The following is a 57,393-nucleotide window of genomic DNA, read 5'->3' as shown; positions in this document are numbered from 1 at the left end:
TCGGCAACAACGGCTATACGCGGCGTGAAATCCCGGCGCCGCTGACGGCCGAACAGAAGCGCCAGATCGAACTCGACGCCGAACGTCAACATGCCGAAGAAATCGCTGCGACCGAAGCGCGACGGCGCGACCAGGCGATTCTGGAACGCTTTCGCAGCGAAGCCGAAATCCACGCTGCGCACAAGCGCGCGGTCATGGATGTGCAAGAAAAAATCCGTCTTGAGACGATCACGCTGGGCGTGGCCGAGAAGCAGTTGCGCGAATCCACCGCCGACGCCGAGAAGCACCGCAGCAAGGCTGGCCTGCCCGCCGCCTACGCGCGCCGGATCGAGGAAGCGCAAAATGCGGTCAACATTGAAAACAACCTTATCCAGCAGCGCCAGGCGGAGCAAATGAAGGTCGGACTGTGGTTCGATGAAACCCTCAAGCGCTATCGCGACCTGACCGGCACCAGCGCAGCGCGCTAACCGGCCAGCTTCTGCTTCAGCAGCTCGGTCAGCTGGGCCGGGTTGGCCTTGCCTTTCGATGCCTTCATGGCCTGGCCGATCAACGCATTGAAGGCCTTTTCCTTGCCAGCGCGGAATTCTTCGACGGACTTGGCGTTTGCCGCCAGCACCTCGTCAATGATCGCTTCCAGCGCCCCGCTGTCGGAAATCTGCTTGAGCCCCTTGGACTCGATGAGCTGGTCGGCCAGCAGCGGATCGGCTGACTGCGCCTCCCACATTGCAGCAAAAATTTCCTTGGCGATCTTGTTGGAAATCGTGTTGTCGCCGATGCGCTGCAGCAGCAACGCCAATTGCGCCGTGCTGACGGGCGCATGGTCCAGTTCGACGCCGGCGCGATTGACGGCCGATGCCACATCGCCCATCAGCCAGTTCGCAGCCAGCTTGGCGTGCTCCTTGCCGACCAGCGCGACCACCGCTTCAAAGTACAGCGCCATCGATTTCGACTGGGTCAGCACTGCGGCATCGTAGTCGGTCAGGCCGAAGTCACGCACGAAGCGTTCGCGCATCGCTCCTGGCAATTCCGGCATCGTCGCGCGCACGCGCTCGATCCACGCCGCGCTGATGACCAGCGGTGGCAGATCCGGGTCCGGGAAATAGCGGTAATCCTGCGCATCTTCCTTGCTGCGCATGGAACGGGTTTCCTTGCGGTCGGGATCGTACAGCCTGGTTTCCTGCACCACCCGGCCGCCGTCTTCGATCAGTTCGATCTGGCGTCGCACTTCGTAGTTGATCGCCTCTTCCAGAAACCGGAACGAGTTCAGGTTCTTGACTTCACAGCGGGTGCCATATTCTTTCTGGCCGACCGGACGCACCGAGACGTTGGCGTCGCAACGGAACGAGCCTTCCTGCATGTTGCCGTCGCAAATGCCCAGCCACATCACCAGCGCATGCAGCGCCTTGGCGTAGGCCACCGCCTCGGCGGCGCTGCGCATGTCCGGTTCGGTGACGATTTCCAGCAGCGGCGTGCCGGCCCGATTGAGGTCGATGCCGGTCATGCCCTGATAATCTTCATGCAGCGACTTGCCGGCGTCTTCTTCCAGATGGGCGCGCGTCAACTGCACGCTGCGCAGTTCCGGCTTGCCATCTTTTTCGAGCACGAAGACGACGTTCCCGCCCTGCACCACCGGAATTTCGTATTGGCTGATCTGATAGCCCTTGGGCAGATCGGGATAAAAATAATTTTTGCGCGCAAACACCGAATGCGGCGCAATCGTCGCGTTCACCGCCAGGCCAAACTGGATCGCGCGCTCGACCGCGCCACGGTTCATGACCGGCAAGACACCGGGCAGCGCCAGATCGACCGGCGAGGCCTGGGTGTTCGGTTCGGCGCCGAAACGAATGGCCGAGCCGCTGAAAATTTTTGACTGGGTGGTCAACTGCGTATGCGTTTCCAACCCGATGACGACTTCCCACTGCATGATGGATCCTGTCTGTTATTCGTAGCGGCAGATGCCGCTTTTTACATCAATCGAAATCGCTGAAAAATTCAGGCGCGAGCCGCACAGCGCCGGGCAGGCCGGACGCACCTTGACCGTATCGCCGGTACGCTCCAGCCCAATCGTGCAAGTCACGCCACGTTCAAAATTGTAGCCGCGCCGCTCGCGCGCGCCGCGTCCGTCGACCAGTCCGACCCGCCAGGCGGCATTGGGGTTGTTGCCCGCGACCTCGGCCTTGAGTTCATCTTCTTCGTCGATATTGCAGTCGTAGCCATGCGTGGCACGATACAGCGCCGACTCCCAGTGAAAGCCATTGACCTTGCTGCCATCCAGATGCATCTCGCCGGAATCGGCGTAGGTGACGCGTTCACCACCATCGTCGGCCACCTGGCTGCAGGCGAAGCGGGTGTCCAGTGTCTGGCTCTGTGCCGCCATGCCGGAACCGGCCAGCAACAACGCCGCCAGCATATGCACCATGCCCGAAGTCCGTGTCATGGCAAATCCTTTCATGCAAGGGGTTGCATCTGATGCCAGCCAGTGGCCAGTTGGTATTGATGGGCGATATTGAGCAGCTTCGCCTCTTCAAAATAATTGCCGATCAGTTGCAGGCCCACCGGACGGCGGCTGTTCTTCTCGCCCTGGCCGAATCCACACGGAATCGACATGCCCGGCAAGCCGGCCAGGCTGGTCGACAGCGTAAAGATATCGGCCAGATAGTTGGCGACCGGGTCGTCGACCTTTTCGCCAAGATCCCACGCCACGGTCGGCGATACCGGCCCCATGATCACGTCACATTGGGTAAAGGCCTGCTTGAAGTCCTCGGCAATCAGACGGCGGATTTTTTGCGCCTGCAGATAATACGCATCGTAATAGCCGTGCGACAGCACGTAGGCCCCGACCAGAATGCGCAATTTGACTTCCTCGCCAAAGCCCTCGGCGCGCGTACGCTTGTACATGTCGGACAGGTCGCCGTAGTGTTCGGCGCGATGGCCGTAGCGCACGCCGTCGAAGCGACTCAGGTTCGACGACGCCTCCGCCGGCGCGATCACGTAGTACACCGGAATCGAGAGGGCCGTCTTGGGCAGGGAGATATCGACCAGGGTGGCGCCGAGCTTTTCGTATTCAGCCAGGGCCGCACGCACGGCCTGCTCAACATCGGGCGCCAGGCCTTCGCCAAAGTATTCGCGCGGCACACCGATGCGCAAGCCGCGCACGTCGCGCTGCAGGTCGCGCGTGAAATCTTCATCGGCGCGCTCGAGGCTGGTGGAGTCGCGCGGATCGAAGCCGGCCATCGCATTGAGCAGCAGTGCGCAGTCTTCCGCAGTTTGCGCAATCGGTCCGGCCTGATCCAGTGACGAAGCGAAGGCGATCATGCCAAAGCGCGACACCCGGCCATAGGTCGGCTTGATGCCGGTCACGCCGCACAGCGAGGCCGGCTGGCGGATCGAGCCGCCGGTGTCGGTGGCGGTCGCGGCCGGACTCAGCCGGGCTGCAATCGCTGCCGCCGAGCCACCCGACGAGCCACCTGGAATCGCAAGCTTGTCCCATGGATTGCGCACCGGCCCGAAATGCGAGTTCTGGTTCGAGGACCCCATCGCGAATTCATCGCAATTGAGTTTACCCAGCGTGACCATGCCGGCGCTGTTGAAGCGCTCGACCACGGTGGCGTCAAACGGGCTGATGTAGTTTTCCAGCATTTTCGATCCGGCCGTGGCGCGCCAGTCGCGCGTGACGAAAATATCCTTGTGCGCAATCGGAATGCCGGTCAGTGCCGTGCTGTCGCCGCGCGCCAGGCGCGCATCGGCGGCAGCGGCTTGCGCCAGCGTCAAGCCGGCGTCGACATGCAGGAACGCATTGAGGTCGCTGGCGTCAATGCGCTGCAGAAAGTGACGCGCCAGTTCGGTCGCCGACACTTGTTTAGTTTGCAATAGTGCGGACAGTTGCTTGAGTGTTTTGGTGTGCATGAGATTCTTTTCAGTCGAGGACTTTGGGCACCAGATACAGACCGTCCTGGTTAACGGGCGCCGGCTTCTGGTAATCCTCGCGGTGGTTGCTTTCGGTAACGATATCGTCGCGCAGACGCAGGCACAAATCGGGCTGCATTGCCGCAATCGGGTGGTTCAGTGGCACGATGCCGGTGGTATCGACGCTCTGCATTTGCTCGACCAGGGCAAAGATTTCATTGAGCTTGGCGAGCGAACGGGCGGCCTGTTCATCATTGAGTTCGAGCTGCGCCAGGTTGGCGAGGATCGTGACATTCGATAGCGTAAGCGACATGGCGGGGGTCACGCGCGCGGCGTGCCGAAAAAAAGAGTTTTTAAAAAAGCGAAGCAGCGCTAAAGCCGCCGAAAGCCATGCAAAATCTGCCATCGCACCGTGTTTCCAGCGAGATTTTACGGGGCAGTTTCGCCTGAATTATAAGGTAGAATGTCGGGTTATTACTTTGGTGGCGCCGCAGTGCAGGCAGCCTCAAGTCACTTTCAACCCCCATTAGACAAGCGCACTATTGTTGCGCATCAGGACAATACATGTTTGGATTTCTCCGCAGTTACTTCTCCAATGATCTGGCGATCGATCTGGGTACCGCCAACACCCTCATCTATGTGCGTGGTCAGGGTATCGTACTGGATGAGCCTTCGGTCGTCGCGATCCGCCAGCAAGGCGGACCGAATGGCAAAAAAACCATTCAGGCAGTCGGCAAGGAAGCCAAGCAGATGCTTGGCAAGGTGCCCGGCAACATCGAAGCGATTCGCCCGATGAAAGACGGCGTGATCGCCGACTTCACCGTCACCGAGCAGATGCTCAAGCAGTTCATCCGCATGGTGCACGACTCGAAACTCTTCAAACCCTCCCCCCGCATCATCATTTGCGTACCGTGCGGCTCGACCCAGGTCGAGCGTCGCGCGATTCGCGAATCGGCGCTCGGCGCCGGCGCCTCCCAGGTGTTCCTGATCGAAGAGCCGATGGCCGCAGCCATTGGCGCCGGGCTGCCGGTGTCGGAAGCCACCGGCTCGATGGTGGTCGATATCGGCGGCGGCACCACCGAGGTCGGCATCATCTCGCTGGGCGGCATGGTCTACAAGGGTTCGGTCCGGGTCGGCGGCGACAAATTCGACGAAGCCATCGTCAACTACATCCGCCGCAACTACGGCATGCTGATCGGCGAGCAGACCGCAGAAGCCATCAAGAAAGAAATCGGCTCGGCCTTCCCCGGCTCCGAAGTCAAGGAAATGGAAGTCAAGGGCCGCAACCTGTCCGAAGGCATTCCCCGCTCCTTCACGATTTCGAGCAATGAAATCCTCGAAGCCCTGACCGACCCGCTCAACAACATCGTCTCGGCAGTCAAGAACGCGCTGGAGCAGACCCCGCCCGAACTCGGCGCCGATATTGCCGAAAAGGGCATGATGCTGACCGGCGGCGGCGCCCTGTTGCGCGATCTGGACCGCCTGTTGATGGAAGAGACCGGCCTGCCGGTGATCGTGGCAGAAGATCCGCTGACCTGCGTGGTGCGCGGGTCCGGCATGGCGCTGGAGCGGATGGACAAGCTCGGTTCGATCTTCTCGTACGAATAATCGGGCACGGCGAACCACGTGCTGATCCATGTCCGGTCCGGTACACGAACCCGCCGGACATGGCACTGCAGATTTTTTATTCCAGACCGCCCCACCGCCGTGCGCCGCACGCCGGCAAGCGACCAAGACATTGCGCAATAGATGGAATACAGCCCGCCACCGTTATTCAAGCAAGGCGCATCAGCCCGCGCCAAAGTGGTGTTCTTCTCGCTCATCGCGATTGCCTTGCTGGTGGTCGACTCGCACGTCAAATCACTGGCACTGATCCGCCAGGCCATCGGCACCACGTTGTATCCGCTCCAGATGGCGGCCCTGATGCCGCGTGACGCGGCGCTCGGCGTGGCCGGTTACTTTTCATCCCTGTCGTCGGTCGAACGCGAGAACAAGAAGCTGCGGCTGGAACAGGCCGCCAACGCCCAGACCCTGCAGCGTGCCCAGCAGCTGTTCTCGGAAAACGCCCAGCTGCGCAAGCTGCTCGGCACCAGCGAGCAGTTGCCGGTGCCGTCGGTGATGAGTGAGATCCTGTACGACGCACGCGATGTCTTCACCCGCAAGATCGTGCTCGATCGCGGCTCGCGTCATGGCATCGTGGCCGGCCAGCCGGTGATCGACGATGTCGGCGTGGTCGGGCAGATCACGCGAGTGTTTCCCTTCACCTCCGAAGCCACGCTGTTGACCGACAAGGACCAGGCCATTCCGGTCCAGGTGGTGCGCAGCGGCTTGCGCAGCGTCGCCTATGGACGCGGCCAGAGCGGCGTGCTGGATCTGAAGTTCATGGCGGCCAACGCCGATATCCAGAAGGGCGACAAACTGGTCACCTCCGGTATTGACGGGGTCTATCCGGCCGGTCTTGCAGTCGCCACCGTGGTGCAGGTCGAGAGCAAATCCAATGACGCGTTCGCGCGCATCGTCTGCCAGCCGTCGGCCGGAATTGATCGCAACAAGCAGTTGCTGATCTTGCTGGCCGAACCGAAAACCGCGCCGCGACCGCCACCGGAAGAGCCGAAGGACAAAAAAGAACGTGGTGGCAAAACGCATTTGCGCGACACCGGCAAGGACACCGCCGTTCCGGCTGCGCCAGGAAAGCCACGATGAACCAGCCACACTACATCCTGCTGCCGGCCAGTCCGGTGTTCATCATCTTCAGCCTGATTGGCGCCTTTCTGCTCAATCTGTTGCCATGGGGCGGCCTGGTCGGCGTACCCGATTTTGTCGCCCTCGTGCTGATTTTCTGGAGCATCCACCAGCCGCGCAAGGTCGGCATTGGCGTGGCCTTTTGCATGGGTTTGCTGATGGATGTGCACGATGCCGCACTGCTGGGCGAAAATGCACTGGTCTACACGCTGCTGTCATATCTGGCGATCATGATTCATCGCCGCGTGCTGTGGTTTCCGGTGCGCACGCAGGCGTTGCATATCCTGCCAATCCTGCTGTTTACCCAAGTAGTGCAACTGCTCATCCGTCTCTGGATCACCGGCAAATTTCCAGGCTGGCTGTTCTTTCTCGAATCGCTCGTGTCGGTGGCATTGTGGCCGGTGGTGACGTGGCTGTTGCTGGCACCGCAGCGCCGTGCGGTGGACCGCGACGACACCCGGCCGATTTGACGCGCGCCCAGTTGCAGCACTCACCGTCGGAACCGCATGACTGAATTCAAGAATACCGAACGCGAATTGCATTACTTCCGGCTGCGGGTGTCGGCGGTCGGCGTGTTCGTCTTCATCTGCTTTGCTCTGCTGACGGCGCGCTTTGTCTGGCTGCAGGTGGTCAAGCACGCCGACTATGCGGCCCAGGCCGAAGACAACCGCATCTCGGTGGTGCCGGTGGTGCCCAATCGCGGCCTGATCCTGGATCGCAATGGCGTGGTGCTGGCGCGCAATTTCTCGGCCTACACCCTCGAAATCACCCCCTCGAAAATCCGCGGCGAACTCGAAGCGACCATCGACGAACTGGCCACACTGGTCGACATCCAGCCCAAGGACCGCAAGCGCTTTCGCAAGCTGCTCGAAGAAACTCGCAATTTCGAGAGTTCGCCGATCCGCACCCGTCTGACCGACGAAGAAGTGGCGCGCTTCACCGCGCAGCGCTACCGCTTTCCGGGCGTCGAGATCCAGGCCCGGCTGTTCCGCCAGTATCCGCTGGGCCAGGTGGCCTCGCACGTGACCGGGTATATCGGCCGCATCAGCCAGAAGGATGCGGAAGCGATCGATGAAATGGAAGACGGCGCCAACTACAACGGCACCGATTACATCGGCAAGGAAGGCCTCGAGAAAAGTTACGAGAAGCAGTTGCATGGCACCACCGGCTACGAAGAAGTGGAAGTCTCGGCCGGCGGTCGCGCGGTGCGCACGCTGTCACGCACGCCGGCCAGCCCGGGCAACAACCTGATCCTGTCGATCGACATCGAGCTGCAGAAAGTGATCGAAGAAGCCTTCGCCGGCCGGCGCGGTGCGCTGGTGGCGATCGAGCCCTCGACCGGCGATGTGCTGGCCTACGTCTCGATGCCGACCTTCGATCCCAACCTGTTCGTCGAGGGCATCGACCAGCAAAGCTGGGAGCAGCTCAACACCTCGCTCGACCGGCCGATGGTCAACCGGCCGCTGTCAGGCAGCTATCCTCCCGGCTCGACCTACAAGCCCTTCATGGCACTGGCTGCGCTGGAGCTGGGCAAGCGCACCCCCGCCAGCACCATTTACGACCCCGGCTATTTTTTCTTCGGCAACCATAAATTCCGCGATGACAAGGAAGGCGGACACGGCACCGTCGACATGCATCGCTCGATCGTGGCGTCGTGCGACACCTATTACTACATGCTGGCCAACGATCTGGGCGTCGATGCGATGCATGATTTCATGAAGCCGTTCGGCTTCGGCCAGCTCACCGGCATCGATCTGGAACACGAAAAGCGCGGGCTGCTGCCGTCCACCGCATGGAAGCGCGCCGCCTACCGCAAGCGCGAGCAGCAGAAATGGTATGCCGGCGAAACCATCTCACTGGGCATCGGCCAGGGTTACAACTCGTTCACGCCACTGCAGATGGCGCATGCAATTGCCAATCTGGCCAACAACGGCATCGTCATGAAACCGCATCTGGTGAAGATCATCGAAAACGGCGTCTCGCGCGAACGCACCGTGACCGTGCCGAAGGAAAGTTACCGGATTGCGCTGAAGCAGGAAAACATCGACTTCATCAAGGCGGCGATGGTCGGCGTGGCCAATGAACCGGGCGGCACCTCGTACCGGGTGTTCGGCAAATCGGAATACATTTCGGCCGGCAAGACCGGCACCGCCCAGGTTGTCGCGATCAAGAAAAACGAGAAGTACGATGCCAAGCGCGTCAGCGAACGGCAACGCGATCACTCGCTCTACACCGCCTTCGCGCCGGCCGACAATCCGCGCATTGCGATTGCGATCATCGTTGAAAACGGCGGTTTCGGCGCCGAAGCCGCTGCACCGATCGTCAAGAAGGCGCTGGACTATTACCTGCTCGGCAAGCGCCCGCTCGACAAGGACAAGCCCGTGCTGGACAAGCCCGACAATGCCGAAATCCGCGCCGCCGCCGAGCTCAAGGCCGAAGCCGAATCCATCGGCGGACCGAAAGCCGGCGCCGAAACCGAAGGCAACAAGGACTAACGGCCATGATCGAAAAACGTCCCCTCTGGCCGCGCATCAAGCCGCATCTGATGGTGTTCGACGGCACCCTGGCGCTGATCATCTTTCTGATCATGTCGGTCGGCATTGTCACGCTGTATTCGGCCGGCATCGACTTTCCGGGTCGGGTCGAGGACCAGCTGCGCAACATCCTGGTGGCCTTCGTCGTGATGTGGGTCGCGGCCAATATTCCGCCGCAGATGCTGATGCGGTTTGCGGTACCGATCTACAGCTTCGGCATTGCGCTGCTGATCGCGGTGGCGGTGTTCGGCGTAGTCAAGAAAGGCGCGCGCCGCTGGATCAATCTGGGCGTGGTGATCCAGCCGTCCGAGATCATGAAGATTGCCATGCCGCTGCTGCTGGCGTGGTTTTTCCAGAAGCGCGAAGGCATGATTGGCTGGGCCGAATTCCTGCTGGCCGGCCTGCTGGTGGCGATTCCGGTCGGCCTGATCGCGCGCCAGCCGGATCTGGGCACGGCGGTGCTGGTGCTGGCGGCCGGATTCTATGTGATCTTCCTGGCCGGACTGTCCTGGAAAGTGCTGGTCGGGCTGGTGGTCGCCGTCGGCGCCAGCCTGCCCGTGCTGTGGCTGCAGCTGCACGACTACCAACGCCAGCGCGTGATGATGCTGATCGACCCGTCCTCCGATCCGCTCGGCAAGGGCTTTCACATCATCCAGTCGACCATTGCGGTCGGCTCGGGCGGCATCACCGGCAAGGGCTGGCTGAAAGGCACCCAGGCCCATCTGGAATTCATCCCGGAACGCACCACCGATTTCATCTTCGCGGTGTACTCCGAAGAGTTCGGCCTGATCGGCAATCTGGTGCTGATGACCCTGTACCTGTTGCTGATCGGACGCGGCCTGGTCATCGCCGCCAACGCGCCGACGTTCTTCACCCGCCTGCTGGCCGGCGCGATCACGCTGATCTTCTTCACCTACGCGTTTGTCAACATGGGAATGGTCAGTGGTATCCTGCCGGTGGTCGGGGTGCCGCTGCCCTTCATGAGCTACGGCGGCACCGCGCTGGTCACGCTCGGCCTGGGCACCGGCATTCTGATGAGCATCCAGCGGCATCGCAAGCTGGTGCAAAGTTAAGGAGAACGCATGCGCACACTGCTGATCGCACTACTCGCCCTGATCCTGGCGGCCTGCGGCAGCGTGCCCACCGCGCCGCCATCGAGCGCACCGCCTGTAGCCCGCAGCAGCACACCGAATGCCAGCGGTGGCACGCGCGCACCGGCGATGCCGGCGGCCGGCTCCGGTCGCGGCGGCTACTACCAGGACGACGGCCCGGGCGAATCACCGCCCGACAACCTGCTGGCGATTCCCGACGCCGAACCAAAACTCGAACCGAACTTCGCACGCAACAACAAGCCGTATGTCGTGTTCGGCAAAACCTACACGCCACTGGCCGCCGACGAACCACTCAAGCAACGCGGCGTCGGCAGCTGGTACGGCAAGAAGTTCCACGGCCAGAAGACCTCCTCGGGCGAGCCCTACGACATGTACAAGATGACGGCCGCGCATCCGACCATGCCGTTGCCGTCCTATGTGCGGGTGACCAATCTGGCCAATGGCAAGCAGGTCATCGTGCGGGTCAATGATCGCGGCCCGTTTCATTCGAGCCGCATCATCGACCTGTCGTACACCGCCGCGCTGAAGCTGGGCTATCTCGGCAAAGGCAGCAGCGAACTGGAAATCGAACGCCTGCTGCCGGATGAAATCGCGCGCATGGAACGCAGCCGACAAGGGGAACGGGCGCTGCCGCAGACCGCAGCGTCGGCGCCTGTCGTGCCGCCAGCGCCCGCGGTCGCGGCACTCGACAACATGCTGCGCAACGACGCCGCACCGCCGTCCGGCGTGGTGGTCAAGGCACTGCCACCGTTGACCGAGACGCCGCCGGCGCCAACAGTGGTGGCCAGCGCCGCCGGCAACAGCAATATCTACCTCCAGCTCGGTGCGTTTGCGCAGGCGCCGAATGCCGAAGCGGTGCGCGCACGCATGCTGCGCGACGCCGCCGATCCGGCGCTGCCGATGGAAGTGGTGCAGTCAGGCGCGGTGTATCGCCTGTTTGCCGGACCGTTTTCGAGCCGCTCCGACGCCGCTGCCGTGATGCAGAAAATGCAGGACCTGGGCGGCCTGAAGCCGTTTATCGTGCTGCGCTAAACGAGCCATCAGGCCGGCATCGCGGCAAATGCGAACTGCAAGGGAAGGCACATCACTGTGCCTTCTTTTTTTTTGCTCCCCGCGCCACTGGCAGCGACGCCGCCCTGTTTACACTTTCTTTACACCCCCTTCCCGCTTCTTTACAACGTTTTTAGGGCCGCGCGACTATGCTGACTGCTGTTGAAACCTTCAAGGAAAACAGCATGGACATCGTGTACGTGGGCGCCATCCTGGCGCTGTGGCTGCTGACGCTGGGTGTCGTCGTGGCCTGCGACAAACTGGGAGCGCGCAAATGACGCCGTTCTATCTGCTCGGCGCCATCATCGCCGTCGCGCTGCTGGTGTACCTCGGCATCGCGCTGTTCAATGCGGAGGATCTGTAAATGACGACCCAATCAATCCTGCTGCTGGTGCTGCTGTTTGCGGTGCTGATCCCGCTGGCGTATCCGCTTGGTTTGTATCTCGCCAAGGTCGGCGACGGCACCCGGCTACCGGTGTTTGGCTGGCTGGAAAACCTGCTGTACCGCAGCGCCGGCACTGACCGCGACGTCGGCATGGGCTGGAAAACCTATGCGCTGGCGCTGCTGGCTTTCAATACCGTCGGCGCGCTGTTCGTGTATGCGATCCAGCGCCTGCAACTCTGGTTGCCCGGCAATCCGCAAGCGCTGGCCAATGTCAGCGCCGACTCGTCGTTCAACACGGCGGTCAGCTTCATCACCAACACCAACTGGCAGGGCTACGCCGGCGAGTCGACCATGAGCAACCTGACGCAAATGGTGGCGCTGACCGGTCAAAACTTTTTCTCGGCCGCGACCGGCATGGCGGTAGCCTTCGCGCTGATCCGCGGCTTCACGCAACGCTCGGCCCAATCGATCGGCAACTTCTGGGTCGACATCACGCGCTCGACGCTGTACGTGCTGCTGCCGCTGTCGCTGGTGTTTGCGGTGTTCCTGATGGGCCAGGGCGTGGTCCAGAATTTTTCGGCCAACAAGGAAGTCGCGCTGCTTGATGCGGTCACCTACACCCAACCAACAATGGATGCGGCCAATCAGCCGATCAAGGATGCCAAGGGCGAGGCTGTCAGGGAAACGCTGACGGCCAAAACCCAAATCCTGCCGATGGGTCCGGTCGCGTCGCAAGAGGCGATCAAGATGATCGGCACCAACGGCGGCGGCTTCTTCAATGCCAATTCGGCGCATCCCTTCGAGAACCCGAACGCGCTGACCAACTTCCTGCAGATGCTGGCGATCTTCCTGATCCCGGCGGCATTCTGTTTTGCCTTTGGCCGCCAAGTCGGCGACATGCGCCAGGGCTGGGCGATTCTGGCCGCAATGACGGTGATCTTCGTGGCGCTGGCGTGCGTGGTGCTGATCGCCGAGCAGCAGGCCCATCCTGCGCTGCAGGCGCTGCACATCGACCAGAACCTGTCGGCGCTGCAATCCGGCGGCAACATGGAAGGCAAGGAAACCCGTTTTGGCATCAGCGCCTCGGCCCTGTTTGCAGCGGTCACCACGGCAGCCTCGTGCGGTGCGGTCAATGCGATGCATGACGCGTTCTCGGCACTCGGCGGCATGGTGCCGATCGCCTTCATGCAGCTCGGCGAAGTGGTGTTCGGCGGCGTCGGCACCGGGCTGTACGGGATGCTGGTATTTGCCATCATGGCGGTGTTCATCGCCGGCCTGATGATCGGTCGCACGCCGGAATATCTGGGCAAGAAAATCCAGTCGTTCGAAATGAAGATGGCGGCGCTGACCATCCTGATCACGCCGTTGCTGGTACTGGGCGGCACCGCGATTGCGGTGATGCTCGATCCCGGCAAGGCCGGCATCGCCAATCCGGGCGCGCATGGCTTTTCCGAAATCCTGTACGCCTTCACCTCGGCCGCCAACAACAACGGCAGCGCCTTCGCCGGGCTGTCCGCCAACACCCCTTTCTACAACGTGATGCTGTCGATTGCGATGTGGTTCGGACGCTTCGGCATGATCGTGCCGATCCTCGCCATCGCCGGTTCGCTGGCAGCCAAGAAGCGCCTTGACGTCACGCCCGGCACGATGCCGACCCACGGCCCGCTGTTCGTGGCGCTGCTGGTGGGCACCGTGATCCTGATCGGCGTACTCAATTACGTCCCGGCGCTTGCGCTCGGCCCCGTCATCGAACACCTGCAACTTGTTCATTAAAAAAGAAAGTCAGCCATGTCACGCACCAGCCTGACCCTGTTCGACCGCGCCCTGCTCGGCCCCGCCGTGCTCGACGCCTTCAAGAAGCTCGACCCGCGTGTGCAGTGGCGCAGCCCTGTCATGTTCGTGGTCTTCATCGGCAGCGCGATTACCACGCTGCTGTGGCTGCAGGCACTCGTCGGCAGCGGCGAAGCCAGCGCCGGATTCATCGGCGCCATCGCGGTCTGGCTGTGGTTCACCGTGTTGTTCGCCAACTTCGCCGAGGCGCTGGCGGAAGGCCGCAGCAAGGCCCAGGCCGCATCGTTGCGCGCCTTGAAGCAAACCGTCATCGCCAAGAAACTCGAGGCCCCGAAACACGGCGCCACCTGGTCCGGCGTGAATGCCACCACCCTCAAGAAAGGTGATGTGGTGCTGGTGGAAGCCGGTGACATCGTGCCGGTCGATGGCGAAGTCATCGAAGGGGTCGCCTCGGTCGACGAGAGCGCCATCACCGGCGAATCGGCGCCGGTGATCCGCGAATCGGGCGGCGATTTTTCGGCCGTCACCGGCGGCACGCGCGTGCTGTCGGACTGGCTGGTGGTAAGGATCTCGGTCAATCCCGGCGAAGCCTTCATCGATCGCATGATCGCCATGGTCGAAGGCGCCAAGCGCCAGAAGACTCCCAATGAAATCGCGCTGACCATTTTGCTGGTGGCGCTGACCATCGTGTTCCTGCTGGTGACGGTCACGCTGCTGCCGTTTTCGCTGTTCTCGGTCGAGGCCGCCAAGGCCGGCGCACCGGTCACGATCACGGTGCTGATCGCGCTGCTGGTCTGTCTGATCCCAACCACCATCGGCGGCCTGCTGTCGGCCATCGGCGTGGCCGGCATGAGCCGCATGATGCAGGCCAATGTGATCGCCACCTCGGGCCGCGCGGTCGAAGCCGCCGGCGACGTCGACGTGCTGCTGCTCGACAAGACCGGCACCATCACGCTCGGCAATCGCCAGGCCTCGGCGTTCTTCCCGGCGCCGGGCGTCACCGAGGAGCAGTTGGCCGATGCCGCGCAGTTGGCCTCACTGGCCGATGAAACCCCGGAAGGCCGCAGCATCGTGGCGCTGGCGCGCAGCCGCTTCAAGTTTCCGGAGCGCGATCTGGCGACGCTGCATGGCAGCTTCATTCCGTTCTCGGCGCAGACCCGCATGAGCGGCGTCGACCTGGGCGAACGGGCCTTGCGCAAGGGCGCGGTCGATGCGCAGAAAAAATATGTCGCATCGCTCGGCAAGCAGTTTCCGAATGACGTCGGGCGCGATGTCGACACCGTCTCGCGCCGCGGCAGTACGCCGCTGGTGGTGGTCGACGCCGGCCGCGTGATGGGCGTCGTGGAGCTCAAGGACATCGTCAAGAGCGGCATCAAGGAACGCTTCGCCGAACTGCGCCGGATGGGCATCAAGACGGTCATGATCACCGGCGACAATCAGCTGACCGCTGCCGCGATTGCGGCCGAGGCCGGAGTGGATGATTTCCTGGCCGAGGCCACGCCGGAAGACAAGCTCAAGCTGATCCGCGACTACCAGAACGATGGCCGGCTGGTGGCGATGACCGGCGATGGCACCAACGATGCGCCGGCGCTGGCGCAGGCCGATGTCGCGGTGGCGATGAACTCGGGCACGCAGGCGGCAAAAGAGGCCGGCAACATGGTCGATCTGGATTCGAACCCGACCAAGCTGCTGGAAATCGTCGAGATCGGCAAGCAGATGCTGATGACACGCGGCGCGTTGTCGACGTTCTCGATCTCGAATGACATCGCCAAGTATTTTGCGATCATCCCGGCCGCCTTCGTCGGCACCTATCCGCAGTTGAAAGCGCTGGATGTGATGCATCTGGCGAGTCCGTCGTCGGCGATTATCTCTGCGGTGATTTTCAACGCGTTGATCATCGTGGTGCTGATTCCACTGGCGCTCAAGGGCGTCAAATATCGCGCCGTCGGCGCCGCCCTGCTGCTGCGCCGCAATCTGTTGATCTACGGCCTCGGCGGCATCCTGGTGCCGTTCGTCGGCATCAAGGCGATTGACATGCTGTTGTCCGCCTTACACCTCGCATAGGAAGTCCCATGAAAACCATTCTTCGTCCCGCCCTTGTTTTGTTTGCCCTGCTGACCGTGATCTGCTGCGGCCTGTATCCGGCCCTCGTCACCGGCATCGGCCGCGCTGCGTTCGTCGATCAGGTCGATGGCAGCCTGCTGCTGCGCGATGGCAAACCGGTTGGCTCGGCGCTGATCGGCCAGTCGTTCTCGTCACCGCAGTACTTCTGGGGCCGGCCATCGGCCACCGCACCGATGCCCAACAATGGACTGGCGTCGGGCGGCGCGAATCAAGGTCCCACCAATCCGGCGCTGATCGATGCGGTCAAGGGGCGGCTGGATGCCTTGAAGGCGGCCGATCCGGACAACGCCTTGCCGGTGCCGGTCGATCTGGTGACGGCGTCGGCCAGTGGCCTCGATCCCGACATCAGCATCGCCGCCGCGCAATTTCAGATTGCCCGCGTTGCCCGCGAACGCAAGCTGCCAGCCGATCAGGTGCGCGTGCTGGTCGACCAATTCAGCGCAGGCCGCCTGTTCGGCATCCTCGGCGAGCCACGCGTGAATGTGCTGAAACTGAACCTGGCACTGGATCAGGCCGCACCCGCAACAAGCAAGTCAACCCCGTAATCCTTCAAAGTGAGCCTTCCATGAAATACCTGATTTCCACCGCCGCACTGTTGATCGCTGCCGCCTTTCCGGCCCACGCCGAAGACGCCCCGGCAGCAGCGCCGCAGGCACTGACCTTCAACGCCGCCATCACCAGCGACTACCGCTTTCGCGGCATCTCGCAAAGCCGCTTGCTGCCGGCGCTACAGGGCGGCGCCGATTATGTGGATGGCGCCAACGGCTGGTATGTCGGTACCTGGCTGTCGAGCATTCGCTGGACCAGCGACGCCGGCGGCAGCGGCCACGTCGAAGCCGACATTTACGGCGGCAAGCGCGGTGACCTCGGCGGCGATTTCGGCTACGACGTCGGCGTGCTGACCTATGTGTATCCGTCCAACGGCCTGCATCCGAACGCCAACACCACCGAGGTGTACGGCCAGCTCGGCTATGGCGTGAGCACGGTCAAGTATTCGTATGCGGTCACCAACCTGTTCGGCTTCGTTGATTCAAAGCGCAGCGGCTATCTGGATATTTCCAGCAACCCGGTGTTGTCCGAGTCGCTGACGCTGAACCTGCACGTCGGCCATCAGACCGTGAAGAACCAGTCGACCTTCAGCTACACCGACTGGAAGATTGGCGTGACCAAGGACTTCGGCGTGGCAAGCCTGAGTCTGGCCGCCATCGGCACCGATTCGGACGCCTATCGCGGCCCGGGCGCGGCGTCGAAGAACCTCGGGAAAAATGCGCTGGTGCTGAGCGTCGCGAAGACATTTTGAGCGACAACCTGCCGGTTCAGGTGATGGCAAACCGGTCGAAGCCGATCAGTGCCGCCACCACCGCCACCGCGGCCACCGGTCCTGACCACGGATAGACGATCGAAGCCAGAATCGGCGCCACCATGAGCAGGTTGCGCAAGCCCCAGCTGTACAGCAAACCGGCGCGGCGCAGGTAGACCACACAGGTGGCAGCCCAGCGCTGTCGCTCTGCCGAATCGGCCGGCATGGAGCTGATGAAACCGGCGTGATTGTAGTACCGCACCGCCATCGTCGAACACACCAGGGAGGCAAACAGAATGGTCATCAGCAACAGCTCCAGCGCCAGGCGCGGCGTAAAGTCTGCAGCGATCATGTCGCCGGCGGCAAACGACGTGTGCAGCGATGGCGCCGCCAGCGTGACCGTGCCGATCAAACCCAGCGCGGCCGTCGACGCCGTCATCGTGGCCGACATGAGCGAATTGCGCAGCGTCTGGACTGCCACGATTTCATATCCGGGTTGGCGCGATATCGCGGCGAACCATTCCGCGCGCAAATTTGCATGTGCCGAGCGCGCCAGTCGGGTCGGGCTACGGCGCTGCACCACCAGCAGGATGGTTTCATACAGCAGGAGTATGGCCATGGTCGCAAGGGCGGCCAGCCAGGCGGCAAGGTTGGTCATGGCAGGCACCTCAAGTGACCGTGCCGGACCGGATCGGCCGCAATCGGGATGCCGGCGCGGCGCGCAGCGCTGTGACGACAAGCATGGTTTCGCTCCTTACGCGTTGACGAGATGGCCTATAGCATACGTGGTCGCGAAGCCGGCCTCCACGAACATGGCGGTTGCTGCAGCGCGAAACGGTAAGATACCTGCATGACCGACCTCCGCCCCGATCCCGACCAGTTGCTGCGCGAGTTGCAGGACGCGGAACACGCTGCGCGCCGCGGCAAGATGAAGATCTTCTTTGGCGCCTCGGCCGGCGTGGGCAAGACCTACGCGATGCTGCTGGCCGCGCACGAAGCGCGCCGCAGCGGCATCGACGTCGTGGTTGGCCTGGTGGAAACCCACGGGCGGCGCGAAACCATGGCGCTGCTGGACGGCCTGCCCGTCTTGCCGCTGCAACAGATTGCCTACCGCGAGCGCACGCTGCAGGAGTTCGACCTGGATGCGGCACTGGCGCGCAAGCCGGCGCTGATCCTGGTCGATGAACTGGCGCATTCGAACGCGCCCGGCTCGCGCCATCCGCGCCGCTGGCAGGACATCGAGGAATTGCTCGACGCCGGCATCGATGTCTTCACGACCATGAACGTGCAGCATCTGGAGAGCCTCAACGATGTGGTCGGCGGCATCACCAGTGTGCGGGTCTCCGAGACGGTTCCGGATACCGTGTTTGACCAGGCCGATGAGGTGGTGCTGGTCGACCTGCCGCCCGATGAATTGTTGCGCCGCCTGAAGCAGGGCAAGGTGTACCTGCCGCAGCAAGCCGAGCGCGCCGCGCAGAGTTTTTTCCGCAAGGGCAACCTGATCGCCTTGCGCGAACTGGCGCTGCGCCGCACCGCCAACCGGGTCGATGCCGATGTGCGTGCCTGGCGCCATGCCGAATCGATCCAGCGCGTCTGGGAAACCCGCGACGCGCTGCTGGTCTGCATCGGTCCGCGCCCCGGCTCGGAAAAAATCGTGCGCGCCGCGGCCCGTCTGGCCGATCGCCTCAATGCCGACTGGCACGCGGTGTATGTCGAAACCTCGCACCTGCAGCAGCTGCGCGAAACCGAACGCCAGCGCATCCTGAAAGTGCTGGCGCTGGCACAGGAACTCGGCGCGCACAGCGCCACCATCTCGGGCGAAAACGTGGTGGTGGCGCTGCTTGATTACGCGCGCGGCCACAACATCTCGCGCGTGGTGATCGGGCGTGCCGGACGCAACCGCTGGTGGCGTCAATCGGTCGCGCAAAGCCTGGCGCAGCAGGCCGCCGATCTGGACGTGATCCAGATCGCGCGCGACGATGCCGAGGCGCCGCTGGGCAATCGCGCCTGGGCCGTCACGGCCGCCGGCAGCGCGCGCGGCGAGGCGATCCGGCCATGGGGCTATCTGTGGGCGCTGGTCAGCAGCGCTGCCGCTGCCGGCGTCGCGCAATTGCTGTTTCCGTATTTCGAGCTGGCCAATATCGTCATGCTGTTTCTGCTGGCGGTAATGGTCACGGCGGCGCGCTTCGGGCGCGGCCCGTCCGCGCTGGCGGCAGTGGTGAATGTGCTGGTGTTCGATTTCTTTTTCGTGCAGCCGCGCTTTTCCTTTGCGGTGTCCGATGCGCAGTACCTGCTGACCTTCGCGGTGATGCTGGCGGTCGGCCTGATCACTGGCCAGCTCACTGCCAGCCTGCGCTATCAGTTGCGCGTGGCGGAACAGCGCGAAAGCCGCGCCCGGGCGCTGTATGAAATGGCGCGCGACCTGTCCGGCGCACTCACCACCGAGCAGGTGACCGAGATCTCCAACCGCAGCCTGGCGAGCGGCTTTAATGCCGCCACCGCGCTGCTGGTGGCGGACCTTGACGGACGTCTGCAGCTGTCGGCCGAGCCGGAAGCGCAACGGCTGGCGGCGGTCGATATCGCGATGGCGCAATGGGCTTACGACCATGCCCAGCCGGCCGGCGCCGGCACCGATACGCTGCCATCGAGTGCGCGTCTGTACCTGCCGCTGAAAGCGCCGATGCGCCTGCGTGGCGTGCTGGCGATCCAGCCGACTGTGCCGCGCTGGCTGATGGTGCCGGAACAGCGCCGCCAGCTCGAAACCTTCGCCTCGCTGATCGCCATCGCGCTGGAGCGCGTCCATTACGTCGATGTGGCGCGCAGCGCGCTGGTGCAGATGGAGTCGGAGCGGCTGCGCAATTCGTTGCTGTCGGCGCTGTCGCATGATTTGCGCACGCCACTGACGGCGCTGGTCGGGCTTGCGGATTCGCTGGTGCGCACGCAGCCGCCGCTGCCTGACGCCGCCGCCGACATGGCCCGCAGCCTGCATGCCGAAAGCCTGCGCATGAGCGCGCTGGTGGTGAATCTGCTGGACATGGCGCGACTCGAAGCCGGCGCCATCCAGTTGCGGCTGGAATGGCAATCGCTGGAAGAAGTCGTCGGCAGTGCACTGGCCGCCAGCCGCAGCCTGCTGGGCCGGCACAAGGTGGTGACCGCGCTGGCGCCCGATCTGCCGCTGGTGCGGTTTGACGCGGCACTGCTGGAACGGGTGCTGTGCAACCTGATCGAAAACGCCGTCAAATACACGCCGCCCGACTCCACCATCACGATCGCGGCAGAACCGTCCGGCGGCAGCATGCGGCTGACGGTGGCCGACAATGGGCCGGGCTTGCCAGCCGGCCAGATCAACCGGCTGTTCGACAAGTTCGCGCGTGGCGTGACCGAGTCGGCGATTCCCGGCGTCGGTCTCGGGCTGGCGATCTGCCGCGCGATTGTCGAGGCGCACGGCGGCACTATCGAAGGCGTCACCAATGCGGATGGCGGCGCCAGCTTTGTCATCAACTTGCCGTCGGGGCAGCCACCGTCGGTCGAACTGGAAGCGGCGGAGATGAAATCATGAGCGCCGGACAACAGAACGTGGTGGTGGTCGAAGACGAGGCGCAAATCCGCCGCTTCGTGCGCATTGCGCTGGAGGCCGAGCACTACAACGTGTTCGAGGCCGACACCCTGCAACGCGGCCTGATCGAAATCGCCACCCGCAAGCCCGACCTGGTGATCCTGGATCTCGGCCTGCCCGACGGTGACGGCGTGAACCTGATTCGCGACCTGCGCAGCTGGTCGTCCATCCCGGTGATCGTGCTGTCGGCGCGCAGCGAGGAGTCGCAAAAGATCGCCGCGCTGGATGCCGGCGCAGATGATTTTCTAAGCAAGCCGTTTGGCGTCGGTGAACTGCTGGCGCGGGTGCGCGTTGCGTTACGCCGCAGCGGCAATGGCGCCGAGGCGCAGTCGGTGATGCAGTTCGGCGACGTGGTGGTGGATATGACGAAGCGCACGGTGCACAAGGCCGGCGTGCCGGTGCATCTGACCCCGATCGAATACCGCCTGCTGACGCACTTGCTGGCGCATGCCGGCAAGGTGCTCACGCAACAGCAGATCCTGCGCGTGGTGTGGGGTCCGACGCATGTCGAGCGTCCGCACTATCTGCGGATCTACATGGGGCATCTGCGCCAGAAACTGGAGGATGATCCGGCCCAGCCGCGTTTTCTGCTCACCGAGACCGGGATCGGCTATCGGGTGATGCTGTGACTTGTACCGGGATTGCCTGCGCTGGCTGGTTCCCGGAAGCCCTCACACGGCCAGCGCGCGCGCCGCGCGGCGTGCCGTGTTGCTGCCAACTCTGACCGCGGTGGCAATCGCCATGACCTGGAACGTGCCGATCAGGACGAATACCCAGGAAGGATGACTTGCGTCCATCAAGGCGCCGAAAATCAGCGGTGCACCAGCCAGGCCGATGTCCAGCCCGGAATACACCACGCCATAGACGCGTCCGGTCGCATTTTTCGGCGCGGCGGCGCGGATCATCAGGTCACGCGACGGCCCGGCGACGCCGGCGCCAAATCCGATTCCACCCATCAGCAGCACCGCCATCCACGGCGCAATCCAGCCGGTCGCGACAACCAGCGCGGTCAATCCGGCCACGGCAAAGGCGAAGGCAATGATGCGATCGTGCCGCGCCGCCCTGGCCGCCAGAAAGCCGCCCCACACCATGCCGGCCGCAGAGGCCAGCATGTACGCGGTGTAACCGGTGGTCGCACCCACCAGCGAGAGGCCGTACAGCGCGCGCAGGCTGGCTGATGAAAAGCTCTGGATGCCACCCAGTGCCAGCGCGGTAATGGCGAAGAAGGCAAAGCACATCCAGACTGCCGGCAGGCGCAGGAAATCGAAGTTGCCATCTGCCAGCGGGACATCCGGTTTGTGCGATGGGGCAATGGCGGCGGCGCTGTCCTCGGGCTCGATGACATGGCGGTAGACAAACAGAATCGTCAGCATTGCGCAGGGAATGCATGCCGCCGCCAGCAGCGCGACGCGCCACGATGAAAAACTGGCAATGGTGGCGAGGAACACCGGCGCGGCGGCCCAGCCCAGATTGCCACTGATGCCATGCACCGAAAACGCATGGCCCAGGCGGGCAATCGACACGCGCTTATTGAGCAGGGTGTAATCGGACGGGTGAAATACGCTGTTGCCCAGTCCGGCCAGCATCGATCCCGCCAACAGCATGCCGTAACTCTGCGCTGCCGCCAGCACCAGTGCTGCCAGGGCCAGCAAGGCCATGCCCACCATCAGCACCCGGCGCGCACCAACCCGGTCGACCACGAACCCGGCCAGTGCCTGGCCGATTCCCGAGACGATGAAAAACATCGTCATCAGCAAGCCCAGCTCGGCATACGACAACACGAACGCCTCCTTCAGCCAGGGAAACAGCGGCGCCAGGATCAGATGGAAAAAATGCGAGACGCCGTGCGCCAGGCCGACCACGCCGATGATGCGGGCGTCCTGGCGAAAGGTTGGGGTGACTGCGGTCATGGATGTTCCTGGTGACGATCGTGTCCCAGACTGTACGCAATGTCGCGGCCCGGTGTCTACCGTGCCGTGCCAGCATCCGTTTGCGCGAGGCGCTTAATGAATCAGCTGCCCGTACCGGTTGATGATGGTCAGCTCGACGAAGCGCCCGCCGACCCGGTTGGTATCCGAAAAGCTCAGCGGAAAACCGCCGGCGTTGTAGGCGGTCAGCGTGCTCATTGCCGCCAGTACCCGCGCTGCGGTCGGATTGGCGCCGGCGTGGCGAATCCCCTCGACCAATACCTTGGCGGCGATGAATTCTTCCAGCGAGGTATAACTGTAGGCGGTGCCGGCCGGCGCATATTTCCTGATGGCTGCCTGGTACTCCTTGACCACCGGTACCGCGATCGAATTCGGGTTCGGCATCACTTGCGCAATACCGATGCCGCGCGCCTTGTCGGCGCCGATCAGCTTGACGATTTCAGTGGCATTCACCACCGAGATATTGAACAATTGATTGACGCTGCACAGCGCGCGGATTTCCTTGCTGAAGTTCGCCGTCGGGCGGTTCACCGAAATCATGATCACGGCTTGCGGATTGACGGCGCCGATTTTTTTTGCAGCATCCGAGATTTCCGCGGTGCCCTTTTCGTAGGTTGCCATCATCGCCGGCGTCAGGCCGCGCTTCTTGAGTGCGGCAATGACGCCATCGCGTCCCGATTCACCGAATGGATCGTTCTGATACATGATCGCGATGCGGTCCATTTTCAGCGTCACCAACTGGTCGACCATGGTGTCGGCCTCGTCCCAATAGCTGGCGCGGATATGGAAAATGTTGTGATTGTCCGGACCGCGCAAACCGGGTGCGCCGGTGTAGGGTCCGACCAGCGCGATGCCGGCGTTGTCGAGCACCTTTTGCTTTTGCAGTTCGCCGATATTTCCGGTGCCGGCAAAGCCGATCAGCGCCACCGGCTTGTCGTGCGCAATCAGGTCCAGGGTCTGGCGCACGGTTTCAGTCACGGTGTAGGCATCGTCGCGCACCTCGTGCCGGATCTTCGCACCATCGATGCCGCCCTCGGCGTTGACCGAATCAAAATAGATCCTTGCGCCCAGCACCATCTCGGCGCCGGTGCTGGCAATCACACCCGTCAGCGGCGCGACCTGACCGATCACGATGTCATTCTTTGCCGCGATGGCGCCTGGCAGGGCAAGCAGGCACATCAGGAAAAGCACGATGCTGCGGTTACCGCGTGGCTGGAACATGAGCTCTCCTGATGTGGGGTGGATGATTACTTGCGGTAGTAGCCGCTGGAAAAGACCAGGTCGCCGGATTTCTCGAAATACACGGTCTTGGCTTCAATATTTTTTGTCAGCGGATTCGGCCACTCGTAGTCGGCATTGCCCGAACCGTTGGCCTTGGCCTTGGACAGGATTTCCTTGATGAATTCCTTGCCACTGACATCCTTGATCGCACTGACATCCTTGCCGATCAATTTCGGGTTGGTACCGTGGGCCAGCACCATACCGTTCATGTCGTACACCGACAGATACAGATCGCGGTCAATGAACGCGCCCTTGTTGTCGGAGATGTCGGCCAGCGCCTTTTCCTTGCCGACCGCTTTCAAATGCGCCACGGCGCGTTTGACCATGGCGGTGGCATCTGCTGCGCTGGCGTGCTCTGCAGCACCCGCCGTCAGACTGAATAAGGCCATGGCGATGCCAAGCGTTGCCGAGCGAATAAATGTGTTCATGCGAATCCTTGTGACAGGTTGGTTAAAGAAAAAAATGAAACAGCGACGCCCAAAAAAACGTGACGCAGCCGCAGGGTGACCCTGCCAGACGTGCTTCGAAAAGGTGATGCAACAAACCAGGTGACAACGACGGCAAGCGCATTGCATGCACGAACCGGTGAGCGGGTGACGGGGGTACTACAGGATTGTCTCCGTCGTTTTTTTTACAGCCCGTGGACTATAAATATTTTTGTGAAGCGACTTTAGCGTCAATCTTTTGCGGCGGCAATACAGTAAAAATACGTATGATTCCCCCTGTGCCGGCCGTGCTGGCGTGCACAAAAACGTGTTGGCACGGAACGGTTTTTGAGGTTGGCGACAGGGTGTTTTGCAGGAGCCCGAATCAGGCCCGGGCGAGCGGAAGATGTGCATGTCGAGGCCGGCATCCGCAGCCGGATGCGCGGCACGGTGCGTCGCAACAGATCGTCGAAAAGCGCCTGCCGAAGGCGCCTATTTCCGTGCCGGCAGCGGAATGAATTCGGTTTCGCCCGGCACTTTCTCGAACAGTTGTGCCTCCCAGTCATCCTGTGCCTGCACGATGCGCTCCCTGCGACTGGAGACAAAATTCCAGACCATGAAGCGATGACCGAGCGGTGCACCGCCGACCATGACCAGGCGGGTGTTTTCCGTGGCGCGCACCAGCGGTGTGGCGCCTTCGGCCAGCACCACCATGGTGTGCGGCGGCACCAGTTCGTCATCCACCAGAATGCCGGCATCGACCGAATACAGGGCGCGTTCAAGCGCCACCGCCGGGATGCGAATCTGCGTGTCGGTGGCCATGGCAAAATCCACGTACACCGTCGGCGACAGTGTCTTGATCGGTGAGCTCACGCCGAATGCGGCGCCAACCAGCACGCGAATTGCGACGCCATCCTGCTCCAGCGCGGGAATGGTGTCGGCCGCGGCATGCTGAAATGACGGCGCATCCTCTTCGTGTTCGGCCGGCACCGCCACCCACAGCTGCAAGCCATGGGAGCGACGGGTGGTCGCCCGCAATGCGTCGGGGGTGCGTTCCGAATGGACGATGCCGCGCCCTGCCGTCATCCAGTTGACCGCGCCCGGCTCGATGCGCTGCACCACGCCGGTCGAGTCGCGATGCATCATCGCGCCTTCGAACAGATACGTCAGGGTGGCCAGTCCGATATGCGGATGCGGGCGCACGTCATGGTTGTCCGCCGGCCCCGCCGTCACCGGTCCGAAGTGGTCGAAGAACAGGAACGGTCCGACCGCCTGGCGCTGCGCCGACGGCAAGGCGCGGCGCACCAGGAAGCCACCGCCGAGATCGTGTTGATGGGGTGTGATGCGGTCAACTGGGGTCATGGCTGATCCTTGGAAAAATGCTCAGGCGACCAACGCCGTGGCGATGGCAAACTGGCCGCTGAGGGTCTTGTGCAACGGACACAGGTTGGCCACGCGCAGCAGATCGGCGCGCTGCGCGTCGTTCAATTCTCCGGTGAGCTGAATCTGGCGCGTCATCTGGTACAGGCCATTGGCCTCTTCGTGGGTGACGCTGACGGACGCGCCCTCCATCGGATATTGCTTGCGCTTGCTGTACAGTTGCAGCGTCAGCACGGTGCAGGAAGCCAGCGACGCATCCAGCAAATCGTGTGGCGTCGGCACCAGTCCGGAACCGCCTGCGTTGAGATCAAGATCGGCGGCAAAACGCGCATCGCCGGCGACAAGTTGCGCGACTGATTGGCCGGAATCAGCATTCCATTGGGCATGTACTGACATGATGGTGGTGCTCCTAGTTGACGGTGCAGGTGGTCAGTGTACGCGCAAGCGAAACGGGATTCAGCGATGACTTTTCAAATTCAAACCGCCACCGCCGACGACCATGGTCGGCTGGCCGCGCTCATCGAGATCTCGGCGCGCGCGCTCAGCGCCGGCTACTACAGCCCGGCCCAAACCGAGGGTGCGATCGCGCAGGTATTCGGCGTCGATTCACAGCTCATTGTCGACGGCACCATGTATCTGGCGCGCGAGCACGGACAGCTCATCGGCTGCGGCGCATGGAGTGCGCGACAAACCCTGTATGGCGGCGATCAGGTCGCCGGACGCCTTGATCGCAGGCTCGATCCGGCCACCGACGCGGCACGCATCAGGGCGTTCTTCGTGCACCCGGCGCATGCCCGGCGCGGTATCGGACGCGCACTACTGGCGGCCTGCGAACAGGCTGCAATGGCGGCCGGCTATTGCCGCGCCGAACTGGTCGGCACCCTGCCTGGGGTGCCGTTGTACACCGCGCTGGGATACATCGCGGTGGCGCCAGTGGAGATCGATCTGGGCCAGGGCTTGACCTTGCCGTGCCAGAAGATGGTCAAGCAGCTGGGTTGAAATCCCGGCGCTGGCGAAACGCTTCGGTGGCCGCCACTAATGCCGCTGCGGTACCAGTCTCCAGCGCGGCATGACCGGCGTCGGCGATCAGTTGCAGCCGCGCCTCGGGCCAGGCAGCGTGCAACTGGAACGCCGCCAGCGGCGGACAAACGACGTCATAGCGCCCTTGCACAATCACGGCCGGCAGATGGCGGATGCGGTCGACGCCGTCGAGCAACTGGTTTTCGGCGAGGAAGCAGGCATTGCGCATGTAGTGCGCTTCCAGCCGGCCGAGGCCGAGGCTGACGACATCCGAATCGGCTTCTTCCGGGCGCGGCAGCAGAAACAGGCAGCTGCTTTCATAGCGCGCCCAGTTGCGCGCCGCCGGCATGTAGACCGCCGGATCGTCGCTAAACAGCAGCTTGCTGTAGGCCGCGATCAGGTCACCGCGCTCTGCCGCCGGAATGTGCTCGGCAAAGCGCCGGTGCGCATCCGGGTAGAACCACTTGATGCCGTTGATGAACCAGTCGGTCTCGGCCTTCGATCCCAGAAAAATCCCGCGCAGGATGAATCCCAGGCAGGATTGCGGATGCGCCTGGCCGTACGCCAGTGACAACGTCGAGCCCCACGAACCGCCGAACACCAGCCATTGGTCGATCTCCAGCAGCATGCGCAACTGCTCGATGTCGCCAACCAGCAGTTGCGTGGTGTTGTCGCGGTATTCACCGAGCGGGGTCGATTTGCCGGCGCCACGCTGGTCGAACAGCACGATGCGATAGAACTTCGGATCAAAGAAACGCCGGTGCATCGGCCCGATGCCGCCGCCGGGGCCGCCGTGCAGGAACAGCACCGGCAAGCCGTCGGGATTGCCGCACTCCTCCCAATACAATTCATGGACGGCGTCGACGGCCAGTCGGCCGGTGCGGAACGGCTCAATGGGTGGAAACAGGACGGCTTCAGTGGAGGGAATGGACATGGTGCTTTCTGGGGCAAAGAAAAGTTTGGGAATTACACCGATAATGGCGCAATCCGACATGCATCCCGATCATAAACCAGACCACAGCGAGAACGCGCGATGAAAACAAAAGCAGCCGTAGCATGGGCGGCCGGACGGCCCCTGACGATCGAAGACGTCGAACTCGGCGGCCCCCGCGCCGGTGAAGTCCTGATCGAAATCAAGGCCACCGGCATCTGCCACACCGACTACTACACCCTCTCGGGCGCCGACCCGGAAGGCTTGTTCCCGGCCATTCTTGGCCATGAAGGCGCCGGCATCGTGGTCGATGTCGGGCCGGACGTGAAATCCATCCGCAAGGATGATCACGTGATCCCGCTCTACACACCGGAATGCCGGCAATGCAAATTCTGCCTGTCGCGCAAGACCAACCTGTGCCAGGCGATCCGCAGCACCCAGGGACGCGGCCTGATGCCGGACGCGACCAGCCGTTTTTCGATCGATGGCAAGCCGCTGTATCACTACATGGGCACCTCGACCTTCTCCAATTACATCGTGGTGCCCGAGATCGCGGTGGCCAAGATTCGCAGCGACGCGCCGTTCGACAAGGTTTGCTATATCGGCTGCGGCGTCACGACCGGCGTTGGCGCCGTGATCTTTACTGCCAAGGTGGAGGCTGGCGCGAACGTGGTGGTGTTTGGTCTGGGCGGGATTGGCCTGAACGTGATCCAGGCCGCCAAGATGGTCGGCGCCGACAAGATCATCGGCGTCGATCTGAACCCGGCGCGCGAAGCCATGGCGCGCAAGTTCGGCATGACCCACTTCGTCAATGCCAAGGAAGTCGAGAACGTGGTCGACCATATCGTGCAACTGACCGATGGCGGCGCCGACTATTCGTTTGAGTGCATCGGCAACACCAAGGTCATGCGACAGGCACTGGAATGCACGCACAAGGGCTGGGGCAAGTCGATCATCATCGGTGTCGCGGAAGCCGGCGCCGAAATCAGCACCCGTCCGTTTCAGCTCGTCACCGGGCGCGAATGGAAAGGCTCGGCCTTCGGTGGCGCGCGCGGCCGCACCGATGTGCCGAAGATTGTCGACTGGTACATGGAAGGCAAACTCAACATTGATGATCTGATCACCCACCGGCTGCCGCTGGAGGGCATCAACGAAGGCTTCGATCTGATGAAAAGTGGCGAATCGATTCGCTCGGTGGTGCTGTTCTGATGGAACGCATCAGCGAACAGGCCTGCTTCGGCGGCGTCCAGGGCGTGTACCAGCACGTCTCGGATGTGATCGGATTGCCGATGCGCTTCTCGGTGTTCCAGCCACCGCAGGCCAAGGACGGACCGGTGCCGGTGTTGTTCTTCCTGGCCGGCCTGACCTGCAACGAAGAAACCTTCATGATCAAGGCCGGTGCGCAGCGCTATGCCGCCGAGCACGGCATCATGCTGGTCGCGCCCGATACCAGTCCGCGCGGCACCGGCATCGATGGCGTGGCCGACAGCTGGGACTTCGGCGACGGCGCGGGCTTTTATCTGGATGCCACCGAAGCCCCCTGGTCCAGCCACTTCCGCATGGAGTCGTATCTGGTGCACGAGTTGCGCGCCCTCGTCACGCGCCAGTTTCCGGCCCGCTCCGAGGCGATTGGCGTGTTTGGCCACTCAATGGGCGGACACGGCGCATTGACACTGGCGCTGCGGCATCCGTCGGTGTTCCGCTCGGTCTCGGCCTTTGCGCCGATTGCCGCGCCGTCGCAGTGTCCGTGGGGCGAACAGGCGTTCGGTCGCTATCTGGGCCCGGATCGCGGCGCCTGGGCCGAGCACGACGCCAGCGCGCTGATGGCCAATCGCACCACGCCATTTCCGGGCGGGATCCTGATCGATCAGGGTCTGGCCGACAAATTCCTCGACGCGCAATTGCTGCCCGACCAATTCGAAGCCGCCTGCCGGATCGCGCAACAGCCACTGACCCTGCGCCGCCACCCGGGTTACGAGCACGGCTACTACTTCATTGCCAGTTTCATGGCCGACCATCTGGCATTCCATCGTGACTGCCTGGCGGATTAATGGAGTTTTTTTGCAGTTGCGCTAGCCAAATGAAATGATCTGTTGTAGACTTCGGCCCCTTCAGGTGTGAACGTTTGCACCGCGATTGCAGCGTCAAAGCCGGGTGCTTAGCTCAGTTGGTAGAGCGGCGCCCTTACAAGGCGTAGGTCGGGGGTTCGAGCCCCTCAGCACCCACCACGCAATTCGCAGCATGAAGATGTCGTATCAGTTTTGGAGTGGTAGTTCAGTTGGTTAGAATACCGGCCTGTCACGCCGGGGGTCGCGGGTTCGAGTCCCGTCCACTCCGCCAATTAAAAAATGCCCGCGCAAGCGGGCATTTTTGTTTGTATCGTTACCTTTCGCCCGCTTGCGGGCGCTGCAACCGGCGTGGAGCAAGCCGCCTGCGCGGCTTGCGGCGCGACGAGAAGCGATGCGCTTGCAAGCGCATCGGCGGCCTGCCCGAGGTAGGCGAGTCCCGTCCACTCCGCCAATTAAAAAATGCCCGCGCAAGCGGGCGTTTTTGTTTGCATCGTCACCTTTCGCCCGCTTGCGGGCGCTGCAACCGGCGTGGAGCAAGCCGCCTGCGCGGCTTGCGGCGGGACGCGAAGCGATGCGCTTGCAAGCGCATCGGCGGCCCGCCCGAGGTAGGCGAGTCCCGTCCACTCCGCCAATTAAAATTCACGCACGTTCGTATCGCCGTGATGCCGACTGCATCCTCACGACGCCTGCCCATACCGGTTGCCTGCTTCAATTCCATCGACGCAGTATGACTGCGCGGCGTGGAACTGCTTTGACAAAGACGTCACTCATCCCATGTCAGGATACTTTCCATCGAAATTGAGGCGGTGGAAAATCCGGGACATGGCGACGACAAGCGCGATACCGCGGCCACCGGATTTGAATCGAATGGGGATTGACTGCGTGTGGGAACCAATCTGTATCGACAGGGGTACTTAACGGTTTTTAACTTTTAGGAGAAATACCATGGCAACTCAAAACGTAACGTATAGTCGCAACGTACTTCCAGATTTGCCTTCAAGTACCCAACCAGACCACACCGGTAATTCCGGTTTTGGCGGGCTGACAAGTGCCCAAATCAATGAGATGACCGACGATGAGTTTCAAACCGGCCTGAATAATTCATCGCTCGAAGTTCTGATCAGTGTCGGAGAAAATGTAGATATCGATTCAGCGCGGAGTACCCAAGCGAAAGAGAAATTTGCGCGGAGCATCAATAATATGACCGACGACGACTTTAAAACCTTCCTGGAAACGGCATCGACTGGCGTTCTGAGCAAGATCAAAGAGAATGAAGATATCGATTCAACCAAGAAGACCGCCGCGGACGAAAGAATTACGCTCCGCTCCGGCGCCAACGGTTTTGACGGGCTTACGGCTACGGAAATCAATAACATGACCTCCAACCAGTTTCTGGAAGGTTTGGCGAATTCATCGGCAGCCGTTCTGACAGCGGTGTCTAACAATTCTGATGTCAATAAAGAGAAAAGGGACCACGCAAAAGCTTCAATTCCATATGCAGGCAATGGTCCAAAGGACATTGACGCCAGGAACCAGGGGAGCGGCGGGACTAACGAAATACGCTAAAAGTGTAATCCGAACCATGCCCGGCGGACTGTAGAGAACGAGCGCTGCAATCTGCCCTTTTGCAGACCCGTCAGGACCGTGATTCTCACTCGTTTCAACCTGGCCCCATCTGCGCCAACGCTTCCTGCTGGGCCGTCCATTGCGCGTCGAGCATGGTAACTTCCTTTGCATAAAAAGTCTGGTCGTTGCGCCGCGTTTTCAATTCCTTCTTGTTGACGCAGGCGTACATTTCCGGATTTCCCGGATGCTGATCGATCACGGCTTTTTGCGCGCGGCCACGTTCTGCCGTTCTTCGGCATCGGTACGCTTCCAGTTTTTTTTGCCGCTGAGCGCGGGTGCAATCACGCTGGCCGCGTTGTCTGCGATCGGCGGCAATGCGGTGCCGACCGCATTCGCTTTAGTCGCCAGCCTGGTCTTGAACAGCCATGCCTTGTCATCGTCGGGATCGCCATCGAACGGTTGCAGTTTGCCGTTTGCGAGGATGATGAATTGATCGGTGGTAGCGCGCAGCAAATGACGCTCATGCGCCACCCGCACCAGCGTACCTTCGCATTGCGCCGACGCCATCAACCTTGACACTGCTCAGGACAATGCGTAGTTCCTGCTCACGAACGGTTGGCACGATATGGTCCAGATGCGACAGCGACTAGTCGTCCCGCATCCCGGTGGCGTCAACGAACAACCCCAACTGCGTGTCATCGCCGTCCACCTCCTCCAGTCGCACACCCGCGCCAAGCAGCCGCACCGGCAGGCCACGGCGCTCGAAGCCGGTTTGCAGCAGTTGATGCAGCATCGCGCGATCAATATGACTGGCGAGGCACTCAACAGTGGTCTGGCGAAAATCCGAGAAGCGGATCTTGATGAACAGCTTGTGGATGTGTTCGCCGGCTTCGGCCCGCAACACGCGCGCCATCAACGAATCGATCAGCGGATCGAGCTCAACTGCGCAGGCGGGCAGATCGGGCAGATCGACGACATAGGTCTCTTCGACACTCACGGACTTGCGCTCCGAATGCGGGTTGACCTCGCGTTCGTCGAGTCCGCGGCAGAGGTTGTACAGCCGCTCGCCGAACTTGCCGAAGTGCTGTGCCAACTGGGCGCGCGACCAGCTGCGCAGATCGGCGCAGACGTTGGCGCCGAGGGCGTTCAGGCGCGCCGCGGTGACCTTGCCGACGCCATGCAGCTTCTTCACCGGCAGGGCCGCGACAAAGGCGTCGATCTCATGCGGGAGCACGACGAACTGGCCATTCGGTTTGTTCCAGTCGCTGGCGATCTTGGCAATGAATTTGTTGGAGGCGATGCCGGCCGAGGCGGTGATGCCGACCGTCGCCTCGATGCGCGCGCGAATCTCCTGCGCGATCAAGGTGGCGCTGCCGCCGTGCTGGGTCGCATGCGTGACGTCGAGATAGGCTTCGTCGAGTGACAGCGGCTCGACCAGCGCGGTGTAGTCGCGATAAATCGCCAGGATCTGGCGCGACGCGATGCGGTATTTTTCCATGGCCGGGCGCAGCACCACCAACCCCGGACAGCGCTGGATCGCCTGCGATGTCGCCATCGCCGAGCGCACGCCGAATTTGCGCGCGGCGTAGTTGCAGGTCACCACCACGCCGCGCTGGTCGGCACGGCCGCCGACGGCAACCGGCAGATCGCGCAGCGACGGGTCATCGCGCATCTCGACCGCGGCATAAAAGCAGTCGCAATCGCAATGGATGATTTTTCTCTGGGGTGGTTTCAATGGAGCCGGGCGGTCGAAAAGATTATCCATTTTACTGGCTGCACTGACCGTGCATGCGATCGCGTTGCCCAAAAAAAATCCGCCGCACCCGTTGGACGGGGTGCGGCGGATGTTACTGCCGGCGGGTTCTATCAGTTACCGATAGCGGGGGTGTCGCCCATTTTCTTGTCCGCTGCCATGCCGGATTTACGCGCCTGGCTGGACTCACGTTTTTCAGCTTTCAGATCGGACTTGGCCTGGGCCTTGTCTTCCTTGTACTCGTCCTTGGCTGTCGATTTGCGGGCTTTATATTCGGCATTGGCTGCCGCGTCCGCTTGACGCTTCTGGACGATCGGATCAGCCGATGTCGAGCCGCTTGCACCGGCGCCTACCGAACCGGAAGCCGGACTCATTGGGATGACAGAATTGCCTGGAGCAGTGACGGTGCCGCCGCCTTGTATGGTGGCACCGGCTGGCGTGGCGCCAGTGGCCGAGGTTGAGGTTGAAATGCCGGCGGTTTGCGCCACAGCGAAATTGGCAAACACGAGAACAGCAGAACCAAGCAGGAGTTTAGGTAATTTCATCATGGGTAGATCCTTTATTCAAGAAATTGACGGGACGGTGATTTGTCCGGAAGGATGACGCAGCGAAATTCGTTCACTTACATGCGGTCATGCCTGACTGACACGGTGCCGTTGCGCTAAGTTCAGCCGGATCGCCCTGTCGTATCCTTTCCTTACATCTTTCCCCAGCATGAAAATGCCGTTTTGGCGACGCCGAAACCGCCGCAGCCCAGCGTGGGCGCGGCCTCAGCGCCTCGCCGCTAGCGCGCCGCCGCGGTATGCACCACCTGCCCGCCTTTCATCACGAATGCGACGCTGGTCAACACCGTGACATCGGCAGTCGCATCCTTGTCAACCGCAATGATGTCGGCAAACTTGCCCGCCTTGATGCTGCCGATCCGGTCTTTCCAGCCCATCAGATCGGCCGCATCGATGGTCGCCGAGCGAATCGCCTGCATCGGGGTCATGCCGTACTTGACCATGTAGAAAAACTGCCTGGCGTTGTCGCCATGCGGATACACGCCTGCGTCGGTGCCGAATGCCATGCGGTCACCACCGACCAGCGCGCGACGAAAATTATCGCGCTGCAGCTGGCCGATCTTGCGTTCCTTTTCCAGTGACTCGGGCAGGAAGCCGGCCTTCTCGCCCTCGGCCAAGATGTAATCGTCGTCGTAAATATCCATCACCAGCACGGTGCCTTTCTGCTTCGCCAGACGGATGCCGTCGGCATCGATGAGGCTCGCATGTTCGATCGAATCGACCCCGGCCAGAATCGCATCGCGAATGCCGCTGGTACCGTGGGCGTGCGCCGCGACCTTGCGACCGAGCTTGTGGGCTTCATCGACAATGGCCTGCATTTCTTCCAGTGTGTACTGCTGCGCGCCGGCTTCATCGCCTTTCGACAGTACCCCGCCAGTGGCGCAGATCTTGATCATGTCGGCGCCGAACTTGACCATTTCGCGCACCTTGGTGCGGGCCGCCCACGGACCGTCGGCCACGCCGGCGCCGGTGTCGTTGTACTCCGGCGGCAGCAGGTTGTTATCGCAGTGCCCGCCCTTGATGCCGAGTGCATACCCCGACACCTGCATGCGCGGACCAGGCGTGTCGCCGTCGTTGATGGCATCGCGCAGCGCGACATCGCCGAAGCCCTCCGCGCCAACGTTGCGCACGGTCGTGAAGCCGGCGTTGAGCGTATCTCGGGCAGCACGTACGCCATATAACGCGGCGCGAATCTTCGAGGTGCCCAGACCGATGTAGCCATGTTCATGCGGGTTGCTGGTGAGGTGGGTGTGCGCGTCGATCAGGCCGGGCAGGACCATCGATTGGGACAGGTCGATCACCTGCGCGCCGGCGGGAATCGGCGTCGAAGCCGCCGGGCCGACCGCGCTGATGCGCTCGCCATCAATGAGGATGACCTGATCGTTCAGCACCCGGGCAGCCTCGACATCAATCAGTTTGCCGGCCTTGATGGCGGTAATCTGGTGCGGACCATCGGCCGCGAACGCGCAGGCGGCCGCGACCGTCAACAGGCAAAGCGCACTGGCGTGATGCAAATAGGGAACAGGCATGGATTCTTTCGGTAGGTGAAAAAAGAGACTGCAAGGTAGTACGAAAGGCGGTACGGAGCGAAAGCCGTCCTCACCATGTCCCGTAGTGCTGCACCACGCCGCGCCAGAAGGCGTCGGCGTCGCGCGCCAATGTGGTTTGGCCGGTCTTGGCAGTGGCGTTCGCCGAGGTTTGCACCATCACCAGTTTTTGCCCGGGATCGATGAAGATCATTTGTCCGTACACACCCAGCATGGCGAAGCGGCGGGTCTTGCCGGGGAACAGCCAGAACTTGTAGCCATAGCCGTAATACGGTGCCGCCTGACCGGGTCGGAACGCCTCGGGCACGCGCTGCCAGTCGGTCGCATCAAGCAGGAATTCACGCGGGATGATCTGCGCTTTGGCCGGATCGTCCGGGCGCACGCCATCGTTGGCCAGGACGATGGCGAGCCTGGCGTAATCCCGCAGCGTTGCATTGAAATTGCCGGCGGCGACTTCCAGCCCGGTCTTGTCGGTGCGCCACAACGCCGACGTTTCGGCACCGATTGGCTGCCACAGCCGTGTACTCAGATAGTCGCTGAGGCTGCCGCCGGTGGCGCCGCGCAACACGGCGCCCAGCATGGCGGTTTCCGCGCTGGCGTAATTGAAATGGACGCCCTGCGCAAAGTCGCGCTCGGTGACGACCCGGGCCGCCGCCTCCAGGCCGTCACGGCCGGACGCCGTGCCAAAGCGTGCCATATCGTCCTTGCCATCGTAACGCTCGGTAAAGCGCGCACCCGACGCCATGCGCAATAAATTGCGGATCGTGGTTTCGCCGTACAGCGTGCCGGCGATCTTCGGCGCGTAGTGATCGGCGCGCTCGTCGAGTGAGGCGATCAGGCCCTCCTGCACGGCCATGCCGATGGCCAGCGCAACGATCGACTTGGACATCGAGTTCGACAGAAACCGGTCTTGTGCAGTGCGCCCGTATTGGTAGCGTTCCACCTGCACCACGCCATCCTTGATGATCATCAGTCCCATCACGCGCTGGCGGTCGAGGTAGTCGTCCACGGTCAGATTGCGATATTGATCGACGTTCCAGCGCAACACCGGCTCGCGGCTCGCCTGCGGCAGTGGCATGGGGCGCGCCGATGGCTGGAGGGCATTGACGCCACCGCGCTGGATACCGTCGATTTCCGCTTGATGGGTAAATGAACCGACGCGCACGGATTCGTCGGTGAACCAGTTCATGCGCGTGCCGACCGGGTAGCCCTGCGCCTTGCCGAGCTTGTCTTCATCAGGCGCGGCATGGACGGCGCCCGCGCAAAGGGTCATCAGGAAGAGGGACATTGATGCTGGATGCATGGCGCTTTTCTTTCTCAGGACTCCCGGCTTGATTATTCGCAAGCCGGCATGCCAATGGATTGGGCATGATGCTGTACATATACACAGTGCGGAACAGACGTGAAAGACGTTACTACCACCATCACCGCGTCGGGCTTGTCGGCGCGAGCCATGCTTTGCGTTCACGACAAGTTGCCGAGTTTAAGGGCGACATGGCCTCATGTCTACTGGGCAAGATTTGTCGCGCGATGCCGGCTCATCCGGGGGTGCCACCGGGCTAGCCCGCAGGCGCCGGGATCACAGGAGGGACCAGCCGCGATCGATGCATTGGAAGTGCGAGCGGAATTCAGGCTGTGTGCTGTACTTCGACCGCGCCCGTTGAATCGCACGGAGGGCAAGGCGAACCATGGCGGTCTCGAAATGATGACGAAGATCGTGCGCCGCGCACCACCGACACGTTGAGCGTCGCGCGCGACGTGGCTTATCCGACGCGCGGCTTCTGCAACAGCGCCTTCAGATTCGCCAGCCGGTTCTGCGGCGTGATGATCTCGGCCTCGGTCGGCACAGCGTCGCCTTCGTCGAGTTTCATCTCGCCAATGAAGCGCGATATTTCGCAGTTGATGCTTTCGCGCGCACGTTTGCGCCGCTTGCACCAGGTCACATGCAACGAGCGTTGCGCGCGCGTGATGCCGACATACATCAAGCGCCGCTCTTCCTCGATGCGCGCGCCCATCGTCTCGAAGGGTGCGTCCGGATCGCCCTTGTGCGGCAGGATGCCTTCCTCAACCCCGACCAGGAAGACGTGCGGAAATTCCAGTCCTTTTGACGCGTGCAGCGTGGACATGCGCACGGCGTCGGGCTCTTCATCGCGGCCTTCGAGCATGGTCATCAGCGCCACCATCTGGGTCAATTCGAGCAGGCTCTTTTCCGGTCCGTCGCCATCCTTGCCGCCGCTGCCCTTTTCCTTCAGCCAGCTGGTGAAATCAATGACGTTCTGCCACTTGCTCTGTGCCTGACGGTCATCGAAGTTGTCGTACAGGTAGTGCTCGTAATCGATCTCTTTCATCATGTCATCGAGGACGCTGCCGGCATCGTCGCCACTATTGGCGGCGCCCGCTCGGCTGGCGCGCGCTTCGAGCTGGTTGATGAAATTGCAGAAGTCGCGCAACGGCTTGAGTTGCCGGTCGGGCAGTTTCGATTCGAGGCCGCCCTTGAAGACCGCCTCGAACAGCGAGCATTGCCACTGCCCGGCGAAGGCGCCCAATACCTCGAGCGTCGACTGGCCGACACCGCGCTTGGGCGTGGTCACCGCGCGGATGAATGCCGGATCGTCGTCGCCGTTCGAAATCAACCGCAAATAACTGATGATGTCCTTGATCTCGGCGCGATCAAAAAAACTCTGCCCGCCCGACATGGTGTACGGAATGCGTTCCCGCCGCAGTGCCTTTTCGAAGACCCGCGCCTGATGGTTGCCGCGGTACAGGATGGCGTAATCGGAAAACTTGGCGCGCCGTTCGAATCGGTGCGCCGACAGCGTAATGGCCACCTGGTCGGCTTCGGTTTCATCGTCCTCCATCGCCATCACCTTGACCGGGTCGCCGAGCCCGTGTTCGGACCACAGCGATTTGTCGAACAGCTTCGGGTTATTGCCGATGACGGCGTTGGCGGCGCTGAGGATGCGCGTACTGGAGCGGTAATTCTGTTCCAGCTTGATGACTTTCAGATCCGGAAAATCAACTTGCAGCGTCTTCAGGTTCTCGATGGTGGCGCCGCGCCACGCATAGATGGCCTGGTCATCGTCGCCGACCGCCGTAAACAACGGCTTCTTGCCGATGCCGGTGACCAGCAACTTGACCAGCTCGTACTGGCAGGTGTTGGTGTCCTGATATTCATCCACCAGCAGATAGCGCAGGCGCCGCTGCCACTTGTCGCGCACCGCGTCATGGCTGCGAAACAGCTCAACCGGCAGGCGGATCAGGTCGTCAAAATCCACCGCCTGGTAGGCCGACAAGGTCGCAACGTAACTGCGGTAGATGCGCGCGGCCTGGGCTTCGTCCTCATCCACCGCCTGTTTCAGCGCGGTGTCGGGATCGATCAGACCGTTCTTCCACAGCGACATGGCACCCTGAATGCGCCGGATCAATTGCTTGTCCGTGGTGACGGCAAGATCCTGCACCAGCGAAAAGCAGTCGTCGCTGTCCATGATCGAAAAACGGTCCTTCAAACCCAGTTCGCGCGCCTCCTGGCGCAGGATCTTCACGCCGAGCGAGTGAAACGTACTGACCGTGAGCTGCTTGGCCTGCTTTGGCGCTTTCAGCAATTTGGCGATGCGCTCCTGCATTTCCAGCGCGGCCTTGTTGGTAAAGGTCAGCGCGGCGATATGCCTGGCTTCGTAGCCGCAATCTTCGATCAGATGGGCAATCTTTTGCGTGATCACGCGAGTCTTGCCCGACCCGGCGCCAGCCAGCACCAGGCACGGCCCATCGAGATAATTCACGGCGTCGCGCTGCGGCGCGTTCAGGCCAAACGGGGGAGTCGAAGACATGCGAAAGGGAGGTGGCGAAGCAAGGGTGGGATTGTACAGCCTGGCCTGGGTGGTTCGCCCGTGCTGAAGTGATTGTCGTGGTTACCTGTTGGCGAGCTGTTCGGCAACGATGGCGCCCTGCCTGCGTCACGTGTTCCGCGCCTGGATTGGCGAAGCGCAACCTGGCGACTGGATGACATTTTGCAAAGGCAATTCCGCCACAAAATAATTAAAATAATCGTGTAAAACAATTAAATTATTACTTTCGGCAAAAGAAGACAATATACTGTGGAAATAGAAATTTACTTTTTAGAAAAAATAACCGCTGCTGGCGCCATCTCTCCAAATGGCCCTTTTTTGCCGTGCCGCAGCCGTTCACTGACAGGAATATGCACATGAAATTCTCCAACCTGAACGTCGGAAGCCGCCTTGCAGTCGGCTTTGGCATCGTCCTGATTCTTCTGATAATCCTGGCCGGGGTCAGCATCTGGCGCCTGCAGTCTGTGGGTGCGGCATTGAATGAGATCACCAACCAGGGCTTACAAAAATGAGCGCCGTACAGCACGCTGGGCGACCATTGTCGAGATCAATGCTGCGCGCACCTTTGCCGCCGTCAAGGTGTCTGACCCGACGTCAGAGAAGTTCTTCCTCGATGCCATCGCCGGTTTTAGCGGCGAAATCACGACCCTGCAGCAGACCATTCGCGGCGAATTAACCACGCCCGAAGCAACGGCGATGGTTGAGTCGATTGGTGAGCGGCGCGCCGCGTATCAAGTCGCACGGGCCGCTGCGTTCAAGGAAAAGGCTGCAGGCAATCTCGATGGCGCCATGAAAATCGTTACCGACGAAATGACGCCAAAGCTGGGCAAGTACCTCGACAGCATTCGCGATTTCCAGGAAGCCCAGCGCAAGACCATGGATGCAAGCGCCAACGCGGCAAACCAGCAATACCAGAGCGGCCGCACCGCCGTCATCGGGTTGGCGATCGCGGCGCTGCTGGTCGGCCTGGCCTTTGCGTATCTGATTACCCGTTCGATTACCACCCCAATCCAGCGCGCCTTGCAGGTGGCCCAGCGCGTCGCCGCCGGCGATCTGACCAGCGAGATCGTCGTCAGCGGCACCGACGAGACCGGGCGCCTGCTGCAGGCACTCAAGGACATGAACGAGAACCTGCTGCGCATTGTCGGCCAGGTGCGCACCGGCACCGATTCCATCGCCACCGCCTCCAGCCAGATCGCCGCCGGCAACATGGACCTGTCCTCGCGCACCGAGGAGCAGGCCGCCTCGCTCGAAGAGACCGCCTCGTCGATGGAAGAACTGACCTCCACCGTCAAGCAGAACGCCGACAACGCACGCCAGGCCAATCAACTGGCCGCCACCGCGTCGGATGTGGCCGTCAAGGGCGGCGCGGTGGTGTCGCAAGTGGTCGCCACCATGGGCTCGATCAATGACTCGTCGCGCAAGATCGTCGACATCATCAGCGTCATCGACGGCATCGCCTTTCAAACCAATATTCTTGCGCTCAATGCCGCAGTCGAAGCGGCCCGGGCCGGCGAGCAGGGCCGTGGCTTTGCCGTGGTGGCCGCCGAAGTGCGCAATCTGGCCCAGCGCAGCGCCGCTGCCGCCAAGGAAATCAAGACCCTGATCGGCGACTCGGTCGACAAGGTCGACGCCGGTACCCGTCTGGTCGACCAGGCCGGCACCACCATGGGCGAGGTGGTCGACAGCATCAAGCGCGTCTCCGACATCATGGCCGAGATTTCGGCCGCCAGCACCGAGCAAACCGCCGGCATCGAACAGGTCAATACCGCCGTGGTGCAGATGGACCAGGTCACCCAGCAGAACGCCGCGCTGGTCGAAGAGGCCGCCGCTGCCGCCGAGTCGCTGCAGGATCAGGCCGCCAATCTGGCCCAGGTCGTGAGTGTCTTCACGCTGGATCAACGCAGTCAGCCAGTGCTTGCTGCCGCCGAACGGTCGCCACGCAAAAGCGCGTCGAACAGTGTCGTGGCCGTGCGCCGGGCCAAACCACAGAAAGCACTGCCGCTTGCGAAATCCGAGCGCACTGCCGTCGCCACCGATTGGGAAGAATTTTAGGATACGTAACGCCTCGGACCACCCTCGGTGGTTGCGCCGGCACTTAGCGTCATCCCACTAAACCGCCGGATCCGCATCTGGTCCATGCCATCTGTTGTTGCGCTTGTTCATGGTTTTGCTGAAAGGGAGCCATGTCGGAAAGAAGCACCGAACCAGATCAAGACAGTCTTGTGGCTGCGGCCTCGCTGGCAATGTTGTCGCATGATTTGCGTGCGCCGCTCAATGCGGTGCTTGGTTTCGCCGAACTGCTCCGGGACGAACTCGTCGGACCGCTGAATCCGACCCAGAAAGAGTACCTGGGCGAGATCATTCACGGCGGAGAAACGCTGCTGGCCATGATCGATGGCAGGTTGAATCATCCACAGGACAACAACGACGAAGCGGAACCGTTCTGATGGCCGATCTGACTTTGCCCACGATCCTGATCGTCGATGACGACATCGCCAGTTGCCGGCTGCTGGAAGCGTTGCTGTTGCCGGAAGGATATCGCACCGTCACTGCCTTGGGTGGCGCGGCGGCGCTGAAAGCGATCGCCGAATATCCTCCCGACCTGATTCTGCTCGACGTGGTCATGCCGCAGCTCAATGGCTGCGAGGTAGCTGCCATCCTGAAGGAAAACCCCGCGACAGCCGCCATTCCTATCATTATGGTGACCGCCCGCCGTGACCGCGCGAATCGCCTTGCGGCTCTGAACGCCGGCGCGGAGGAAATTCTCACCAAACCGGTGGAGCGCATCGAACTGTGGTTGCGCGTACGTAACCTGTTGCGCCTGAAGGCCTTTACCGATTTCCTGCAGAGCCACCGGAACATTCTCGAGCACCAGATACGACTGCGCGCGGTTGACTTGCAACGCTTCCGCTCCGCGATGGATGCGAGTGCCGACGCCATCCTGCTGATCGACCGCGCTACCCGACGCTTTATTGAAGTCAATGCCACCGCCAGTCGCATGTCCGGCTACACCCCTGAGGAGCTAATGGATATCGGCCCGGTCGGATTGGCCGCGACCACGATCGGACAGCTTGATCTGGTCTACGACAATATCGTCGAAAAACGGGGCGGGAGCGTCACGGCAGAGGGTAATTTACGGCGCAAGGACGGCACCATCTTGCCAGTCGAAGTGCAACGCCATGCGCATCGCAGCGGCGCCGACTGGATCATCGTCAGCGTCGTGCGCGACATCTCCGAGCGCAAGCAGGCGGAGCAACGCCTGCACCTGCTGGCCCACTACGACGCCTTGACCGGCCTGCCAAACCGCACGCTGTTCGACGACACGTTGCGCAAGGCACTGTCGAACAACATTGACCGTATGGTTGCGGTTCTATGTGTGGATCTGGATCAACTCAAGAATATCAATGACACGCTCGGCCGCGCCAGCGGCGATGAACTGCTGCGACAGTTCAGCAATCGGCTGGTGCGCACCGGTTACGGCAGGGAGACGCTCGGCCGCATTGGTGGCGATGAATTTGGCTTGATCATCCCCATTACGCACGACATGGACGCGCCAGCGCTCACCGCCGACAAAGTGCGCGAGCAGTTGCGTGCGCCATTCGAGCTGGATGACCAAACCGTCATGATCACCGCCAGCATTGGCATTTCGATGTATCCGGACGACGCCGCCGATCCGGAAGCGCTGATGAACTATGCCGAAACCGCCATGCAACATGCCAAGCAGGCCGGCTGCGACACGGTCAGGTTTTTTACGGCTGAAATGAATGCGCGAATACTCGACCGGCTGGAGATGGAAAGCGCCCTGCGCACAGCCATCGAGCGCGACGAGTTCGTGCTGCACTATCAGCCGAAAGTCGCGCTTTCCAGCGACCGCATTGTGGGCGTCGAGGCGCTTCTGCGCTGGCAACGTCCAGGTTACGGACTGGTCTTGCCATCAGACTTCATTCCCATCCTCGAAGAAACCGGGATGATTGTGCAAGTTGGACGGTGGGTCATCCACGCCGCCTGTCGACAAATCGCGCAATGGCTGGAAAACGGCACCGGTCCCATGCAAGTATCGGTCAACATCTCCGGACGGCAATTCATCGAAGGGGATCTGGAAGCCGATGTGACCGAGGCGCTGCGCGGGAACGCGATTGCACCCGCGCTGCTGGAGCTGGAGTTGACTGAAGGGTCGTTGATGGCCAACACGGAACGCACCATGGGCATCATGCACAGCCTGAAAGCAAAAGGCGTTCAGATTTCGATTGACGATTTTGGTACCGGCTATTCAAGCCTGTCCTACCTGCGCCGTTTTCCGATCGACAAGCTGAAAATCGATATCGCGTTCATCCGCGAAATTACCACCAACCAGGAGGATGCAGCGATCGCGGTGATGCTCATCCGCATGGCCCACAGCCTGAAATTGATCGTGGTGGCGGAGGGGGTCGAGAATGTCGCGCAAGCACACTATTTGCGCATCCACCATTGCGATCAGATCCAGGGATATTTATTCAGCAAACCGCTGCCAGCGCTCGCGCTGGAACGGCTGCTGGCGCAATCGGCGACGGCGTCACGCGCTTGACGCAAGGCTCGCTGTCGGCGCGCCAGGGCGGGGCCTGGTTCACCTGACGACATTGGCCTGCGCGTCGCGCAATGCGACCGGACCGCGTTTCAGTCCCACAACCTGCGGCAAGCTCTTCGCCTTGTCGCCACCGGCTTCGCCGTTTGCAGTGCTGTGGTTTGTCGACCGGCATCACTTTTGCGACCATTGTGTGGGCTGGACCAAGACTGACGGTTTTCACCGCACCGGCCTTCCAGCCTCCGGATCGCCTTTGCGGCGAACTGATCGCCACCGCCTCGAACATTGCGGTCAGAGGCGCCTCAGTTGCTGCATGACCATCCTGCCAATCCGGCCAAGGTCGTGAGTCTCTGTGCGCGGGCACCGTCGGGACGCAGCTTCGACGCCAGCGACCGGGAAGCCTTCCGCGCCAAGGAGCCCTCGCCGTAACGACGCCATGGTCGTTGGCGCGGCGTGCAAGGTGATACGTACAAATGTTACCCCTAGTCAACAATGCAGACATACTGGTCAGTGTGTTTATGACTTGCTGGTTTCTCGCGCTCGCTCGCCAAGCACGTTTCGCTCTTGTTGCTCCAAAGCGCTGATTCAGGGAATGGTATCCGGGCTGTGGTTTGTGTGATTCCGGCGCATTGCGATCAGTATCAATGCACCGGCAGCTCCTGTGATCGCCGTGGAGACCAAGATCCCGGTCCGGCTCAAGCAGATCAGAGCGGAGTCAGACGCCACCTGCGAAACGAGTACGACAGTTCGCGTCAATGAGATCAATGCGGCAAGCGAAACCCCAAGGATGGGATTGGCCGCAATTCAGCGCTGACAATATGGAGCAATTTGAATGAATGCCCCCCAACCAACCGTCCTTATTGTCGACGATCAGGCTATCAACTGCGAAATCCTGGAAGCCTTCCTGCTGCCGGAGCGATATCGAACCATTACCGCTCATAGTGGCAAAGCGGCGCTGGAGGCGGTGGCACAACATGCACCAGATCTGATTCTGCTGGATGTCATGATGCCCGACCTCAATGGATATGAAGTCGCTGCCATCCTCAAAGGCAATCCGGCCACGGCCAACATCCCGATCATCATGGTCACCGCCCGCAGTGATCACGCGGATCGACTTCAAGGCCTCAATGCCGGCGCCGAAGACATTCTTGCCAAACCGGTCGAGCGCATCGAGCTCTGGCTGCGGGTACGCAACCTGTTGCGCATGAAGGCGCTCTCCGATTTCCTGCAAAACCACAGCAACATTCTTGAACAGCAAGTACAAATGCGTGCAGTAGATTTGCAGCGGTTTCGCTCGGCGATGGATGCCAGCGCCGATGCGATCATGCTCATCGACTGCGCCACGTTGCGTTTTATCGAAGTCAATGCCACCGCCTGCAGGATGTCCGGCTATAGCCATGCCGAATTGATGGAGCTGGGCCCGGTCGGCTTGGCCGGAACCACCAGTGTGCAGCTTGATTTACTGTACGAAAGCATCGTCGATAAACAGGGTGGAAGCGTGATGGCTGAAGGGAAGCTGTGGCGCAAGGACGATGCCAGCGTCCCTGTGGAAGTGCAACGACATGCCCACCGCAGCGGCACCGAGTGGATCATCGTCAGCGTCGTACGCGACATCTCGGAGCGCAAGCGCGCAGAGCACCACCTGCGCCGACTTGCCCACTATGACGCGCTGACCGGCCTGCCAAATCGCAGGTTGTTCGACGAAACGCTGCAGAACACATTGGCCAGCGCAACGAAAAGCAATGAGAAAGTCGCGGTGCTGCATATCGATGTGGACCAACTGAGAAGTATCAATGACACGCTCGGCCGGGTGAGTGGGGATGAACTGCTGCGCCAGTTGAGCAAGCGCTTGGTGCGCACCGGTTACGGCAGGGATTTGCTGGGTCGGCTGGGTGGCGATGAATTTGGCATGATCGTCCCGGTAACTCCCGATTGTGACTCGGCGGCGCTGGCTGCCGCCAAGGTGCGCGAGCAACTGCGCGCTCCGTTCGAGTTACGCGGCCAGTCAACCGAGATTACCGTCAGTATCGGTATTACCGTGCATCCGGACGACGCCACTGACCCCGAAACGCTGCTCAAGTATGCCGACATCGCGATGCAGCAGGCCAAGCAGGCTGGATGCAATACCGTCCGGTTCTTTACGCCGGAAATGAATTCCCGAATACTCGATCGCCTGGAGATGGAGAGCGCGTTGCGCACGGCGATAGAACGCGAAGAGTTCGTCCTGCACTATCAGCCGAAGGTCGAGCTCAGTACCAATACCGTCGTCGGCGTCGAAGCGTTACTGCGCTGGCAGCGCCCTGGTTATGGACTGGTGTCACCTGTTGAGTTCATTCCGGTGCTGGAAGAGACCGGCATGATTGTGCAGGTCGGGCGCTGGGTCATCCAGGCCGCGTGTCGACAAATCGCGCAGTGGCTGGAGAACGGCGTCGGCCCGATGCAGGTATCGGTCAACGTCGCCGGGCGCCAATTCATTGAGGGTGACCTGGAAGCGGATGTGGCCACGGCGTTGCGTGACACTGCAATCGACCCTGCGCTGCTCGAACTCGAACTGACCGAGGGGTCGTTGATGGTCAACACGGAACGCACCATGACCATCATGCACAACCTGAAAGCAAAAGGGGTTCAGATTTCGATTGACGATTTCGGCACCGGCTATTCGAGCCTCGCCTACCTGCGTCGTTTCCCGCTCGACAAACTGAAGATCGACATCGCCTTCATTCGCGACATCACCACCAACGAGGACGATGCGACCATCGCGGTGATGCTCATTCGCATGGCCCACAGCCTGAAATTGATTGTCGTTGCCGAGGGTGTTGAGAGCCCGGCGCAAGCAGACTACCTGCGCAAACACCATTGTGATCAGATGCAGGGATTCTTGTTCAGCAAGCCGCTCGCGGCAAGCGACCTCGAGCGCCTGCTGGACGCGCATCCGGTCGCGATGTCCTGATGCCGCACGACCCGGCTGGCCGCGCACAATAAAAACGTCTGGCAAGACGCGTCTGGCGGGCGGCCGCGCCGCGGCCGGTATGGCGAACGGCCACGCGCCGCTTGCCGGGCGGTCCGGCTCATCCCGGGCTTCCGCGTGGGATCACTTCAACACGTTGCCATCCGCGTCGCGCAATTCGACCGGGCCGAGTTTCAGCTTTTCCAGTTGCGGCAGTATTTTGGCCTTGTCGCCGACGCCGATGACGATCAGGTTGTCCGGTTTCAGATACTTCGCCGCGACCGCCTGCGTCTGCGCGCCGGTGACGGCGGCAAAGCGTTTTGGCAAACCCGTGTAATAGTCCAGACCCAGATCGTAGATATAGATATTGGCCAGCGACGCACTAATGCTCTGGTTATTTTCGAAGCGGCCCGGCAGTGACAGGATCTGTGAATTGCGTGCATTGGCCAGTTCGCCAGTGGCCATCGGCCGGGCGATCATGCCGCGAACTTCCTTGAATATTTCTGCGACGGCAGGGCCGGTCACATCGGTCCGGATGCTGCCGGCAACCGCAAAGGGACCGGGCATGCGGTGATATTCAAAGGCCGATTTGGTGCCGTAGGTATAGCCCTTGTCTTCCCGCAGGTTGGAGTTGATGCGGCTGGTGAACAGGCCGCCCAGCGCCGCGTTCATCACCTGCAATGCGGCGAAATCGGGCGAGTCGCGCGCCACGCCGATGGTCGCCACGCGGATTGCCGTTTGCGGTGCATCCGGTTTGTCGACCAGCACCACTTTTGCCGCGGTGGGTTGCGCCGGACCGAAGCTGACGGCCTTCCCGCCCTCGCCTTTCCATGCGCCGAAACGCGTTTCCGCCAGCGCCTTCAAGTCCTCCAGCGTGATATCGCCGGACACCACCAGGGCGGCATTGGCTGGCACGTAATGCTGCTTCCAGAATGCATCGAGGTCGGCTTTGGCGGTGCCCTTGATTGCGGCTTCGGTGCCAAGCTCGACAGTGCCATACGGATGCTGCTTGCCGTACAACGCCAACCGTTCGATGCGCACCGCGACCGCCGGCGCGTTTTCGTGTTCCTGACTCAGTTCGCCCAACCGGCTGCTGCGGCTGCGCTCGACTTCTTCGACCGGGAAGCTCGGACGCAGCGTGACATCGGCCAGCAGATCGAGTGTCTTGCCGAAATTGGCTTTCAACGACAACGCCGATACGGTGGACGCATCGGCGCTGGAAGTCGCGCCCATGAATGCGCCGAGCTGCGCCAGTTCGTCGGCAATCTGCGGTGCGCTGCGGCTGGTGGTGCCCTCTTCCAGCATTTGCGCAGTGAAGCTGGCCAGACCGGGCTTGTCGAGTGGATTGGCATCGGAGCCGCTGCGCACCACCAGTTCGGCGGCGACCAGCGGCAAGGCCGGATTGAAGTTGTGAATCACGGTCAAACCGTTGGCAAGCTTGAACCGGGAGCCTTCAGGCAACGCGAAGGCCTTCAGCGGCTCACCTTTTGGCACCTTGCGACGCCATGGCTCGTCCTTGTTGACCGAGGTGTTGGGCACCGCAGCGATCTTGCCGAGTGCAGGTGTCGGCACTTCCGGGCCGAGCTCTTTCGGGCCAGGTATGCCGTACACCACTACCCGCGCATTGACACCCAGTTGCGCGTTGACGACCCGCTTGACGTCGGCCGCGCTGACCTTGCGATAGCGTTCGATGTCCTTTGGCAGATAGCCGGGGTCGCCGAGATACTGGTTGTATTGATTGAGCTGATTGGCCATGCCTTCGCCACCGACTTTTTCAAGACGCGTCAGCATTGCGGTTTCGATGGTGTTGCGGGCCCGTTCGACTTCCTTGTCGTCGGGACCATCGGTGCGCAATTTCTGCAGCTGCTCATTGATGGCGGCTTCGATCTCTTTCGCGTCGTGTCCCGGCCGCGCGGTCACGGAGATCACGAACATCGAGGTCAATCCATTGGACGCCTGCTGGGCGCTGACTTCCTGCGCAATCTGCTTGTCATAGACCAGGCTCTTGTACAGGCGACTGGATTTTCCGCCGCCAAGGATCTGGCCGGCGATCGACAGTTCGGCGTCGCCGGGTTGATAGGCCGGCGTGGTGAGCCAGGCGTTGTAGACGCGCGGCAGTTCGACCTGATCCGTCACCACGATGCGGCGCTCGGCCGTGATCGGGGGTGTCACCACATGCGGCTTGACCACTTCCGGCCCGCGCTTGAAGCTGCCGAAATATTTGGCCACCAGTGCCTTGGTGCGCACTTTATCGAGATCGCCGACGATCACCAGACTGGCATTATTGGGACGGTAATAGCGGGTGAAAAAATTCTTGATGTCGCCCAGTTTGGCGGACTGGATGTCGGTGTGCGAGCCAATGATGCTGGCGTAGTACGGATGCTCCTTCGGGAACAACTGATGGAACATCGCTTCTTCGACAATCCCGTAAGGTGTGTTCTCGGTGCTTTGGCGACGCTCATTGCGTACCACGTCGATCTGGTTGGTCAACGCCTTCTGATCCAGCACATCAAGCAGGTAACCCATGCGGTCGGCGTGCACCCACAAGGCCAGCTCCAGCTGGTTGGACGGCACCGTGTCGAAATAATTGGTGCGGTCAAAATCCGTGCTGCCATTGGAGTCCGTGGCGCCGGCGCCTTCGAGCAATTTGTCAGCGCTACCGCGCGGCACATGCTTCGATGCGGCGAACATCATGTGCTCGAAAAGGTGCGCGAAGCCGGTCAGGCCAGGCTCTTCGTTGGCGGGACCGACGTGGTACCAAAGATTGACGGCGGTCAGCGGCAAGCGGTGGTTTTCCACCAGGATCACATCGAGACCGTTGGGCAAGGTGTATTTTTCATACGCCACCTGCGGCAGTGCTGCCGTATCGGCGGCCCGCGCAGGGGTCGTCAACAGTCCGGCAAGCGCCAGCAAAATGGCGGGTACCGCCAGCAACTTCATCGTGTGCATCCAGCGCTCCGGGAAATGGTTGAAATGGCATTGCGAGCGCAGAGCATATTCCGGCACTCCGGGCTTGGCAAGCAGAGCGGCTTCCCGGCTATCATGTTGCCTCGTTTTCCCGAATCTGAAATGGCGCTGACATGCAATTCAATCATCTGATCGAAATCAACCAACCCCTGCTCTCGCTGGTGGATGTACTGACCCACGCGCAGCTTTGGCAGGGCCTGGTCCTGCGCGCCGAGATGCCGAAGCTGTTCGTGCCCTATCTGGATGGCTGCACCATCAGTGCGCGCAGCGAGACTGGCTTTGCGCGCGCATTGCAGTACGGCGACCTGGTGATCAATGATGTGGTCACGCTGGCGGCGCCGAACCAGATTCTGTACTCGGTGCCGGCGCAGAAGGATATCCCCGCATCGTCCCTGACGGTGACGATTGAGGAGCCGCAACCGGACGTGTTCTATGTCCGTTTTGCCTACGATGATGGTCAGAGTGAGGCGGCCGATTCGGTCGACGCCTTCTACAACGAATATCGTCGCTCGGCCTATGAAGAGGCCGATATCGATACGATCCGGCTGATCCGCCAGATGGTGCAGGACGGCCAGCTGCGCTAGACGCGCTGACTCAGATATCGACCGGATCGACTTCCACGGACCAGCGCGCACGGGTCTTGATCTGACGCATCGCGTCGATCCAGACTTTGAGAAATGCCTGCAATGCCGGACGTGACACGGATTCAATCAGCAGTTGGGCACGGTCCACATTGGCCACCCGCGTCATGGTCATCGGAATCGGGTCGTTGATGATGATCCCGTCTTGCTGCACCGCGACCGCCGCGGCCTTCAGAAACTCGAGCGCAATCGATAGTTCGCGCGCGTCGGCGCGCAGTAACGCCTGATAAATGAAGGGCGGCAAACCAGCCTGGCGACGCTCGGCCAGCAGCGTATTGGCAAAACGGTCGTAATTGTGCGCGATGATGGCCGCATACAGCGGGTGCTGCGGATAGCGCGTTTGAATCAGGACCTGGCTGACGCTGCCGCCCTCCTTTTGCGCAACACGGCCAGCGCGACCGGCTACCTGCATCAGTTGCGCGAACAACCGTTCGCTGGCCCGATAGTCTTGCGAGAACAGCGCCGTGTCAGGATTAAGAATCCCGACCAGTGTCAGGTTCTGGAAATCGTGCCCCTTGGCCACCATTTGGGTGCCGATCAGGATGTCCACCTCGCCCCGATGGACGCTGTCGAACGCCGCTTGCGCACTACCCTTGAGTCGGGTCGAGTCGGCATCGATCCGCAACAGACGCGCTTCCGGCAGCAACGCCTGCAGACCCTCTTCGACCCGCTGCGTACCCCGTCCGAGCGGCTGGATATCGACATTGCCGCAGGTCGGGCAGGATTTGGGGATGCGCTGCTCCAGGCCACAATGGTGGCAGCGCAATCGATGGTCGGGCTTGTGCAGCACCATGAAGGCGGTGCAGCGCGAACAGTTGCTGATCCAGCCGCACGCGTCGCATGCCAGCACCGGAGCATAGCCGCGCCGGTTCAGAAACAGGAGCGACTGTTCGCCCCGTTCCAGCCGCAGTTTCAAGGCCGCCAACAGGGTCGCGGTGATCCCCTCAAACGGCTTGTCGTGTTCCATATTGATCAGCGACACGGTCGGCAGCACGGCGTCGCGCACCGCCCGCTCACGCAGGTCCAGCTGGCGGTAGCGGCCCGATTGCGCGTGATGCCAGCTTTCCAGCGACGGCGTGGCCGATCCCAGCACCAGTGGAATCGCCAGCTGACGTGCGCGCCAGACGGCCAGGTCGCGCGCGGAATAGCGCAATCCCTCTTGCTGCTTGTAGGACGGGTCGTGTTCTTCGTCGATCACGATCAGTTTCAGATGGGGAAACGACGCCAGCAGCGCCAGCCGGGTGCCGAGAATGATTCGGGCCTGGCCCAGATGGGCGGCGAGCCAGTTGCCCAGTCGCTCACCCTCGGCCAGGCCACTGTGCAGCGTGGCCACCATCACCCCGGGAAAACGCGCGCGGATATTGCCTTCGAGCTGCGGCGTCAGGTTGATCTCGGGTACCAGAATCAGGATCTGCGCATGGTTGTCGGCGTCCTCGTGCCGGCTCAGGATGCGTGCGGCCGCTTGCAGATACACCTCGGTCTTGCCGCTGCCAGTCACGCCATAGAGCAAATGCGGCGCGAAGCCGCTCGCACTGGCGATGGCATCCACGGCAGCTTGCTGTGAGGCGTTTAACGCCGGCACATCCGCTGGCGTCGAATCGTGGCTGGAGCCGGGCTTGGCGAGCTTCTTCAGGGCCCGGTCCAGCGAGATGGTTTTCAGCCCGCGCAGATTTTTCGGCAGCGCCGGAATGACCACCTCCCCCAATGGCCGCTGGTAATAATCCGCCGCAAACCGGCACAGCGCCAGCCACTCGGTGTTCAGCGGTGGCAATTGCACATGCACTGCCAGGGCGTCCTTGAGCTTGTCGGGAGGGACATCGGTGTGCTGGGTTACGCCGACAATCATCCCAGCAACCTCTCGCCGACCGAACGGGACGATCGCAATCTGGCCGATTACCGCTGGCGCGCAGCCCTCCCCACTCAGCCAGCGATAGTCGAAGCAGAAGTCAAGGGGGGCGTCGAGCGCAATTTGCAGGATCTGATGTTCCACGACTTAATGTAATACCTTAGGAAATGACCTAACACCCAGTTTCATAAGCACTTTTTAAACTATCCACAGCGCCTGTGGATAACTTTGTGGATAACAGCACCTTGACAACCCGCGAGCCCAATAATCATGCGGGTCTCTACAAATTGCGCAAAAGAAAAGCAAAACTTTAACCGTTTTAAATCAATGACTTAAAAAGTGGTTCCAAACACGTTTAATAATTTTTCAAACAATTTCGTATTGCTCTGCACAAGTTTTATTTTGTGCATAAGTGACGAAATCCGGTGCGGCAAGAATTGGGTTTGCGGGTCATTGGCGAACCTGTCTGACCCAGGAATAGAGTTGCATTAACAGCAACTTATTCGGTGAAAGGTCAATTCGACCTCCTGTTTTTTGGGCTTCAATACGTGACCGAAAACATCAAGTAGAACATCCAAAACTCCGATAAGTATCAGATTAATAAGCTCTTTCCATGCTATCCACAATACCTGTGGATAACTTTGTGGACAAGTGCCCCTTGACAAGCCGGGAAGGCAATACTGATGCGGCTCTCGCTTGATTGCACCATCGGGAGGCAACTATTTTATGCTTTAAAATCAATGACTTGGAAAACTCACTTTTGCCACTGATAAAAATGCGAAAAAAATCTATTTCATTTAATGCAATACAAATTTTGTGAATAAGATCGCACATTCGCGCTGTTCGTCCAATTCTCGCGGCCACCGATATTGACAGTCCGCCAGATTCAGCGTTGCGCCCGGCTTATCTCATGTACGGCGTCCACCATCACCGCGACCGCCTCCGGCTGGGTGAATTGTGAAATGCCGTGACCAAGATTAAACACGTGACCGGTACCGGCCGACGGCGCCCCGAATGACGTCAGCGCAGCGAGCACTTCGGCCCGGATCTGTTCCGGCTTGGCAAACAATGCCACAGGATCAAGATTGCCCTGTAACGCCACCCGGTCGCCGACCAAGGCGCGCGCGCGCCCGAGATTCACGGTCCAGTCCAGCCCCACGGCATCGACGCCAATATCAGCAATTTGCTCCAGCCACAAACCGCCACCCTTGGTGAAGGCGATACAGGGAATGCGCACGCCATCCTGTTCCAGATGCAGTTGTTGCACCACCTGGCGCATGTAGTCGAGAGAAAACTTTTGATACGCGCCATCGGCCAGCGCACCGCCCCAGCTGTCAAAAATCATGACCGCCTGCGCACCAGCAGCAATCTGGGCATTGAGATACCCGGCCACGGCGGTCGCGTTAATTGCCAGAATCCGGTGCATCAGGTCCGGGCGATCATAGAGCATGGTCTTAACGCGATGAAAATCGTCCGAGCCGCCGCCTTCCACCATGTAACAGGCCAGCGTCCATGGACTGCCCGAAAATCCGATCAGTGGCACGCGCCCATTGAGTTCGACACGAATCTGGGTCACGGCATCGTACACATATTGCAGCGCGCCCAGATCGGGTGCCTGCAACGCCATCACGGCCGCTTCGTCGCGCAATGGACGTTCGAATTTTGGCCCTTCCCCGTCTGCAAAATACAGGCCCAGACCCATCGCATCCGGCACGGTCAAGATATCGGAAAACAGGATCGCCGCATCAAGCGGAAATCGGTCCAGCGGCTGCAAGGTGACCTCAGTGGCGTAGTCCGGATTCTTCGCAAGGCCCAGAAAGGAGCCGGCACGGGCACGCGTGGCGCGGTACTCCGGAAGATACCTGCCAGCCTGACGCATCAACCAGACTGGCGTGTATTCGGTCGGCTGGCGCAACAAGGCGCGCAAGAAAGTATCGTTTTTTAGCGGTGCGAATTTGGTGGTCATCTGGAGTGTGTGGGCAACATCGGTGAGGGACGTATTATCGCCGAAAGCGGTCGCGGTCGGAACGCGAATGAGCCTGTGGCAGGAAACTGGCAAGGCTGCCCGCCCGAACATCAAAAGGAGCCATTTCGCCACACCCGGCGCAAATTTTGCTTCACTTTGACAACATTGCCATTCGGCATGCCTCACAATGGCAGTTCGTGATGTAGAGTCATTCGAACCGCCCATTCCATCAAAATTGCAAGGATCCATTCGATCTATCCGGCTTTGCATACACCATCGCGTCAGGGAAGTTTGTGAGCAACAGCATCGCGGAATACATCGGCCGCCTCATCATCGCTACCATGCTGATAGCGTGCCTGACCAGTTGTGAAAACAAGGGGGAAAGCAAAGCCGCGCTGGCCCAGCCGCAAACGCTCATCACGGCCTTGATCTGGGCGCCCGACTGGCCAAGGGAAATGGACCAGATCGCCGAAGAATTCACCAAAGCAAATCCACAGATACGGGTCAATGTCCAATTCATGATTGGCAACTCTGTCGAGGAGAATCTCATGCCGAAAGTTGGCTCGCGCGCGTTGCCCGATCTGATGTCGGTCAACCCGAATGCCTTCACGGCGAGGCTCGCAGACCAGAAGCTGTTGATGGATTTGGGAGACACTGCCGCATGGACCAATATGCTGGAGCCTCTGAAAGGGGACTGGACCAGCCCCGCCAACCATCGCTTTGGGATTACGGCGGGCGTCGCTACGACAGCGATTTTCTTTAACAAGGATCTGTTTCAGCGCGCAGGCATCAGCAGCCTGCCGACCAATTTTGATGAATTCCTGGCTGTCTGCGAGAAATTGAAGAAGGCAGGCATCACGCCGATCATGTGGAACGGCGGCTTTGCGAACATGCTCGGCAATGGCCCGTTCAGCTCCGGCTTCGCCAACAATATTGTCGGCGCGCACGCCAACTGGAAACGGAGCATCGCCGATGGCAGCCTCAATCTTGATTCGGCCGCGACAGCGGACATCTTTTCCAAAATCAAATTGGTCGCACAGCGCGGGTATGTGCAAGACGACTTCATGAGCACCAATTACGATCAGGGAATCAAGCTGTTCACGGAGGGGAAAACGGCGATGGCATTTCACGGAACGTGGGCGGCCGGGTTGCTCATGCACGGCAAGGGATTTCAGACCGGTCTGTTCATGCCGCCATGGAACACGGCTGGCAAGTTGCCGGTGCCGGTGGTCGGAAGTGAGACCGGATTTGCGGTCGCCAACGCGGCGAACCGGAAGGAAGCCATGGCATTTCTGGAATTCATTGTTGGCAAGGGCTTCTCAATCCAGCAAAACAAGCGACAAAATATTCCGGCAATGAAGCAGGTTGACGGTGTCGTCGTCAACGATGTCGCTCTGACTGAGTACATGCGGGTGGTCAATCAAATGCCGGTTAGCGCGAGTCCGTATTATGCATTCCTGCCTGCATCGACCCTCGAATTGGTCCACAGCCTGATGCAGGAGGTTTTGTTCGGCAATATCACGCCGCAGCAAGCCGCGAGTTCCCTTGATGCGTCGATCAAGGGTGAAGCCGAAAAGACAAACAAATAACCGGGCGCAACGCATGCAAAAACACGATCTGTTCACCTTGACGCCCTGGCTACGCAAGATTGGCATTCGGTACCGGTTGATGGGCTCGTTCATCATCCTGTCGCTGTTGCCGCTGCTTGCTTCGGGTTTGATTTCGTATCAGGAATCCACCAAGGCAATTCAGTCAAACACGCGAATTTTCGCGACCGAGGTGATCAAGCAGGTGGCAAAAAATGTGCGCTTGCAGATGGCGCAGATCGATGCTGCCAGCGAAGCGGTCGTCCTGTCGGATCCGGTACAGGCAGCGCTTGCCAACTTCACTGACGATGATCCCCTGCATCGTGCCCGGGCGCGAATCGAATTGACCCGCATCCTGCTCAATACCTACGGGTCGTTCGCCCATTTCAATCAGAAATATTTTCTGGACAACACATACCGCATCATTGATTCGCAAGTGTTTCCGCAACTCGCTGGCACCGTCGAAGAGCTGGTCGAGAAATCCCCCCATCCGAAGACCCGCACCTATTGGACGACGCTCCAAACCTCAGTCGGACAAAGCAGCGTTGTGATGGTGCGCGATATCTACCTCAAGAATAGTGGTCGTCCTGCAGGCAGTCTGTTCCTTGGATTGCAGCCAGGGTATTTTTCCAACATTTTCAATGATGTCGATCTGGGCGCCGATAGCGACGTGGTCATTGTTGACGCAGGCAGTGGCAATATCCTGATCGCGTCTGGCGAGAACCCGGCGCGCGTTTCGACGTTGCGACTCGATCAGACGTTGCTTGCGGATATCCGGAGCAACATGGCAAAGCAGGAGCAGCATGGATTTTTGACTTACACGGCGCACCCGCCTGCGAACCAGGGAGCGGGCGAACACGGCGTTCAATTCGTCGCCGCCTATACGCAAATCTCCGGCACCGAATGGTTTGTCGTCAGCATCATTCCCTACAATAATCTGCTGGTGCAGGCGCAATCGGTACGCAACAAGATGGCCGTGATCGGCCTCATTTGCTTCTTTGGATCGATCGGCCTGGCGTTCATTATTTCGCGCACCATCTCGTCGCCGCTTGAGAAACTGGTGGGGGTCATGAAGCGCACTGAGACCGGCGATTACGCCATCCGCATGGAAACCGAGGGCAACGACGAACTGTCCGTGTTGACGCAAAAATTCAATGACATGGCCGAGCGAATCGGGTTCGACTACGAGCAGCTCGAGGCAAGGGTAGCATCGCGAACGCATGCGCTGGAGGAGGCCAATCAGAAGCTGGCGACCTTGAGCATGACAGACGGCTTGACCGGCATCGCGAATCGCCGGCGCTTTGACGAGGTGCTGCTGGCGGAATTGAGCCGGGCTGCGCGCAGCAAAAAACCGGTAGCGCTGATCATGCTCGATATCGACTACTTCAAGAATTACAACGACTACTATGGCCACCAGGATGGCGATATTTGCCTGCGGAAGGTTGCCCGCATGTTGCAGTCGCACGCACGGCGCTCGACTGACTTGGTGGCACGCTACGGTGGCGAGGAATTTGTCATGCTCGCTCCTGATACCGACGTCGATAGTGCGATGGATGTCGCCGAGAGCATGCGGGCAGGACTTCAAGCGTTGGCGTTGCCACATGCGCGCACGCCGCTTGCGGTTGCCTGCGTCACCGCCAGTTTCGGCGTGGTAGCGCTGGTTCCGGATGAGGAGCAAAGTCCCGAGCTGTTTGCACGCATGGCCGACAAGGCGATGTATCGGGCCAAGGAGCAAGGACGCAACCGGGTCATGCTGGCGGGCCGTGAGGCGCACAGCGACCCGGATAGGGCGCGCGCCAGCTAGGTTGCTTGCGAACGGCGCTGACTTAGGGAAACGCGGATTTATTCGTCGATACCGGCCAACCTATTTCGAAGCATAACCGTTATAGCAAGATAGCCATCAACACTTCCCCTAAAGTGGACCCACGATTTGAGACAGCGGTTTAAGCTATGTTTCTCACGTTAGGGTAGCGGCGAATGGCGGAAATAAAGAAGCGGAAAGTGCACA

General features: G+C 61.1%; 49 protein-coding genes and 2 tRNA genes (1 of these 51 only partly in view). 29 read left to right on the top strand and 22 right to left on the bottom strand.

Translation table 11 applies throughout. From position 1 onward, the window contains the following. Positions 1-467: the 3' portion of a DUF4124 domain-containing protein gene (locus RCH09_RS04700; protein ID WP_326939892.1), read on the top strand. Its footprint begins 145 nt before the window's first position; 467 of the gene's 612 nt are visible here — the last part of the coding sequence; the start codon falls outside the window, past its left edge; it ends in the stop codon at positions 465-467. On the opposite strand, the gene gatB is transcribed toward RCH09_RS04700, so the two are convergent. Genes gatB through gatC form a run of 4 tightly spaced genes read right to left on the bottom strand, consistent with a single transcriptional unit; the run spans position 464 to position 4,219 of the window. Then, complete coding sequence (gatB, locus tag RCH09_RS04695) at positions 464-1,924, bottom strand: Asp-tRNA(Asn)/Glu-tRNA(Gln) amidotransferase subunit GatB (RefSeq protein ID WP_326939891.1); 1,461 nt, start codon at positions 1,922-1,924, stop codon at positions 464-466. The genes RCH09_RS04700 and gatB overlap by 4 nt on opposite strands. Before the next feature lie 15 nt (positions 1,925-1,939). Continuing rightward, on the bottom strand, positions 1,940-2,437 hold the full coding sequence (locus RCH09_RS04690) for a hypothetical protein (protein WP_326939890.1): 498 nt from the start codon (positions 2,435-2,437) through the stop codon (positions 1,940-1,942). An 11-nt stretch (positions 2,438-2,448) separates the two neighbouring features. Beyond that, positions 2,449-3,906, bottom strand: coding sequence for an Asp-tRNA(Asn)/Glu-tRNA(Gln) amidotransferase subunit GatA (gatA, locus tag RCH09_RS04685; RefSeq protein ID WP_326939889.1), 1,458 nt, complete (start codon positions 3,904-3,906; stop codon positions 2,449-2,451). A gap of 10 nt (positions 3,907-3,916) precedes the next feature. Continuing rightward, entirely contained in the window at positions 3,917-4,219 is a 303-nt protein-coding gene (gatC, locus tag RCH09_RS04680; protein ID WP_326939888.1) for an Asp-tRNA(Asn)/Glu-tRNA(Gln) amidotransferase subunit GatC, read from the bottom strand. A gap of 251 nt (positions 4,220-4,470) precedes the next feature. Here gatC and RCH09_RS04675 point away from each other — a divergent pair, with 251 nt between their 5' ends. The 12 genes from RCH09_RS04675 to RCH09_RS04620 all read left to right on the top strand — a co-directional run bounded on the left by RCH09_RS04675 (position 4,471) and on the right by RCH09_RS04620 (position 16,944). Next, a complete protein-coding gene (locus tag RCH09_RS04675; protein WP_326939887.1) occupies positions 4,471-5,514 on the top strand; it encodes a rod shape-determining protein in 1,044 nt (347 codons plus the stop codon). Between the two features lie 141 nt (positions 5,515-5,655). Continuing rightward, positions 5,656-6,609: a rod shape-determining protein MreC gene (gene mreC / locus RCH09_RS04670; protein ID WP_326939886.1), complete on the top strand. Its 954-nt coding sequence runs from the start codon at positions 5,656-5,658 to the stop codon at positions 6,607-6,609. Then, positions 6,606-7,118, top strand: coding sequence for a rod shape-determining protein MreD (gene mreD, locus RCH09_RS04665; RefSeq protein WP_326939885.1), 513 nt, complete (start codon positions 6,606-6,608; stop codon positions 7,116-7,118). Before mreC ends, mreD begins: the two co-directional genes overlap by 4 nt. Positions 7,119-7,154: 36 nt before the next feature. Then, positions 7,155-9,143 carry a penicillin-binding protein 2 gene (gene mrdA / locus RCH09_RS04660; protein WP_326939884.1) on the top strand — a complete coding sequence of 663 codons (1,989 nt, stop codon included), beginning with the start codon at positions 7,155-7,157 and terminating at the stop codon, positions 9,141-9,143. 5 nt (positions 9,144-9,148) lie between these two features. Continuing rightward, positions 9,149-10,255, top strand: a complete 1,107-nt coding sequence (gene rodA, locus RCH09_RS04655) for a rod shape-determining protein RodA (protein ID WP_326939883.1) — start codon at positions 9,149-9,151, stop codon at positions 10,253-10,255. 9 nt (positions 10,256-10,264) lie between these two features. Then, positions 10,265-11,326, top strand: coding sequence for a septal ring lytic transglycosylase RlpA family protein (locus RCH09_RS04650; protein ID WP_326939882.1), 1,062 nt, complete (start codon positions 10,265-10,267; stop codon positions 11,324-11,326). A 167-nt stretch (positions 11,327-11,493) separates the two neighbouring features. Next, positions 11,494-11,622 carry a hypothetical protein gene (locus RCH09_RS04645; RefSeq protein ID WP_326939881.1) on the top strand — a complete coding sequence of 43 codons (129 nt, stop codon included), beginning with the start codon at positions 11,494-11,496 and terminating at the stop codon, positions 11,620-11,622. Next, the gene (locus tag RCH09_RS04640) at positions 11,619-11,708 is read left to right on the top strand and encodes a potassium-transporting ATPase subunit F (RefSeq protein ID WP_326939880.1); all 90 of its coding nucleotides are present in this window, start codon (positions 11,619-11,621) and stop codon (positions 11,706-11,708) included. Before RCH09_RS04645 ends, RCH09_RS04640 begins: the two co-directional genes overlap by 4 nt. Beyond that, the gene (kdpA, locus tag RCH09_RS04635) at positions 11,709-13,502 is read left to right on the top strand and encodes a potassium-transporting ATPase subunit KdpA (RefSeq protein ID WP_326939879.1); all 1,794 of its coding nucleotides are present in this window, start codon (positions 11,709-11,711) and stop codon (positions 13,500-13,502) included. A gap of 15 nt (positions 13,503-13,517) precedes the next feature. Further along, the gene (gene kdpB / locus RCH09_RS04630; RefSeq protein ID WP_326939878.1) at positions 13,518-15,584 is read left to right on the top strand and encodes a potassium-transporting ATPase subunit KdpB; all 2,067 of its coding nucleotides are present in this window, start codon (positions 13,518-13,520) and stop codon (positions 15,582-15,584) included. Positions 15,585-15,592: 8 nt separating this feature from the next. Then, positions 15,593-16,189 (top strand): potassium-transporting ATPase subunit KdpC, encoded by a 597-nt coding sequence (gene kdpC / locus RCH09_RS04625; protein WP_326939877.1) that lies wholly within the window; start codon positions 15,593-15,595, stop codon positions 16,187-16,189. Between the two features lie 20 nt (positions 16,190-16,209). Next, positions 16,210-16,944: a TorF family putative porin gene (locus RCH09_RS04620; protein WP_326939876.1), complete on the top strand. Its 735-nt coding sequence runs from the start codon at positions 16,210-16,212 to the stop codon at positions 16,942-16,944. Between the two features lie 16 nt (positions 16,945-16,960). On the opposite strand, the gene RCH09_RS04615 is transcribed toward RCH09_RS04620, so the two are convergent. Then, complete coding sequence (locus RCH09_RS04615; protein ID WP_326939875.1) at positions 16,961-17,602, bottom strand: DUF599 domain-containing protein; 642 nt, start codon at positions 17,600-17,602, stop codon at positions 16,961-16,963. 192 nt (positions 17,603-17,794) lie between these two features. On the opposite strand from RCH09_RS04615, the gene kdpD reads away from it, so the two are divergent. Further along, positions 17,795-20,503, top strand: a complete 2,709-nt coding sequence (gene kdpD / locus RCH09_RS04610) for a two-component system sensor histidine kinase KdpD (protein ID WP_326939874.1) — start codon at positions 17,795-17,797, stop codon at positions 20,501-20,503. Further along, positions 20,500-21,189, top strand: a complete 690-nt coding sequence (kdpE, locus tag RCH09_RS04605) for a two-component system response regulator KdpE (protein ID WP_326939873.1) — start codon at positions 20,500-20,502, stop codon at positions 21,187-21,189. Before kdpD ends, kdpE begins: the two co-directional genes overlap by 4 nt. A gap of 42 nt (positions 21,190-21,231) precedes the next feature. On the opposite strand, the gene RCH09_RS04600 is transcribed toward kdpE, so the two are convergent. From RCH09_RS04600 to RCH09_RS04580, 5 genes are all read right to left on the bottom strand, one after another. Then, positions 21,232-22,470, bottom strand: coding sequence for an MFS transporter (locus RCH09_RS04600; RefSeq protein ID WP_326939872.1), 1,239 nt, complete (start codon positions 22,468-22,470; stop codon positions 21,232-21,234). Positions 22,471-22,563: 93 nt separating this feature from the next. Further along, complete coding sequence (locus tag RCH09_RS04595) at positions 22,564-23,709, bottom strand: ABC transporter substrate-binding protein (RefSeq protein WP_326939871.1); 1,146 nt, start codon at positions 23,707-23,709, stop codon at positions 22,564-22,566. Positions 23,710-23,735: 26 nt separating this feature from the next. Further along, positions 23,736-24,197 (bottom strand): cache domain-containing protein, encoded by a 462-nt coding sequence (locus tag RCH09_RS04590; RefSeq protein ID WP_326939870.1) that lies wholly within the window; start codon positions 24,195-24,197, stop codon positions 23,736-23,738. A 489-nt stretch (positions 24,198-24,686) separates the two neighbouring features. After that, on the bottom strand, positions 24,687-25,556 hold the full coding sequence (locus RCH09_RS04585) for a pirin family protein (RefSeq protein WP_326939869.1): 870 nt from the start codon (positions 25,554-25,556) through the stop codon (positions 24,687-24,689). A gap of 21 nt (positions 25,557-25,577) precedes the next feature. Further along, a complete protein-coding gene (locus tag RCH09_RS04580; protein ID WP_326939868.1) occupies positions 25,578-25,970 on the bottom strand; it encodes an OsmC family protein in 393 nt (130 codons plus the stop codon). A gap of 66 nt (positions 25,971-26,036) precedes the next feature. Between RCH09_RS04580 and RCH09_RS04575 the strand changes: the two genes are divergently transcribed. Further along, entirely contained in the window at positions 26,037-26,573 is a 537-nt protein-coding gene (locus RCH09_RS04575) for a GNAT family N-acetyltransferase (protein ID WP_326939867.1), read from the top strand. Here the strand turns inward: RCH09_RS04575 and pip are convergent. After that, positions 26,557-27,528: a prolyl aminopeptidase gene (pip, locus tag RCH09_RS04570; protein ID WP_326939866.1), complete on the bottom strand. Its 972-nt coding sequence runs from the start codon at positions 27,526-27,528 to the stop codon at positions 26,557-26,559. The two genes, RCH09_RS04575 and pip, sit on opposite strands and share 17 nt — an antisense overlap. A gap of 99 nt (positions 27,529-27,627) precedes the next feature. Between pip and RCH09_RS04565 the strand changes: the two genes are divergently transcribed. The 5 genes from RCH09_RS04565 (at position 27,628) to RCH09_RS04545 (ending at position 31,160) form a co-directional block, all read left to right on the top strand. Then, the gene (locus RCH09_RS04565) at positions 27,628-28,734 is read left to right on the top strand and encodes an S-(hydroxymethyl)glutathione dehydrogenase/class III alcohol dehydrogenase (RefSeq protein ID WP_326939865.1); all 1,107 of its coding nucleotides are present in this window, start codon (positions 27,628-27,630) and stop codon (positions 28,732-28,734) included. Continuing rightward, positions 28,731-29,576: an S-formylglutathione hydrolase gene (gene fghA / locus RCH09_RS04560; protein ID WP_326940059.1), complete on the top strand. Its 846-nt coding sequence runs from the start codon at positions 28,731-28,733 to the stop codon at positions 29,574-29,576. The genes RCH09_RS04565 and fghA overlap by 4 nt, the downstream gene beginning before the upstream one ends. A gap of 101 nt (positions 29,577-29,677) precedes the next feature. Continuing rightward, positions 29,678-29,753: transfer RNA gene (locus tag RCH09_RS04555), tRNA-Val, on the top strand. Between the two features lie 35 nt (positions 29,754-29,788). Continuing rightward, positions 29,789-29,865 (top strand) — tRNA-Asp (locus RCH09_RS04550). A gap of 674 nt (positions 29,866-30,539) precedes the next feature. Next, positions 30,540-31,160: a hypothetical protein gene (locus RCH09_RS04545; protein ID WP_326939864.1), complete on the top strand. Its 621-nt coding sequence runs from the start codon at positions 30,540-30,542 to the stop codon at positions 31,158-31,160. 94 nt (positions 31,161-31,254) lie between these two features. On the opposite strand, the gene RCH09_RS04540 is transcribed toward RCH09_RS04545, so the two are convergent. From RCH09_RS04540 to RCH09_RS04510, 7 genes are all read right to left on the bottom strand, one after another. Beyond that, on the bottom strand, positions 31,255-31,419 hold the full coding sequence (locus RCH09_RS04540) for a hypothetical protein (RefSeq protein WP_326939863.1): 165 nt from the start codon (positions 31,417-31,419) through the stop codon (positions 31,255-31,257). After that, complete coding sequence (locus RCH09_RS04535; RefSeq protein ID WP_326939862.1) at positions 31,416-31,727, bottom strand: hypothetical protein; 312 nt, start codon at positions 31,725-31,727, stop codon at positions 31,416-31,418. Before RCH09_RS04535 ends, RCH09_RS04540 begins: the two co-directional genes overlap by 4 nt. A gap of 79 nt (positions 31,728-31,806) precedes the next feature. After that, positions 31,807-32,925 (bottom strand): DNA polymerase IV, encoded by a 1,119-nt coding sequence (gene dinB / locus RCH09_RS04530; RefSeq protein WP_442785003.1) that lies wholly within the window; start codon positions 32,923-32,925, stop codon positions 31,807-31,809. 101 nt (positions 32,926-33,026) lie between these two features. After that, positions 33,027-33,461: a hypothetical protein gene (locus RCH09_RS04525; protein WP_326939860.1), complete on the bottom strand. Its 435-nt coding sequence runs from the start codon at positions 33,459-33,461 to the stop codon at positions 33,027-33,029. Between the two features lie 236 nt (positions 33,462-33,697). Beyond that, positions 33,698-35,005, bottom strand: coding sequence for a Xaa-Pro dipeptidase (locus tag RCH09_RS04520; RefSeq protein WP_326939859.1), 1,308 nt, complete (start codon positions 35,003-35,005; stop codon positions 33,698-33,700). A gap of 70 nt (positions 35,006-35,075) precedes the next feature. Further along, positions 35,076-36,326 carry a serine hydrolase domain-containing protein gene (locus RCH09_RS04515; RefSeq protein WP_326939858.1) on the bottom strand — a complete coding sequence of 417 codons (1,251 nt, stop codon included), beginning with the start codon at positions 36,324-36,326 and terminating at the stop codon, positions 35,076-35,078. 460 nt (positions 36,327-36,786) lie between these two features. Further along, positions 36,787-38,850 carry a UvrD-helicase domain-containing protein gene (locus RCH09_RS04510; protein ID WP_326939857.1) on the bottom strand — a complete coding sequence of 688 codons (2,064 nt, stop codon included), beginning with the start codon at positions 38,848-38,850 and terminating at the stop codon, positions 36,787-36,789. Between the two features lie 374 nt (positions 38,851-39,224). On the opposite strand from RCH09_RS04510, the gene RCH09_RS04505 reads away from it, so the two are divergent. The 5 genes from RCH09_RS04505 to RCH09_RS04485 all read left to right on the top strand — a co-directional run bounded on the left by RCH09_RS04505 (position 39,225) and on the right by RCH09_RS04485 (position 46,382). Next, the gene (locus RCH09_RS04505; protein ID WP_326939856.1) at positions 39,225-39,380 is read left to right on the top strand and encodes an MCP four helix bundle domain-containing protein; all 156 of its coding nucleotides are present in this window, start codon (positions 39,225-39,227) and stop codon (positions 39,378-39,380) included. Next, positions 39,349-40,923: a methyl-accepting chemotaxis protein gene (locus RCH09_RS04500; protein ID WP_326939855.1), complete on the top strand. Its 1,575-nt coding sequence runs from the start codon at positions 39,349-39,351 to the stop codon at positions 40,921-40,923. The genes RCH09_RS04505 and RCH09_RS04500 overlap by 32 nt, the downstream gene beginning before the upstream one ends. A 131-nt stretch (positions 40,924-41,054) precedes the next feature. Then, entirely contained in the window at positions 41,055-41,318 is a 264-nt protein-coding gene (locus tag RCH09_RS04495) for a histidine kinase dimerization/phospho-acceptor domain-containing protein (protein ID WP_326939854.1), read from the top strand. Further along, complete coding sequence (locus RCH09_RS04490) at positions 41,318-43,435, top strand: GGDEF/EAL domain-containing response regulator (RefSeq protein WP_326939853.1); 2,118 nt, start codon at positions 41,318-41,320, stop codon at positions 43,433-43,435. The genes RCH09_RS04495 and RCH09_RS04490 overlap by 1 nt, the downstream gene beginning before the upstream one ends. A gap of 829 nt (positions 43,436-44,264) precedes the next feature. Beyond that, entirely contained in the window at positions 44,265-46,382 is a 2,118-nt protein-coding gene (locus RCH09_RS04485) for a putative bifunctional diguanylate cyclase/phosphodiesterase (protein WP_326939852.1), read from the top strand. A gap of 141 nt (positions 46,383-46,523) precedes the next feature. Here the strand turns inward: RCH09_RS04485 and RCH09_RS04480 are convergent, their stop codons facing one another. Continuing rightward, complete coding sequence (locus tag RCH09_RS04480; protein ID WP_326939851.1) at positions 46,524-49,328, bottom strand: M16 family metallopeptidase; 2,805 nt, start codon at positions 49,326-49,328, stop codon at positions 46,524-46,526. 131 nt (positions 49,329-49,459) lie between these two features. Here RCH09_RS04480 and RCH09_RS04475 point away from each other — a divergent pair, with 131 nt between their 5' ends. Further along, positions 49,460-49,930, top strand: a complete 471-nt coding sequence (locus RCH09_RS04475; RefSeq protein ID WP_326939850.1) for an SRPBCC family protein — start codon at positions 49,460-49,462, stop codon at positions 49,928-49,930. Between the two features lie 10 nt (positions 49,931-49,940). On the opposite strand, the gene RCH09_RS04470 is transcribed toward RCH09_RS04475, so the two are convergent. The 3 genes from RCH09_RS04470 to RCH09_RS04460 form a co-directional block, all read right to left on the bottom strand. Further along, a complete protein-coding gene (locus RCH09_RS04470) occupies positions 49,941-51,977 on the bottom strand; it encodes a primosomal protein N' (RefSeq protein WP_326939849.1) in 2,037 nt (678 codons plus the stop codon). 742 nt (positions 51,978-52,719) lie between these two features. Next, a complete protein-coding gene (gene hemE, locus RCH09_RS04465; RefSeq protein WP_326939848.1) occupies positions 52,720-53,799 on the bottom strand; it encodes a uroporphyrinogen decarboxylase in 1,080 nt (359 codons plus the stop codon). Positions 53,800-54,028: 229 nt separating this feature from the next. Continuing rightward, positions 54,029-54,319 (bottom strand): hypothetical protein, encoded by a 291-nt coding sequence (locus RCH09_RS04460; RefSeq protein WP_326940068.1) that lies wholly within the window; start codon positions 54,317-54,319, stop codon positions 54,029-54,031. On the opposite strand from RCH09_RS04460, the gene RCH09_RS04455 reads away from it, so the two are divergent. Further along, positions 54,255-55,388 (top strand): ABC transporter substrate-binding protein, encoded by a 1,134-nt coding sequence (locus RCH09_RS04455; protein WP_326940058.1) that lies wholly within the window; start codon positions 54,255-54,257, stop codon positions 55,386-55,388. The genes RCH09_RS04460 and RCH09_RS04455 overlap by 65 nt on opposite strands. A 13-nt stretch (positions 55,389-55,401) precedes the next feature. Continuing rightward, positions 55,402-57,189, top strand: coding sequence for a sensor domain-containing diguanylate cyclase (locus tag RCH09_RS04450; RefSeq protein ID WP_326939847.1), 1,788 nt, complete (start codon positions 55,402-55,404; stop codon positions 57,187-57,189). Positions 57,190-57,393: the final 204 nt, after the last annotated feature.

Origin of the sequence: Actimicrobium sp. GrIS 1.19, assembly GCF_035984655.1 — a bacterium.
In the GTDB taxonomy this organism is placed as follows: Bacteria; Pseudomonadota; Gammaproteobacteria; order Burkholderiales; family Burkholderiaceae_D; genus Actimicrobium.
The sequence above is the reverse complement of the archived record's forward strand: the minus strand, read 5'-3'. Positions and strand labels throughout refer to the sequence as shown.

Excerpts from the sequence above, each read along its gene's own strand:
- gatB (WP_326939891.1), bottom strand. The coding sequence starts at position 1,924 with ATGCAGTGGGAAGTCGTCATCGGGTTGGAAACGCATACGCAGTTGACC.
- RCH09_RS04690 (WP_326939890.1), bottom strand. The coding sequence starts at position 2,437 with ATGACACGGACTTCGGGCATGGTGCATATGCTGGCGGCGTTGTTGCTG.
- gatA (WP_326939889.1), bottom strand. The coding sequence starts at position 3,906 with ATGCACACCAAAACACTCAAGCAACTGTCCGCACTATTGCAAACTAAA.
- gatC (WP_326939888.1), bottom strand. The coding sequence starts at position 4,219 with ATGTCGCTTACGCTATCGAATGTCACGATCCTCGCCAACCTGGCGCAG.
- RCH09_RS04675 (WP_326939887.1), top strand. The coding sequence starts at position 4,471 with ATGTTTGGATTTCTCCGCAGTTACTTCTCCAATGATCTGGCGATCGAT.
- mreC (WP_326939886.1), top strand. The coding sequence starts at position 5,656 with ATGGAATACAGCCCGCCACCGTTATTCAAGCAAGGCGCATCAGCCCGC.
- mreD (WP_326939885.1), top strand. The coding sequence starts at position 6,606 with ATGAACCAGCCACACTACATCCTGCTGCCGGCCAGTCCGGTGTTCATC.
- mrdA (WP_326939884.1), top strand. The coding sequence starts at position 7,155 with ATGACTGAATTCAAGAATACCGAACGCGAATTGCATTACTTCCGGCTG.
- rodA (WP_326939883.1), top strand. The coding sequence starts at position 9,149 with ATGATCGAAAAACGTCCCCTCTGGCCGCGCATCAAGCCGCATCTGATG.
- RCH09_RS04650 (WP_326939882.1), top strand. The coding sequence starts at position 10,265 with ATGCGCACACTGCTGATCGCACTACTCGCCCTGATCCTGGCGGCCTGC.
- RCH09_RS04645 (WP_326939881.1), top strand. The coding sequence starts at position 11,494 with ATGCTGACTGCTGTTGAAACCTTCAAGGAAAACAGCATGGACATCGTG.
- RCH09_RS04640 (WP_326939880.1), top strand. The coding sequence starts at position 11,619 with ATGACGCCGTTCTATCTGCTCGGCGCCATCATCGCCGTCGCGCTGCTG.
- kdpA (WP_326939879.1), top strand. The coding sequence starts at position 11,709 with ATGACGACCCAATCAATCCTGCTGCTGGTGCTGCTGTTTGCGGTGCTG.
- kdpB (WP_326939878.1), top strand. The coding sequence starts at position 13,518 with ATGTCACGCACCAGCCTGACCCTGTTCGACCGCGCCCTGCTCGGCCCC.
- kdpC (WP_326939877.1), top strand. The coding sequence starts at position 15,593 with ATGAAAACCATTCTTCGTCCCGCCCTTGTTTTGTTTGCCCTGCTGACC.
- RCH09_RS04620 (WP_326939876.1), top strand. The coding sequence starts at position 16,210 with ATGAAATACCTGATTTCCACCGCCGCACTGTTGATCGCTGCCGCCTTT.
- RCH09_RS04615 (WP_326939875.1), bottom strand. The coding sequence starts at position 17,602 with ATGACCAACCTTGCCGCCTGGCTGGCCGCCCTTGCGACCATGGCCATA.
- kdpD (WP_326939874.1), top strand. The coding sequence starts at position 17,795 with ATGACCGACCTCCGCCCCGATCCCGACCAGTTGCTGCGCGAGTTGCAG.
- kdpE (WP_326939873.1), top strand. The coding sequence starts at position 20,500 with ATGAGCGCCGGACAACAGAACGTGGTGGTGGTCGAAGACGAGGCGCAA.
- RCH09_RS04600 (WP_326939872.1), bottom strand. The coding sequence starts at position 22,470 with ATGACCGCAGTCACCCCAACCTTTCGCCAGGACGCCCGCATCATCGGC.
- RCH09_RS04595 (WP_326939871.1), bottom strand. The coding sequence starts at position 23,709 with ATGTTCCAGCCACGCGGTAACCGCAGCATCGTGCTTTTCCTGATGTGC.
- RCH09_RS04590 (WP_326939870.1), bottom strand. The coding sequence starts at position 24,197 with ATGAACACATTTATTCGCTCGGCAACGCTTGGCATCGCCATGGCCTTA.
- RCH09_RS04585 (WP_326939869.1), bottom strand. The coding sequence starts at position 25,556 with ATGACCCCAGTTGACCGCATCACACCCCATCAACACGATCTCGGCGGT.
- RCH09_RS04580 (WP_326939868.1), bottom strand. The coding sequence starts at position 25,970 with ATGTCAGTACATGCCCAATGGAATGCTGATTCCGGCCAATCAGTCGCG.
- RCH09_RS04575 (WP_326939867.1), top strand. The coding sequence starts at position 26,037 with ATGACTTTTCAAATTCAAACCGCCACCGCCGACGACCATGGTCGGCTG.
- pip (WP_326939866.1), bottom strand. The coding sequence starts at position 27,528 with ATGTCCATTCCCTCCACTGAAGCCGTCCTGTTTCCACCCATTGAGCCG.
- RCH09_RS04565 (WP_326939865.1), top strand. The coding sequence starts at position 27,628 with ATGAAAACAAAAGCAGCCGTAGCATGGGCGGCCGGACGGCCCCTGACG.
- RCH09_RS04545 (WP_326939864.1), top strand. The coding sequence starts at position 30,540 with ATGGCAACTCAAAACGTAACGTATAGTCGCAACGTACTTCCAGATTTG.
- RCH09_RS04535 (WP_326939862.1), bottom strand. The coding sequence starts at position 31,727 with ATGGCGTCGGCGCAATGCGAAGGTACGCTGGTGCGGGTGGCGCATGAG.
- dinB (WP_442785003.1), bottom strand. The coding sequence starts at position 32,925 with ATGGATAATCTTTTCGACCGCCCGGCTCCATTGAAACCACCCCAGAGA.
- RCH09_RS04525 (WP_326939860.1), bottom strand. The coding sequence starts at position 33,461 with ATGATGAAATTACCTAAACTCCTGCTTGGTTCTGCTGTTCTCGTGTTT.
- RCH09_RS04520 (WP_326939859.1), bottom strand. The coding sequence starts at position 35,005 with ATGCCTGTTCCCTATTTGCATCACGCCAGTGCGCTTTGCCTGTTGACG.
- RCH09_RS04515 (WP_326939858.1), bottom strand. The coding sequence starts at position 36,326 with ATGCATCCAGCATCAATGTCCCTCTTCCTGATGACCCTTTGCGCGGGC.
- RCH09_RS04510 (WP_326939857.1), bottom strand. The coding sequence starts at position 38,850 with ATGTCTTCGACTCCCCCGTTTGGCCTGAACGCGCCGCAGCGCGACGCC.
- RCH09_RS04505 (WP_326939856.1), top strand. The coding sequence starts at position 39,225 with ATGAAATTCTCCAACCTGAACGTCGGAAGCCGCCTTGCAGTCGGCTTT.
- RCH09_RS04500 (WP_326939855.1), top strand. The coding sequence starts at position 39,349 with ATGAGATCACCAACCAGGGCTTACAAAAATGAGCGCCGTACAGCACGC.
- RCH09_RS04495 (WP_326939854.1), top strand. The coding sequence starts at position 41,055 with ATGTCGGAAAGAAGCACCGAACCAGATCAAGACAGTCTTGTGGCTGCG.
- RCH09_RS04490 (WP_326939853.1), top strand. The coding sequence starts at position 41,318 with ATGGCCGATCTGACTTTGCCCACGATCCTGATCGTCGATGACGACATC.
- RCH09_RS04485 (WP_326939852.1), top strand. The coding sequence starts at position 44,265 with ATGAATGCCCCCCAACCAACCGTCCTTATTGTCGACGATCAGGCTATC.
- RCH09_RS04480 (WP_326939851.1), bottom strand. The coding sequence starts at position 49,328 with ATGCACACGATGAAGTTGCTGGCGGTACCCGCCATTTTGCTGGCGCTT.
- RCH09_RS04475 (WP_326939850.1), top strand. The coding sequence starts at position 49,460 with ATGCAATTCAATCATCTGATCGAAATCAACCAACCCCTGCTCTCGCTG.
- hemE (WP_326939848.1), bottom strand. The coding sequence starts at position 53,799 with ATGACCACCAAATTCGCACCGCTAAAAAACGATACTTTCTTGCGCGCC.
- RCH09_RS04455 (WP_326940058.1), top strand. The coding sequence starts at position 54,255 with ATGGACCAGATCGCCGAAGAATTCACCAAAGCAAATCCACAGATACGG.
- RCH09_RS04460 (WP_326940068.1), bottom strand. The coding sequence starts at position 54,319 with ATGAATTGGACATTGACCCGTATCTGTGGATTTGCTTTGGTGAATTCT.
- RCH09_RS04450 (WP_326939847.1), top strand. The coding sequence starts at position 55,402 with ATGCAAAAACACGATCTGTTCACCTTGACGCCCTGGCTACGCAAGATT.